At 67.6% G+C, this 55,016-nt stretch carries 57 protein-coding genes and 1 other RNA gene (2 of these 58 only partly in view); 35 read left to right on the top strand and 23 right to left on the bottom strand.

The annotated features are described in order from the left end of the window. From miaB to AC3WRI_RS07150, 13 genes are all read left to right on the top strand, one after another. Positions 1-128, top strand: partial view of a tRNA (N6-isopentenyl adenosine(37)-C2)-methylthiotransferase MiaB gene (gene miaB / locus AC3WRI_RS07210; protein ID WP_010813861.1) — the final stretch only. It extends 1,225 nt beyond the left edge of the window; only the last 128 of its 1,353 coding nucleotides appear in the window; the start codon falls outside the window, past its left edge; the stop codon is at positions 126-128. Positions 129-161: 33 nt separating this feature from the next. Further along, positions 162-1,160 (top strand): PhoH family protein, encoded by a 999-nt coding sequence (locus tag AC3WRI_RS07205; RefSeq protein WP_492292923.1) that lies wholly within the window; start codon positions 162-164, stop codon positions 1,158-1,160. After that, positions 1,161-1,907, top strand: coding sequence for an rRNA maturation RNase YbeY (gene ybeY, locus AC3WRI_RS07200; RefSeq protein ID WP_010813863.1), 747 nt, complete (start codon positions 1,161-1,163; stop codon positions 1,905-1,907). 144 nt (positions 1,908-2,051) lie between these two features. Continuing rightward, positions 2,052-2,939, top strand: a complete 888-nt coding sequence (locus AC3WRI_RS07195) for a CorC family transporter (protein WP_010813864.1) — start codon at positions 2,052-2,054, stop codon at positions 2,937-2,939. Continuing rightward, positions 2,936-4,546: an apolipoprotein N-acyltransferase gene (gene lnt / locus AC3WRI_RS07190; protein ID WP_010813865.1), complete on the top strand. Its 1,611-nt coding sequence runs from the start codon at positions 2,936-2,938 to the stop codon at positions 4,544-4,546. Before AC3WRI_RS07195 ends, lnt begins: the two co-directional genes overlap by 4 nt. Before the next feature lie 591 nt (positions 4,547-5,137). After that, positions 5,138-6,085 carry a glycine--tRNA ligase subunit alpha gene (glyQ, locus tag AC3WRI_RS07185; protein WP_010813866.1) on the top strand — a complete coding sequence of 316 codons (948 nt, stop codon included), beginning with the start codon at positions 5,138-5,140 and terminating at the stop codon, positions 6,083-6,085. Next, on the top strand, positions 6,082-6,711 hold the full coding sequence (locus AC3WRI_RS07180) for a hypothetical protein (protein WP_010813867.1): 630 nt from the start codon (positions 6,082-6,084) through the stop codon (positions 6,709-6,711). The genes glyQ and AC3WRI_RS07180 overlap by 4 nt, the downstream gene beginning before the upstream one ends. 36 nt (positions 6,712-6,747) lie before the next feature. Continuing rightward, the gene (gene glyS, locus AC3WRI_RS07175) at positions 6,748-8,871 is read left to right on the top strand and encodes a glycine--tRNA ligase subunit beta (protein ID WP_011614554.1); all 2,124 of its coding nucleotides are present in this window, start codon (positions 6,748-6,750) and stop codon (positions 8,869-8,871) included. Between the two features lie 21 nt (positions 8,872-8,892). Further along, positions 8,893-9,480, top strand: a complete 588-nt coding sequence (gene gmhB, locus AC3WRI_RS07170; protein ID WP_010813869.1) for a D-glycero-beta-D-manno-heptose 1,7-bisphosphate 7-phosphatase — start codon at positions 8,893-8,895, stop codon at positions 9,478-9,480. Between the two features lie 40 nt (positions 9,481-9,520). Then, positions 9,521-10,285: a lysophospholipid acyltransferase family protein gene (locus AC3WRI_RS07165; protein WP_011614553.1), complete on the top strand. Its 765-nt coding sequence runs from the start codon at positions 9,521-9,523 to the stop codon at positions 10,283-10,285. Then, a complete protein-coding gene (locus AC3WRI_RS07160; RefSeq protein WP_439668538.1) occupies positions 10,282-11,142 on the top strand; it encodes a M48 family metallopeptidase in 861 nt (286 codons plus the stop codon). The genes AC3WRI_RS07165 and AC3WRI_RS07160 overlap by 4 nt, the downstream gene beginning before the upstream one ends. A gap of 83 nt (positions 11,143-11,225) precedes the next feature. Then, complete coding sequence (gene gloA / locus AC3WRI_RS07155; RefSeq protein ID WP_010813872.1) at positions 11,226-11,633, top strand: lactoylglutathione lyase; 408 nt, start codon at positions 11,226-11,228, stop codon at positions 11,631-11,633. Positions 11,634-11,645: 12 nt separating this feature from the next. Further along, entirely contained in the window at positions 11,646-12,551 is a 906-nt protein-coding gene (locus AC3WRI_RS07150; RefSeq protein ID WP_010813873.1) for a DMT family transporter, read from the top strand. A gap of 52 nt (positions 12,552-12,603) precedes the next feature. On the opposite strand, the gene trpS is transcribed toward AC3WRI_RS07150, so the two are convergent. The 5 genes from trpS to AC3WRI_RS07125 are packed head-to-tail and all read right to left on the bottom strand — an operon-like array spanning position 12,604 to position 19,614. Further along, the gene (trpS, locus tag AC3WRI_RS07145; RefSeq protein WP_010813874.1) at positions 12,604-13,638 is read right to left on the bottom strand and encodes a tryptophan--tRNA ligase; all 1,035 of its coding nucleotides are present in this window, start codon (positions 13,636-13,638) and stop codon (positions 12,604-12,606) included. Positions 13,639-13,694: 56 nt separating this feature from the next. Next, positions 13,695-14,537 carry a 16S rRNA (adenine(1518)-N(6)/adenine(1519)-N(6))-dimethyltransferase RsmA gene (gene rsmA / locus AC3WRI_RS07140; RefSeq protein WP_010813875.1) on the bottom strand — a complete coding sequence of 281 codons (843 nt, stop codon included), beginning with the start codon at positions 14,535-14,537 and terminating at the stop codon, positions 13,695-13,697. Between the two features lie 17 nt (positions 14,538-14,554). Beyond that, positions 14,555-15,658, bottom strand: a complete 1,104-nt coding sequence (gene pdxA, locus AC3WRI_RS07135; protein ID WP_011614551.1) for a 4-hydroxythreonine-4-phosphate dehydrogenase PdxA — start codon at positions 15,656-15,658, stop codon at positions 14,555-14,557. A 29-nt stretch (positions 15,659-15,687) separates the two neighbouring features. Continuing rightward, positions 15,688-17,163, bottom strand: coding sequence for a peptidylprolyl isomerase (locus AC3WRI_RS07130; RefSeq protein WP_011614550.1), 1,476 nt, complete (start codon positions 17,161-17,163; stop codon positions 15,688-15,690). 9 nt (positions 17,164-17,172) lie between these two features. Continuing rightward, positions 17,173-19,614 carry an LPS-assembly protein LptD gene (locus AC3WRI_RS07125; protein ID WP_439668536.1) on the bottom strand — a complete coding sequence of 814 codons (2,442 nt, stop codon included), beginning with the start codon at positions 19,612-19,614 and terminating at the stop codon, positions 17,173-17,175. Positions 19,615-19,830: 216 nt separating this feature from the next. Between AC3WRI_RS07125 and AC3WRI_RS07120 the strand changes: the two genes are divergently transcribed. From AC3WRI_RS07120 to AC3WRI_RS07040, 17 genes are all read left to right on the top strand, one after another. Beyond that, positions 19,831-20,865, top strand: coding sequence for an aminoglycoside phosphotransferase family protein (locus AC3WRI_RS07120; RefSeq protein WP_492292922.1), 1,035 nt, complete (start codon positions 19,831-19,833; stop codon positions 20,863-20,865). A gap of 4 nt (positions 20,866-20,869) precedes the next feature. Further along, positions 20,870-21,673, top strand: coding sequence for an AzlC family ABC transporter permease (locus AC3WRI_RS07115; RefSeq protein ID WP_010813880.1), 804 nt, complete (start codon positions 20,870-20,872; stop codon positions 21,671-21,673). Further along, positions 21,670-21,993 carry an AzlD domain-containing protein gene (locus tag AC3WRI_RS07110; protein ID WP_010813881.1) on the top strand — a complete coding sequence of 108 codons (324 nt, stop codon included), beginning with the start codon at positions 21,670-21,672 and terminating at the stop codon, positions 21,991-21,993. Before AC3WRI_RS07115 ends, AC3WRI_RS07110 begins: the two co-directional genes overlap by 4 nt. Beyond that, positions 21,993-22,736, top strand: a complete 744-nt coding sequence (gene murU / locus AC3WRI_RS07105; protein WP_011614547.1) for an N-acetylmuramate alpha-1-phosphate uridylyltransferase MurU — start codon at positions 21,993-21,995, stop codon at positions 22,734-22,736. The genes AC3WRI_RS07110 and murU overlap by 1 nt, the downstream gene beginning before the upstream one ends. A 106-nt stretch (positions 22,737-22,842) precedes the next feature. After that, complete coding sequence (locus AC3WRI_RS07100; protein ID WP_011614546.1) at positions 22,843-24,246, top strand: aminopeptidase P N-terminal domain-containing protein; 1,404 nt, start codon at positions 22,843-22,845, stop codon at positions 24,244-24,246. Continuing rightward, complete coding sequence (locus tag AC3WRI_RS07095) at positions 24,243-24,722, top strand: hypothetical protein (protein ID WP_010813884.1); 480 nt, start codon at positions 24,243-24,245, stop codon at positions 24,720-24,722. The genes AC3WRI_RS07100 and AC3WRI_RS07095 overlap by 4 nt, the downstream gene beginning before the upstream one ends. After that, positions 24,703-25,941 (top strand): UbiH/UbiF/VisC/COQ6 family ubiquinone biosynthesis hydroxylase, encoded by a 1,239-nt coding sequence (locus AC3WRI_RS07090; RefSeq protein WP_010813885.1) that lies wholly within the window; start codon positions 24,703-24,705, stop codon positions 25,939-25,941. Before AC3WRI_RS07095 ends, AC3WRI_RS07090 begins: the two co-directional genes overlap by 20 nt. A 286-nt stretch (positions 25,942-26,227) precedes the next feature. Beyond that, positions 26,228-27,289, top strand: coding sequence for a tRNA dihydrouridine synthase DusB (gene dusB / locus AC3WRI_RS07085; protein WP_454749237.1), 1,062 nt, complete (start codon positions 26,228-26,230; stop codon positions 27,287-27,289). Continuing rightward, positions 27,286-27,519: a Fis family transcriptional regulator gene (locus AC3WRI_RS07080; RefSeq protein ID WP_010813887.1), complete on the top strand. Its 234-nt coding sequence runs from the start codon at positions 27,286-27,288 to the stop codon at positions 27,517-27,519. The genes dusB and AC3WRI_RS07080 overlap by 4 nt, the downstream gene beginning before the upstream one ends. A gap of 22 nt (positions 27,520-27,541) precedes the next feature. Then, positions 27,542-29,116, top strand: coding sequence for a bifunctional phosphoribosylaminoimidazolecarboxamide formyltransferase/IMP cyclohydrolase (purH, locus tag AC3WRI_RS07075; RefSeq protein ID WP_010813888.1), 1,575 nt, complete (start codon positions 27,542-27,544; stop codon positions 29,114-29,116). A gap of 147 nt (positions 29,117-29,263) precedes the next feature. Beyond that, positions 29,264-29,809 carry a crossover junction endodeoxyribonuclease RuvC gene (ruvC, locus tag AC3WRI_RS07070; RefSeq protein ID WP_010813889.1) on the top strand — a complete coding sequence of 182 codons (546 nt, stop codon included), beginning with the start codon at positions 29,264-29,266 and terminating at the stop codon, positions 29,807-29,809. 80 nt (positions 29,810-29,889) lie between these two features. Further along, positions 29,890-31,122 (top strand): glycerophosphodiester phosphodiesterase, encoded by a 1,233-nt coding sequence (locus AC3WRI_RS07065; protein WP_492292920.1) that lies wholly within the window; start codon positions 29,890-29,892, stop codon positions 31,120-31,122. Between the two features lie 78 nt (positions 31,123-31,200). Beyond that, the gene (gene ruvA, locus AC3WRI_RS07060) at positions 31,201-31,782 is read left to right on the top strand and encodes a Holliday junction branch migration protein RuvA (RefSeq protein WP_010813891.1); all 582 of its coding nucleotides are present in this window, start codon (positions 31,201-31,203) and stop codon (positions 31,780-31,782) included. A 58-nt stretch (positions 31,783-31,840) separates the two neighbouring features. Further along, entirely contained in the window at positions 31,841-32,899 is a 1,059-nt protein-coding gene (gene ruvB, locus AC3WRI_RS07055; RefSeq protein WP_492292918.1) for a Holliday junction branch migration DNA helicase RuvB, read from the top strand. Between the two features lie 202 nt (positions 32,900-33,101). After that, positions 33,102-33,695: a hypothetical protein gene (locus AC3WRI_RS07050; protein WP_010813893.1), complete on the top strand. Its 594-nt coding sequence runs from the start codon at positions 33,102-33,104 to the stop codon at positions 33,693-33,695. 44 nt (positions 33,696-33,739) lie between these two features. After that, complete coding sequence (locus AC3WRI_RS07045) at positions 33,740-34,324, top strand: BPSL1445 family SYLF domain-containing lipoprotein (protein ID WP_010813894.1); 585 nt, start codon at positions 33,740-33,742, stop codon at positions 34,322-34,324. Positions 34,325-34,491: 167 nt separating this feature from the next. After that, positions 34,492-35,217 carry a queuosine precursor transporter gene (locus AC3WRI_RS07040; protein ID WP_010813895.1) on the top strand — a complete coding sequence of 242 codons (726 nt, stop codon included), beginning with the start codon at positions 34,492-34,494 and terminating at the stop codon, positions 35,215-35,217. A gap of 2 nt (positions 35,218-35,219) precedes the next feature. On the opposite strand, the gene AC3WRI_RS07035 is transcribed toward AC3WRI_RS07040, so the two are convergent. The 4 genes from AC3WRI_RS07035 to tyrS all read right to left on the bottom strand — a co-directional run bounded on the left by AC3WRI_RS07035 (position 35,220) and on the right by tyrS (position 38,371). Further along, the gene (locus AC3WRI_RS07035) at positions 35,220-35,894 is read right to left on the bottom strand and encodes a histidine phosphatase family protein (RefSeq protein ID WP_011614543.1); all 675 of its coding nucleotides are present in this window, start codon (positions 35,892-35,894) and stop codon (positions 35,220-35,222) included. 64 nt (positions 35,895-35,958) lie between these two features. Beyond that, complete coding sequence (locus AC3WRI_RS07030) at positions 35,959-36,606, bottom strand: YbhB/YbcL family Raf kinase inhibitor-like protein (RefSeq protein WP_011614542.1); 648 nt, start codon at positions 36,604-36,606, stop codon at positions 35,959-35,961. 51 nt (positions 36,607-36,657) lie between these two features. After that, the gene (gene dtd / locus AC3WRI_RS07025; RefSeq protein WP_010813898.1) at positions 36,658-37,119 is read right to left on the bottom strand and encodes a D-aminoacyl-tRNA deacylase; all 462 of its coding nucleotides are present in this window, start codon (positions 37,117-37,119) and stop codon (positions 36,658-36,660) included. 10 nt (positions 37,120-37,129) lie between these two features. After that, positions 37,130-38,371 (bottom strand): tyrosine--tRNA ligase, encoded by a 1,242-nt coding sequence (tyrS, locus tag AC3WRI_RS07020; protein WP_010813899.1) that lies wholly within the window; start codon positions 38,369-38,371, stop codon positions 37,130-37,132. A gap of 245 nt (positions 38,372-38,616) precedes the next feature. Here tyrS and AC3WRI_RS07015 point away from each other — a divergent pair, with 245 nt between their 5' ends. Further along, positions 38,617-40,008, top strand: coding sequence for a M23 family metallopeptidase (locus AC3WRI_RS07015; RefSeq protein ID WP_011614541.1), 1,392 nt, complete (start codon positions 38,617-38,619; stop codon positions 40,006-40,008). Between the two features lie 11 nt (positions 40,009-40,019). Then, entirely contained in the window at positions 40,020-41,150 is a 1,131-nt protein-coding gene (locus AC3WRI_RS07010) for an anhydro-N-acetylmuramic acid kinase (RefSeq protein WP_010813901.1), read from the top strand. Here the strand turns inward: AC3WRI_RS07010 and AC3WRI_RS07005 are convergent. Then, a complete protein-coding gene (locus tag AC3WRI_RS07005) occupies positions 41,147-42,052 on the bottom strand; it encodes a LysR substrate-binding domain-containing protein (RefSeq protein WP_492292916.1) in 906 nt (301 codons plus the stop codon). The two genes, AC3WRI_RS07010 and AC3WRI_RS07005, sit on opposite strands and share 4 nt — an antisense overlap. A gap of 91 nt (positions 42,053-42,143) precedes the next feature. Here AC3WRI_RS07005 and AC3WRI_RS07000 point away from each other — a divergent pair, with 91 nt between their 5' ends. Further along, complete coding sequence (locus AC3WRI_RS07000) at positions 42,144-42,941, top strand: phytanoyl-CoA dioxygenase family protein (protein ID WP_492292914.1); 798 nt, start codon at positions 42,144-42,146, stop codon at positions 42,939-42,941. Positions 42,942-43,000: 59 nt separating this feature from the next. Here the strand turns inward: AC3WRI_RS07000 and erpA are convergent, their stop codons facing one another. The 4 genes from erpA to rplM all read right to left on the bottom strand — a co-directional run bounded on the left by erpA (position 43,001) and on the right by rplM (position 45,048). Then, positions 43,001-43,369 carry an iron-sulfur cluster insertion protein ErpA gene (erpA, locus tag AC3WRI_RS06995; RefSeq protein ID WP_010813904.1) on the bottom strand — a complete coding sequence of 123 codons (369 nt, stop codon included), beginning with the start codon at positions 43,367-43,369 and terminating at the stop codon, positions 43,001-43,003. Between the two features lie 101 nt (positions 43,370-43,470). Continuing rightward, complete coding sequence (locus tag AC3WRI_RS06990) at positions 43,471-43,959, bottom strand: bactofilin family protein (RefSeq protein WP_436220829.1); 489 nt, start codon at positions 43,957-43,959, stop codon at positions 43,471-43,473. Between the two features lie 255 nt (positions 43,960-44,214). Beyond that, on the bottom strand, positions 44,215-44,607 hold the full coding sequence (gene rpsI, locus AC3WRI_RS06985) for a 30S ribosomal protein S9 (protein WP_010813906.1): 393 nt from the start codon (positions 44,605-44,607) through the stop codon (positions 44,215-44,217). Positions 44,608-44,619: 12 nt separating this feature from the next. After that, positions 44,620-45,048, bottom strand: coding sequence for a 50S ribosomal protein L13 (rplM, locus tag AC3WRI_RS06980; protein ID WP_010813907.1), 429 nt, complete (start codon positions 45,046-45,048; stop codon positions 44,620-44,622). Between the two features lie 722 nt (positions 45,049-45,770). Between rplM and AC3WRI_RS06975 the strand changes: the two genes are divergently transcribed. Further along, the gene (locus AC3WRI_RS06975; protein WP_010813908.1) at positions 45,771-46,193 is read left to right on the top strand and encodes an OsmC family protein; all 423 of its coding nucleotides are present in this window, start codon (positions 45,771-45,773) and stop codon (positions 46,191-46,193) included. Positions 46,194-46,247: 54 nt separating this feature from the next. Here AC3WRI_RS06975 and rnpB read toward each other — a convergent pair. The 5 genes from rnpB to AC3WRI_RS06950 all read right to left on the bottom strand — a co-directional run bounded on the left by rnpB (position 46,248) and on the right by AC3WRI_RS06950 (position 50,927). Then, an RNA gene (gene rnpB, locus AC3WRI_RS06970) (RNase P RNA component class A) lies at positions 46,248-46,588 on the bottom strand. A 34-nt stretch (positions 46,589-46,622) separates the two neighbouring features. Next, entirely contained in the window at positions 46,623-47,450 is an 828-nt protein-coding gene (locus AC3WRI_RS06965) for a DUF3025 domain-containing protein (RefSeq protein ID WP_454749232.1), read from the bottom strand. Between the two features lie 20 nt (positions 47,451-47,470). Continuing rightward, positions 47,471-48,505, bottom strand: a complete 1,035-nt coding sequence (gene pyrC, locus AC3WRI_RS06960; RefSeq protein WP_011614536.1) for a dihydroorotase — start codon at positions 48,503-48,505, stop codon at positions 47,471-47,473. Between the two features lie 44 nt (positions 48,506-48,549). Continuing rightward, the gene (locus AC3WRI_RS06955) at positions 48,550-49,857 is read right to left on the bottom strand and encodes a glycerate kinase type-2 family protein (RefSeq protein WP_492292912.1); all 1,308 of its coding nucleotides are present in this window, start codon (positions 49,855-49,857) and stop codon (positions 48,550-48,552) included. Next, positions 49,854-50,927 (bottom strand): tartrate dehydrogenase, encoded by a 1,074-nt coding sequence (locus tag AC3WRI_RS06950; RefSeq protein WP_010813912.1) that lies wholly within the window; start codon positions 50,925-50,927, stop codon positions 49,854-49,856. The genes AC3WRI_RS06955 and AC3WRI_RS06950 overlap by 4 nt, the downstream gene beginning before the upstream one ends. A gap of 138 nt (positions 50,928-51,065) precedes the next feature. Between AC3WRI_RS06950 and AC3WRI_RS06945 the strand changes: the two genes are divergently transcribed. Next, the gene (locus AC3WRI_RS06945; RefSeq protein WP_010813913.1) at positions 51,066-51,896 is read left to right on the top strand and encodes a class II glutamine amidotransferase; all 831 of its coding nucleotides are present in this window, start codon (positions 51,066-51,068) and stop codon (positions 51,894-51,896) included. Positions 51,897-51,957: 61 nt separating this feature from the next. On the opposite strand, the gene AC3WRI_RS06940 is transcribed toward AC3WRI_RS06945, so the two are convergent. The 4 genes from AC3WRI_RS06940 to AC3WRI_RS06925 form a co-directional block, all read right to left on the bottom strand. Continuing rightward, positions 51,958-52,692, bottom strand: a complete 735-nt coding sequence (locus AC3WRI_RS06940; RefSeq protein WP_010813914.1) for an amino acid ABC transporter ATP-binding protein — start codon at positions 52,690-52,692, stop codon at positions 51,958-51,960. Then, positions 52,689-53,372, bottom strand: coding sequence for a glutamate/aspartate ABC transporter permease GltK (gltK, locus tag AC3WRI_RS06935; protein ID WP_010813915.1), 684 nt, complete (start codon positions 53,370-53,372; stop codon positions 52,689-52,691). Before gltK ends, AC3WRI_RS06940 begins: the two co-directional genes overlap by 4 nt. A 9-nt stretch (positions 53,373-53,381) precedes the next feature. Further along, entirely contained in the window at positions 53,382-54,110 is a 729-nt protein-coding gene (locus AC3WRI_RS06930) for an amino acid ABC transporter permease (RefSeq protein WP_010813916.1), read from the bottom strand. 63 nt (positions 54,111-54,173) lie between these two features. Beyond that, positions 54,174-55,016: the 3' portion of a glutamate/aspartate ABC transporter substrate-binding protein gene (locus AC3WRI_RS06925; protein ID WP_010813917.1), read on the bottom strand. The gene runs 57 nt beyond the window's last position; the window shows 843 of its 900 coding nt (coding positions 58-900); the start codon falls outside the window, past its right edge — the gene reads right to left on this strand; its stop codon occupies positions 54,174-54,176.

Genomic DNA, 55,016 nt, shown 5'->3' with positions numbered 1-55,016 from the left:
TGGTCAACTTTGCGCTGCCGGGCGTGCCGCAGGCAGGCCGCGACCGGCTGGTCGGCCAGCTGGTCGATGTCAGCATCACGCAGGCCTTCCCGCACTCGCTGCGCGGCGAGATCGTGGTTCGGCAGTAACCAGGCACCATCCAGCGAGGCCATCGCCTACCGATGAAAATCCCTTCCGCAGAATTCGTCGCCCCCAAGGACGACAACACCCGGCTGCAGAACCTGTGCGGGCCGCTCGACGAGAACCTGCGCCAGATCGAGCAGGCGCTGGACGTGAACATCCAGCGCCGTGGCCACCGCATGACGGTGCGCGGCGGCAACGCGCAGGATGCGGCAACGGCGCTGGAGCGCTTCTACAACCAGGCGCGCACGCCGCTGTCGATCGACGACGTGCAGCTGGGCCTGGTGGAAACGCGCCAGCTGTCCGCGCATGGCAGCTACCTGCCCGCTAACGGCGACAATGTCGAAGAGCGCGAGATCGGCGACGAATCGCCGGTGCTGCACACGCGCCGCACCGGCCTGCAGGGCCGCACCGTGGCGCAGCGCGACTACCTGCGCAATATCCTGTCGCACGACCTGACGCTGGGTGTCGGCCCGGCCGGCACCGGCAAGACCTACCTGGCAGTGGCGTGCGCGGTCGATGCGCTGGAGCGCGACGCGGTCAAGCGCATCGTGCTGACGCGCCCGGCGGTGGAAGCCGGCGAGCGCCTGGGCTTCCTGCCTGGCGACCTGGCGCAGAAGGTCGACCCCTACCTGCGCCCGCTGTATGACGCGCTGTACGACCTGCTTGGCTTCGACCGCACGCAGAAGATGTTCGAGCGCCAGATGATCGAGATCGCGCCGCTGGCCTATATGCGCGGGCGCACGCTGAACCATGCCTTCATCATCCTGGACGAGGCGCAGAACACCACGCCCGAGCAGATGAAGATGTTCCTCACGCGCATCGGCTTCGGCTCCAAGGCGGTGATCACCGGCGACACCACCCAGATCGACCTGCCCAGGGGGCAGAAAAGCGGCCTGGTGGAGGCGCTGCACGTGCTGCGCGACGTGCGCGGCATTGCCTGCACCCGCTTTACCAGCATCGACGTGGTGCGCCATCCGCTGGTGGCCCGCATCGTCGATGCCTATGACGAATACCACGCCCAGCACAAGGACGCTTAATTGAAATCCCAGAAATCCAAGTCTTCCGCCGTGAGCCTGACCCTGTTCGACGGCGACGGCCGCGCGCGCAAGAGCGCCGCGCACGCGCTGCGCGTGCAGTTGCCCGACGGCCGCAGCCTGACGCTGGACCTGTCGCAGGCCGCCGACGGCGTGGTCGCGCTGCTGGCCGAGCACACCGACACCAACCAGCAGGCTGGCCTGCTGGTGCGCCCGGACAACCATGACTCGCTGTCGGTGGCCGTGACCGCCACGCCGGTGGTCACCACCACCGGCACGCCGGCCACCCCGCCCGGACTCGAACTCGAGATCCAGAACGGCGACGGCGTCGGCAAGCGCGCCGGCCTGCCGCCGCGCCGCAAGATCGAGACCTGGGTCAAGTCGGCGCTGTATGCCGACGCCGCGCTGACCATCCGCTTCGTCGATGAGGAAGAGGGCCGCACGTTAAACCGCACCTATCGCGGCAAGGATTACGCCACCAATGTGCTGACCTTTGCCTATGCGGAGAACGAGGAAGACCCGGTCACGGGCGATATCGTGCTTTGCTGCCCGGTGGTGGAAACCGAGGCGCGCGAGCAGCGCAAGCCGCTGGAAGCGCACTATGCGCACCTGATCGTGCACGGCGTGCTGCATGCGCAAGGCTACGAGCACGAGGAAGACGCCGAGGCCGAGGAAATGGAGGCGATCGAGACCGAAACGCTGCAGGCGCTCGGTTACGCCGACCCTTACCAGGGCGATCGCACCGCGTGATCCCAGCGTAATTCCTTTCTCACGGGCGGCGCCGACCGGGCGCCGCCTGCTGCACATATTGTCGCAGGCCACCGCCCGCCGTCACGGGACGGCCAAGCTTTTAGTGTATCCTTCAGACGATCTCCACCACGCGCTCGCCGCGAAATGAACGACCCTTATCCCAGTTCGAAGCCCGCTTACCTGAAGCAGGCCGATCGGCCCAGATCGCTTCTCGAACGCCTGTCAGACCTGATTTCCCCCGAGCCGGACACCCGCGCGGAATTGCTCGAAGTGCTCCAGGAAGCGCATGAGCGCAACCTGATCGACGCCGACTCGCTGTCGATGATCGAGGGCGTGTTCCAGGTCTCCGAACTGACCGCGAGCGACATCATGGTGCCGCGCGCGCAGATGGATATGGTCAATATCGCGGATGCCCCGGAGGCGTTCATCCCCTTCATGCAGCAGACCGCGCACTCGCGCTTCCCGGTCTATGAAGGCAGCCGTGACAACATCATCGGCATCCTGCTGGCCAAGGACCTGCTGCGCTACTACACCGACCCCGCCTTCGACCTGCGCGAGACCCTGCGCCCGGCGGTGTTCATCCCCGAGTCCAAGCGCCTGAACATCCTGCTGCGCGACTTCCGCATCAACCGCAACCATATCGCCATGGTCGTCGACGAGTATGGCGGCGTGGCAGGCCTGGTGACGATCGAGGACGTGCTGGAGCAGATCGTCGGCGACATCGAGGATGAGTTCGACCTGGACGAAGACCAGGACAATATCCTGCCGATGCCCGACGGCAGCTGGCGCGTGCACGGCCTGACCGAGATCGCCCAGTTCAACGACGCCTTCGGCACCGCCTTCTCCGACCACGATGTCGATACCGTGGGCGGGCTGCTATCCAACCACGTGGGCCACGTGCCCCACCGCGGCGAGGTCATCACCCTGCCGCCGATCCGCTTCGAAGTGCTGCGCGCCGACGCGCGCCAGGTGCACCTGCTGCAGGTGCACCGGGAATCCAACGGCGACAACGCGGGCGCGGCCGGCGCATGAAGCGTTCCGCCCCGATCCTCAACGGCGCCGCCGCTGCCGACGCCGCCCCGGCGGGCGTGCCTGGCACGCGCGCGCATTCGCGCACGGCGACCATGGCGCGGCTGCTGCTGGCCGGCGTGCTCGGCATCGCCCATACGCAAGCCTTTGCCCCCCATGACTGGTGGTGGCTGCAGATCCTGTCGCTGGCCGGCCTGGCCGCGCTGATGGCCGACGCGCCGCGCGCGCGCCTGGCCGCCGCCACTGGCTATGCCTTCGGGCTGGGCTGGTTCCTGTCCGGCATCTGGTGGCTCTATATCAGCATGCACGTCTACGGCGAGATGCCGGCGTGGATGGCCGCGCTCGCGGTGGTGCTGTTCTCGGGCTTCCTGTCGCTCTACCCGGCACTGGCCGGCGCGCTGTGGCATCGGCTGACGGCGCGCCTGCCCCGGGCCACGCTGCTGGCGCCGCTGGCCTTCGGCGCTGCCTGGGGACTCACCGAATGGCTGCGCGGCGTGGTGTTTACCGGCTTCCCGTGGCTGTCGGGCGGATATGCCCATGCCGATGGCCCGCTGGCCGGCTTCGCGCCGCTGCTTGGCGTGTACGGCATCGGCGCGCTGGCAGCCGCGGTGGCGGCACTGCTGGCGGCTGCAGTACGCGGGCTGGGTCGCGGCGAGCGCGGCCGGGCGCTGGGCGCCCTGGCACTGGCACTGGCCCTGCCCGCCGCGGGCGCCGCGCTGGCGCCGCTGGCCTGGACCACGCCCGCCGGCAAGCCGCTGTCGGTGCGGCTGCTGCAAGGCAACGTGGCCCAGGACATCAAGTTCGAGCCCGCCGGCATCCAGCGCTCGATCGAGCTGTACCGCGACATGATCACCGCCGCGCCGGCCGACCTCGTGGTCACGCCGGAAACCGCGTTCCCGGTCATCCTGCAGGAGCTGCCGGTCGACGTGGCCGTGGCGGTGCGCGACTACGCGCTGGCCAGCGGCACCACGGTGCTGTTCGGCGCCGCCGGCGCCGACTCGCCGGTGGACTTCACCAACAGCGTCTTCGGCCTGGGCCCCGAGACCGAACGCCTGTACCGCTACAACAAGCACCACCTGGTGCCGTTCGGCGAATTCATCCCGCTGGGGTTCCGCTGGTTCGTCGACATGATGAAGATGCCGCTGGGCGACTTCCGCCGCGGCGGGCTCGACCAGGCCTCGCTGCCGGTGCGCGGCGTGCGCGTGGCGCCCAATATCTGCTACGAGGATCTGTTCGGCGAGGAGATCGCGCAGACGCTGCGCCAGCAGCCGGCGCCGGCCAATGTCCTGGCCAACCTGACCAACCTGGCATGGTTCGGCGACACCATCGCGCTGGACCAGCACCTGCAGATCTCGCGCATGCGCGCACTGGAAACGCGCCGGCCGATGCTGCGCTCGACCAATACCGGCATGACCGCGGTGGTGCGTCCGGACGGCTCGGTGCAGCAACGCCTGCCGACCTTCACGGTCGGCACGCTGGCGGCCGAGGTGCAGGGCATGCAGGGGCTGACGCCCTATATCCGCTGGGGGAACGCGCCGGTGCTGGCGCTGTTTGCACTGGTGCTGGGGCTTGCTGCCTGGCGTGTGCGCAAACTGCGCGGTGCAGGCTGAAGGCACAGGCTGGCGCAGGCACCGGACCCGGCGGGATCGCCGCCGCCGTCCGGCGCTGGATTGCGGTGCCGGTGGTGGCGCCTCAGGTGGGCGCCAGCCGGTTCAGTTCAGCAGCCCGGTCGCCACGGACACGGTGGCCGCGGCGATCATGACCGCGATTGCGACCAGGTAAGGTTTGCGAGAAAGAAGTGCCATGATGCCAAGTCCCCATCAATAATCAGTTACCGACAAACGGCTACTGCGGTGCCAGCCAGCAGCCGCCGTGCCCGCCATGCCGGCACGGACTGTCAATCGCAACGCTCTGAAACGGGTTGCTTACTCATACTGTATACAAAAACGTTATCGGCCAGCAGCGGCCAAACCTGAAATCCGCCTCGGTATTTTCCCGATGCGTTGCGTAGGACCGACATTGGCGGACATCCTCCACCATCGGTGCGTGACCTAGCCGGCCCCGCCAAACGGGGCGCCTCGCCAAAAAGCCGATAGAATTCAGGGTTTGGCAAAATCCGCATGCGCCGGCTCCGGCACGCGCCGCGCGGCCTGCATGCCGGGCGCCGCGACCGCGCCCGGGTGCCTCTACCTAGTCTTCATATGCTGACCTTCCAACAAATGATTCTGACCCTGCAGGCCTATTGGGACCGGCAGGGCTGCGCGCTGTTGCAACCCATCGATCTGGAGGTCGGCGCCGGCACATCCCACGTACACACCTTCCTGCGCGCGCTCGGCCCCGAGCCGTGGCGTGCCGCCTACGTGCAGCCGTCGCGCCGCCCCAAGGACGGCCGCTATGGCGAGAACCCCAACCGCCTGCAGCACTACTACCAGTACCAGGTGGTGCTCAAGCCCGCGCCGGAGAACATCCTGGAGCTGTACCTGGGCTCGCTCGAGGCGCTCGGCCTGGACCTGAAGCAGAACGACATCCGCTTCGTCGAGGACGACTGGGAGAACCCCACGCTGGGCGCCTGGGGCCTGGGCTGGGAAGTCTGGCTCAACGGCATGGAAGTGACGCAGTTCACCTACTTCCAGCAGGTGGGCGGGATCGACTGCAAGCCCATCACCGGCGAGATCACCTACGGCATCGAACGCCTGGCGATGTACCTGCAGAAGGTCGAGAACGTCTATGACCTGATCTGGACCGAGTGGGTCGAGAACGGCGAGACGCGCCGCCTGACCTATGGCGACGTGTACCACCAGAACGAAGTCGAGCAGTCGACCTACAACTTCGAGCACAGCAACACCGAGATCCTGTTCCGCCATTTCGCCGAGCACGAAGGCGAAGCCAAGCGGCTGATGGGCAACGGCGATGGCGCCGAGGAAGGCCAGGCCGCCGGCACGCGCCTGGCGCTGCCCGCCTACGAGCAGGTGCTCAAGGCCGCCCACACCTTCAACCTGCTGGACGCGCGCGGCGCGATCTCGGTGACCGAGCGCGCGGCGTATATCGGCCGCATCCGCAACCTGTCGCGCCAGGTGGCGCAGGCCTACTACGACTCGCGCGAGGCCCTCGGCTTCCCGATGTGCGGCAACGGCGGAGCCCGGGCATGACGCAACTGGCGCGCAGCGCGCTGTGCTGCGCCATGGCGATCGCCGCGCTCGCCGCCGCCGGCAATGCCATCGGCGCGCGCGCGCAGGCGGCACCCAGCGCGCAGGTGCTGATGCTGCCGGCCGAACTGAGCAATGTGTGCGAGGCCGATCCGCAGGCGCTGCAGCTGGCCATGGCGCGCCAATGGCGCCCGTCGCTGAACGCGCTCGACCAGTGGGCGCAGCTGGTGCGCTCGTTCTCGTGCGACCTGTCCGGCCAGCGCGACCTGGGGTGGCACCGCGTGCCGCTGCGCGCCTATGAAAGCGCGATCCGCTACCCGCTGACGTGGGTGGAGATGGAGACCCGCAACGGCCGCACCCGCCGCACGGTCAAGACTTACTATTCGGCGGCGCAGCTGCCGCCGAAGATCGATTTCTGGGTGGGCGGGCGCATCGACGAGATCCGCTACGACAAGCGCCTGCGCCGCATCGACGCACGCTTCCCGGCTGCAGGCAGCCGCGGCGGCAGCAACGGCGCGGCCAGCGCCGCGGCGGCCGCGCAATGCGCCTACACCACGCTGCAATTCCGGCAACAGAACGGCCTGTGGCTGCTGTCCGGAGTGGAACCTAATCTTTCGCCGCGCTGCTGACAAGCGGCGCGCGCTACAACCTGTTGGATACGATTCATGTCGCAACCCATGACCGACTCGCTGCTGATCGAACTGTTCACCGAAGAGCTGCCACCCAAGGCGCTGGCGCGCCTGGGCGACGCCTTCGCGCAGGGCCTGTTCGCCGGCCTGGGCGAGCGCGACCTGCTTGAGCCGGGCGCCACCGTGACGCCGTTCGCCACCCCGCGCCGCCTGGCCGCGCTGGTGTCGGGCGTGCGCCGCAGCGCGCCGGACCGCGAGCAGCGCGAGAAGGTCCTGCCGCTGTCGGTGGCGCTGGACGCCAACGGCGAGCCCACCGCGCCGCTGGCCAAGAAGCTGGCTGCGCTGGCCAAGTCGGTCGGCGTTGCCGAGATCGACTGGCAGTCGCTGGAGCGCGCCTCCGACGGCAAGGCCGAGGCCTTCTTCTACCGCTATACCGCGCGCGGCGCCGAACTGGCTGCCGCGGTGCAGGCAGCGCTGGAAGACACCATTGCGAAGCTGCCGATCCCCAAGGTCATGAGCTACCAGCGCCCGGACGGCAGCACCGTGCATTTCGTGCGCCCGGCGCACAGCCTGATCGCACTGTTCGGCGCCGAGATCCTGCCGGTGACGCTGCTGGGGCTGCAGGCCAGCAACCTGACCCAGGGCCACCGCTTCCTGTCGCATGGCGTGATCGAGATCGCGCATGCCAATGATTATGCGCAGCGGCTGGAATCCGCCGGCCACGTGGTCGCCAGCTACGCCGAGCGCCGCGAGCGCATGCGCGCCGCGCTGCTCAAGGAAGCCGGCGCCGACCAGGTGATCATGCCCGAGTCGCTGCTCGATGAAGTCAATTCGCTGGTGGAATGGCCGGTGGTCTATGCCTGCCATTTCGAGGAAGCCTTCCTGGCGGTGCCGCAGGAATGCCTGATCCTGACCATGCAGACCAACCAGAAGTACTTTGCGCTGACCGATGCCGACGGCCACCTGCGCAACCGCTTCCTGATCGTGTCGAACCTGGCCACCGAGACGCCGCAGTCGATCATCACCGGCAACGAGCGCGTGGTGCGCCCGCGCCTGGCCGATGCCAAGTTCTTCTTCGACCAGGACCGCAAGAAGACGCTGGCGTCGCGCGTGCCGCAGCTGGCCAGCGTGGTCTACCACAACAAGATCGGCACCCAGCTGGACCGCGTGCAGCGCCTGCAGCAGATCGCCGGCCATATCGCTGACGCCCTCAACGGCAGCGGCGTGCCGACCGACAAGGCCGCCGCGATGCGCGGCGCCGAACTGGCCAAGGCCGACCTGCTGACCGACATGGTCGGCGAGTTCCCCGAGCTGCAGGGCACCATGGGCACGTACTATGCCCGCCACGACGACGAAGCCGAAGACGTGGCACTGGCCTGCTCCGAACACTACCGTCCGCGCTTTGCCGGCGATGCGCTGCCCGCAGGCGCGGTCAGCACCGCCGTGGCGCTGGCCGACAAGCTCGAGACCCTGGTCGGGATCTGGGGCATCGGCCTGCAGCCCACCGGCGAGAAGGATCCGTTCGCACTGCGCCGCCATGCGCTGGGCATCCTGCGCATGCTGATCGAAAAGCCGCTGGCGTTGTCGCTGTCGTCGCTGCTGGCGCTGACGCAGCAGGCCTTTGCCGGCATCGCTGCAGTCAAGCCGGCACCCGACGCAATCGCCGACTTCCTGTACGACCGCGTGCGCGGCTACCTGAAGGACAAGGGCTACACCACCAACGAAGTCGAGGCCGTGGTCAGCCTGCGCCCGGACCAGCTGCACGACATCCTGGGCCGCATGGAAGCCGTGCGCACCTTTGCCGCGCTGCCCGAGGCCGAGGCCCTGGCCGCCGCCAACAAGCGCATCACCAACATCCTGCGCAAGAACACCGAGCCAGTCGGCGCGGTCGATCCGGCGCTGTTCCGGGAAGAGGCCGAAGGCGCGCTGCACGCCGCCATCGAGCGCGTGCGCCCGGCCGTGGAAGCCGCCTTCGCCAGCGGCGATTTCACCGCCGCGCTGCGCGACCTGGCCCAGCTGCGCGATGCCGTCGACCGCTTCTTCAATGATGTGATGGTGATGGCCGAGGATGCGCAGCTGCGCGCCAACCGCCTGGCGCTGCTGGCTTCGCTGCACGCGATGGCCAACCGCGTGGCCGACATCTCCAAGCTGGCCGCCTGATCTCAGCCACCGGAGCCGCACATGCCGCAGACGCCGCCCAAGTTTGTCATCCTGGACCGCGACGGGGTGGTCAACCTCGACAGCGACCAGTTCATCAAGACGCCCGATGAATGGGTGCCGATCGACGGCAGCCTGGAGGCCATCGCCGCGCTGAACCAGGCCGGCTACCGCGTGGTCCTCGCCAGCAACCAGTCCGGCATCGGCCGCGGGCTGTTCGAGATGAGCGCGCTCAACGCCATGCACGAGAAGATGCACACGTTGCTCGCGCGCCTGGGCGGGCGCGTCGACGCGGTGTTCTTCTGCCCCCATACCGCCGCGGACGGCTGCGACTGCCGCAAGCCCAAGCCCGGCATGCTGGAGCAGATCAGCGAGCGCTTCGGCATCGAGCTCCGCGGCGTGCCCATCGTTGGCGATTCGCTGCGCGACCTGGAAGCCGGCGTGGCGGTCGGTTGCGCGCCGCACCTGGTACGCAGCGGCAAGGGCCAGAAGACCCTCGACCAGGGCGCCCTGCCGCCGGGCACGCAAGTGCACGACGACCTGCTCGCGTTTGCGCGCTGGCTGACCGGCAACGGCGGCGCACAGCGCCCACCCACTCATAGCGCCGGCTGACCGCCCGCATCCATTCCCTATTCGCACCCCCGCCCCCCGCATGACGTTTCTCCGTTCCCTGTTGTTTGCGCTGTACCTGCTGGTGCTGACGCCGCCGTACGCTTGCGCCTGCTTCCTGGTGTTCCCGTTCATGAATGCCGACCAGCGCTTCCGCTTCGTGCGCGGCTGGCCCCTGCTGGTGATCTGGGCCGCGCGCGGCATCTGCGGCATCCAGTACCGCATTGAAGGCCATGAGCATATGGACGTGATGCTCGACAAGCCGGTGGTGCTGCTGTCCAAGCACCAGTCAGCCTGGGAAACCGTGGCCTACGTGGCGCTGATGCCCAAGCCGCTGTGCTTCGTGTTCAAGCGCGAGCTGCTGCTGGTGCCGTTCTTCGGCTGGGCGCTGGGCATGCTGAAGATGGTCCATATCAACCGCAAGGAAGGCACCCGCGCCTTCGCCTCGGCCGCGCGTCAGGGCCGCGAGCGGCTGGCCGAAGGCGCCTGGATCATCATGTTCCCGGAAGGCACGCGCACGCCTTCGGGCCTGGAGAAGGCGCGCTACAAGAGCGGCGGTGCGCGCCTGGCGGTGGAAACCGGCGCCTGGGTGCTGCCGATGGCGGTCAACTCGGGCCGGGTGTGGCCGCGCAATTCGTTCCTGAAGCACCCGGGCATGGTGACGATCTCGGTTGGCCCGGCGATCGCCTCGGCCAACAAGACCGCGGACCAGCTCAACCAGGAGGTGGCGGAATGGATCGAGCGCGATATGCGCCGCATCGATCCGCAGAGCTACCGGAGCGCGGCCCCGGGCGGGCCCGCCGCATGAAGCTGCTGCGACCCGCCACCGACGCCGACGGCGCGCAGCTGGAGCTGCCGCTGGCGGAGTCCGCCCAGGCGCCGCAGCCTGCGGCCCCGCCTGCGCCGGAGCCGCCGCAGCAGCCCGCCTGGCCGGTGCCGCAACCCAATGCACGCCTGCTGCGTATCGGCGAACGGCCGCTGCACTACACGCTCAAGCGCTCGGCGCGCCGCACCATCGGCTTCACCATCGACGACCGCGGCCTGTCGATCACGGCGCCGCGCTGGGTCACGCTGGCGGACATCGAGTCGGCCATCCTGGAAAAACAGCGCTGGATCTTCAACAAGCTGGGCGAGTGGCGCCACCGCGAGTCGCGCCGCGTCCTGCCCACGGTGCAATGGCGCGACGGCGCCAGCCTGCCCTTCCTGGGGCAGCCGCTGACGCTGTCGCTGGAGTCGCCGCTCGGCGCGCTGCTGTTCGATGCCGACCGCCGCGTGCTGCACCTGGCGCTGCCGGGCCATGCCGACGAGCAGCAGATCAAGGACCGCGTGCAGGGCTGGCTGCAGCAGCAGGCACGCCGGCTGCTGGCCGAGCGCCTCGATATCTACGCCGACAAGCTGGGCGTGCGCCACACCGGCTTTGCGCTGACCTCGGCTGCCACGCGCTGGGGCAGCTGCACCGCCGACGGCAAGATCCGGCTGAACTGGCGCCTGATGCATTTCCCGCTGTCGATGATCGACTATGTCGCCGCGCACGAGCTGGCGCACCTGAAGGAAATGAACCACGGCCCGCGCTTCTGGCAGACCGTGGAATCGATCTTCCCCGAGTTCCGCGATGCGCGCGCGCAACTGCGGGCACACCCGCCCGAGCTGTTGCCGACTTTCTGAGCGGGCGGGAGCGGGCCGGTACGTTTCGGCCAAACGCACTAAAATGGCGCCTTCCTATACCTAAAACAGTTGAAGGCCCTCAAATGCGACTCCTCCACACCATGCTGCGCGTCGGCGACATGCAGCGCTCCATCGATTTCTATACCCGCGTGCTCGGCATGCAGCTGCTGCGCCAGAGCGACAACCCTGAGTACAAGTACCGCCTCGCCTTCGTCGGCTACGGCCCCGAGAGCGAGACCGCGGTGCTGGAGCTGACCTACAACTACGGCGTCGACCAGTATGACCTGGGCACGGCCTACGGCCATATCGCGCTGGAGACCGACGATGCCGCGGCCGCCTGCGAGCGCATCCGCGCCGCCGGCGGCAAGGTCACGCGCGAAGCCGGCCCGGTCAAGGGCGGCACCACCGTGATCGCCTTTGTCGAAGACCCGGACGGCTACAAGATCGAACTGATCGAGCGCCATTCGACCCGCGACGCCAGGCGTCCCTGACGGACGCTGGCGATGAGCACGCAAGCCCTGACCCGGCAGCCGCTCGACGGCATCGCCGTGGGCCTGATGGTGGTGCTGTGCGCCGCCTGGGGCCTGCAGCAGGTGGTGATCAAGGTCACCGCGCCGGTGATGGGCGCGGTGCTGCAGGCCGGCGTGCGCTCGGCGGTGGCGGCGTTGCTGGTGTTCGGCTTTGCCGCCTGGCGCGGCACGCCGCTGTGGCGGCGCGACGGCACGCTGAACGCCGGCTTGCTGGCCGGGCTGCTGTTCGGCGCGGAGTTCTTCTGCATCTTCGTCGGGCTGGGACACACCACGGCCTCGCGCATGGCGGTGTTCCTGTACACCGCACCGATCTTCACCGCGCTGGGCCTGCATTTCGTGGTGCCGGGTGAGCGGCTCCACACCTGGCAATGGCTGGGCGTGGCGCTCGCGTTCGCGGGCATGGCACTGGCCTTTGCCGATGGCATTGCCGCGCCGTCGGCGCAGGGCAGCACGCTGCCGGGCGATGCGCTTGGCATCCTCGCCGGCGCACTGTGGGCCGCCACCACCTTGGTGGTGCGCGCCAGCCCGCTGGCCAGCGCCCCGGCCAGCAAGACCCTGCTGTACCAGTTGGCGGTGTCCGCGGTGATGCTGCTGGCGATGGCGGTGGCCGCCGGCCAGACCGCAACCGTGCAGATCGACGGGGTGGTGCTGGCGAGCCTGTTCTACCAGTCAGTGCTGATCGCGTTTGCCAGCTACCTGACCTGGTTCTGGCTGCTGCGGCGCTACCTGGCGTCGCGGCTGTCGGTATTTTCCTTCCTGACGCCGCTGTTCGGGGTCGCCTTCGGCGTGGTGCTGATGCACGACGCGGTGGGCCCGCGCTTTGCCGTGGCGGCACTCCTGGTGCTGGCCGGCATCGTGCTGGTCAATCGCCGCGCCTGAGCGGCGCGGCAAGCGCAATACTGCGGCGGCCGGAGCCGCCGCTGCCTGACGCTCAGCGGCGTGCCTCGAACGAGAACATGCCGAGCGCGTCGCGCACTTCGTCCAGCGTCTGCTGGGTCAGTGCGCGTGCCTTCGCGGTGCCCTGGCGCAGGATGTCGAACACATAGTCCGGATCCTTGGCCAGTTCTTCGCGGCGCGCGCGGATCGGGGCCAGCATGTCCTGCAGGATGCCCTCGACGCGGCGCTTGAGCACCATGTCGCCCAGGCCGCCCTTCCGGTAGTGCTCCTTCAGCGCCTTGACTTCCTCGGTGTTGGGGTCGAACGCATCCAGGTAGGTGAACACCACGTTGCCCTCGACCTGGCCCGGGTCCGACACGCGCAGGTGGTTGGGGTCGGTGTACATGCTGTGCACCGCAGCCTTGATCTGCTCGGGCGAAGCCCCCAGCGCGATCGCGTTGCCCAGCGACTTGCTCATCTTGGCCTTGCCGTCGACGCCAGGCAGGCGGCCGAACTCGGGGATCAGGGCCTTGCATTCGGGCAGCACTTCGCGGCCGACCTGGTGGTTGATGCGGCGCACGATCTCGTTGGTCTGCTCGATCAGCGGCGCCTGGTCTTCGCCCACCGGCACCACGTGGGCCTTGAAGGCAGTGATGTCCGCGGCCTGCGATGCCGGGTAGCACAGGAAGCCGGCCGGGATGTCGCGGCCAAAGCCACGCGCCTGGATCTCTTCCTTGATGGTCGGGTTGCGCTCGAGCCGCGCCACCGTGACGAAGTTCAGGTACATCAGCGTCAGCTCGGCCAGCGCCGGCAGGTGCGACTGCACGGTGATGGTGGTCTTGGCCGGGTCGATGCCCACGGCCAGGTAGTCCAGCGCCACTTCCAGCACGTTGCGGCGCACCTTGTCGGGATCGTGCGCGTTGTCGGTCATGGCCTGGGTGTCGGCCAGCAGCACGTATTGCTCATGCGTGTCCTGCAGCGTCACGCGGCTCTTCAGCGAGCCGACATAGTGGCCAAGGTGCAGCGGGCCGGTGGGACGGTCGCCGGTCAGGATCACGGGACGCCGGTTGGTTTGGGTCTGGGCTGTCATGGGACGGTCTTGCACGAAATAGTCGCGGGAAATTCGGGAATCGGGATGCGCGGGCCTCAGGCGGCCTGTCCGGCCCGGCCGGATGGCGTACCACCGAGGCGCCGGGCCAGTTCGACATATTCGCCGACGGGCACTTCCTCGGCGCGGCGGCCGAGGTCGAAGCCCATCGCATCGAAGTCGACCTGGTCGCGCAGGAACGAGAGCGTGTTGCGCAGCACCTTGCGCCGCTGCGAGAACGCTGCAGTGACCACGTCGCCCAGCACGGTGATGTCGCAATCGGCATGCGGCGAACGCAGCCGGCCGTCGCTGTGGCGCGGCCACGGGATCATGCGGACCACGGCGGAATCGACCTTGGGCGGCGGATTGAAGGCGCCCGGCGGTACGTCCAGCACGTGTTCCATGTAGTAGCGCACCTGCAGCATGATCGAGAGCCGGCCGAAGGCCTTGCTGCCGGGTTCGGCCACCATGCGCTCCACCACCTCTTTCTGCAGCATGAAGTGCTGGTCGCGCACGTGGTCGGCGAAATCCATCAGGTGGAACAGCAGCGGGCTGGAGATGTTGTACGGCAGGTTGCCGACGATGCGCAGCGGGCGGCCGGGCACGGCGAGCTTGTCGAAATCGAACGCCAGCGCATCGCCGGCGTGGACCTGCAGGCGCTCGCCATAGCGGCGGCGCAGGCGCTCGACCAGATCGCGATCCAGCTCAACCACCTGCATCTGCGGGATCCGTTCGAGCAGCGGGTCGGTCAGCGCGCCCAGGCCGGGGCCGATCTCGACCAGCACGTCGTCGGCCTGCGGGCTGATGGCATTGACGATGCCGTGGATGATGGTGTCGTCGACCAGGAAGTTCTGCCCGAATCGTTTGCGGGCCACATGGCCCTGGTGCACGTTTGAACGCATGGGTTATTCGTCCGGCTTCAGCATGGCGGCTGCAGGCCGGAATGGGTGTGGCCAGGATGGCTGCCCGTGGCACCGTTGCTGCCAGGGCGCCGGCCATTGGCGTGGCCGGCCATGGTGACCGCACTGCGGATGGCCTCGATCATGCTGCCGTGTTCGGCCTGGCCGGTGCCGGCAAGGTCGAGCGCGGTGCCATGGTCCACCGAGGTGCGGATAAAGGGCAGCCCCAGCGTGATATTCACGCCGTGGCCGAAGGTGCCGTATTTCAGTGGCGCCAGCCCCTGGTCATGGTACATCGCCAGCACGCAGTCGGCATCGCGCAGGTGGCGCGGCTGGAACAGCGTGTCGGCCGGAAAGGGCCCGCGCGCGTCGATGCCGGCATCTTTGGCCTGCGCCAGCGCGGGCGTGATGATGTCGATCTCTTCGCGGCCCATATGGCCGCTTTCGCCGGCGTGCGGGTTCAGGCCCGTGACCAGGATGCGCGGCCGCGAGATGCCGAAGTAGCGGCGCAGGTCGGCATCGATGATCGACAGTGTCTGCACCAGCAGCGGCACCGACAGCGCATCGGGCACCGCGCGCAGCGGCAGGTGGGTGGTGGCCAGCGCCACGCGCAGCATGGCGCCGTCGTGCGCGGGCTGCGGACCGGCCAGCATCATCACCACGCGCGGCACGCGGGCGCTCTCGGCCAGGTATTCGGTATGGCCGGTGAAGGGGACGCCGGCGTCGTTGATGGTGCTCTTCTGCACCGGCGCCGTGATCATTGCGGCATACCGGGGCGCGGCCTTGCCGCGCGCGCGGCAGCCGCGGATGGCGGCATCGAGCAGCTTCAGCACATAGGGGCCGTTGCGCGCGTCGAGCCGCCCGGCCTCGCACGCGACCGCCAGCGGGATGTCCTCGACCACCACGTCGCCGTCGGCAATGCGCCGCTCCCAGGCGTGCGTGGCGCCCAGCGCCGCGGCGCGATCGGCCAGCAGGCGGGCATCGCCCAGCACATGGAAGCGGTATTGCCCGCCGCCGACGCCATTGTTGGCGCCCGCCAGCTGCAGCAACGCCCCGATGGTGATATCGGGACCGATGCCGGCGGGTTCTCCGGTCGAGATGGCAAGGGCTAGCGGGTCGGGCATGTCAGGTCAGCGGATCGGGGACCGGCGCTTCAGCGCTGCCGGTTGACCCGGTACTCCACGTACGCCTGCGAGCGCAGCTGGCGCACCCAGTCATCATAGGCTGCGCGCAGCTTCTGTTCGCGGACTTCGGCACGGGCGAAGTCGCGCTGCTTCTCGGGCGACATCTCGGTCTCGCGCCGGTTGAGCACCTGGATCAGGTGCACGCCGAACTGCGTGACCACCGGCTCCGAGATCTCGTTCGGGCGCAGGCGGCTCATCGCCTGCTCGAACTCGGGCACCAGCTCGCCCGGCGAGACCCAGCCGAGGTCGCCGCCGTTCTGCGCCGAGCCGTCCTGCGAGAAACGCTTGGCCGCGTCGGCAAAATCGCCGCCGTGGGTGATGCGGTCGCGCAGCGTGCTGAGCTGGCGGCGCGCCTCGGCTTCGGGCATGTTGGGGCCGGTGCGGATCAGGATGTGGCGCACCTGGGTCTGGGTGATCTTCGAGGCCGCGGCCGGGCTGGATGCCGGCGCCGCGCGCTTGGCCACCAGCTTGACCACATGGAAGCCCGCCGCGCTTTCCACCACCTGCGGCGCCACCCCGCCAGCCTGCAGGTCGACCACGGCGTTGGCGAACAGTGCCGGCAGGCGGCCGATCTCGCGGAAGCCCATCGCGCCGCCCTGGGCCGCCTCGGGGCCCTCGGAATTGGCCTGCGCCAGCTGCGCGAAGTCGGCACCGCCCTGGGCCTGCTTGAGCAGCCCTTCGGCCTTGGCGCGCTGCGCCTGCTTCTGTGCGTCCGAGGCATTCTCGGGCACGCGCACGAGGATCTGCGCCACGTTGTATTCGGTCGGGCCGCTGGCGGCGCCCTGGCCGCCGCGCGCCGCCAGGTAGTTGTCGATCTCGCCGTCGTAGACCTGCACCTTGGAATCGACCTCGCGCTCGCGCAGGCGGATCACCTGTACCTGCTTGCGCAGTTCCTCGCGGTACTTGGTCCAGGTCATGCCACTGGCCTCGACGCGGCGGCGCAGCTCGGTCGCGTTCAGCCGGTTCTGCTGTGCCACCGATTCGATGGCGCGGTCGATTTCCTGGTCGGTCACGCGGATGCCGGCCTCCTGTGCGGCCTGGGTCTGCACGCGCTCCATTACGAGGCGCTCGAGCACCTCGCCCAGCAGGTCGGCGCGCGCGGGCACCGGGCGGCCGGCGGCACGCAGCTGGCCTTCGATCTCGTCGGCACGGTCGAGCAGCTCGCGCCGCGTGATCACGCTGTTGTTGACGACTGCCACCACTTCGTCGACCAGTTGCGAACGCTTCTGGCCGCCGGCCTGGGGCACGCCCAGCTTGGGCTGGCTCGACGGCGTCGCGACGTCAGACGCCTGCGGCACGAAGATGCCACTGGAGCGCGGCGCCGTCCCGGGCGCCTTGAGCTGCGCGGCAGCCGGCACCGTCATGGCGGCCAGCACGGCCGGCAGCAGCAAGCGATGCCAGGACGTCAGGAGAAAGGAAAACACGGCGAATTCTTGACGTTTCATCGTAATCCGTCATTCATAGTGATCGAACTGGGTCGTCGGCACCGGCTTGGCCGACACGGGCTCATAGCCGGGCACGTTCAGGCGCAGGATGTTCAACGGGTTGGAACCGATCTTGGAAAGGCCACGGAACTCCACCTGCAGGAAGACCCGCCCGGTGTAGCCTTGCGTGGTGTTGCGGAAGCGCTGGTAGACCACGCGGCCGACCCAGCAGTCGGCGGCGTACTCGACGCCGGCCAGCGCATCGACCATCTGGCTTGCGGCCAGGTCGAAGGCAAAGCGTGCGATGCCGTAGGCACGGCGCGTGATCGGCCACTGGCTTGACACCTCGAACTGGTCGATCGCGGTGTTGTCGGTCACCGAGGTCGGGCGGCGGTAGCGGTAGCCTGCGTTAATCACCTTGCGCGACTCGGGCCGGTAAGAGACCGCCACGTTGCCGTAGTTGATCCGGTCGCTGTCCGGGTTGTACTGCACCCCCGCGTCCAGGTAATAGCCGCGGAACATCTGGATGGTGGTGGCCGCCAGCAGATCCGAGAAACCCGCCTTGGGATCCGCCAGCGTGCCGTTGATCTGCACGCGCTGGCCGGTGAAGTCGTAGCGCTGCGCGATGGTGCCGCGGAAGCGCTCGATTCCGGTGTCGGCTTCGATCAGGCGCGTGGTCAGGCCGCCGGTCAGCTTGTTGTTGTCGGCAATGCGGTCGTAGCCAGAGAACGGATTTTCGGTAAAGATGGTTCCGTATCCGAAATCCGCTTGCACCGTGTCGAACAGCGGGAACTGGCTCTGGTCGTGGAACGGCGTGTACACGTAGAACAGGCGCGGCTCCAGCGTCTGCACATAGTTCACGCCAAACAGGCGGCTGATGGTTGGCGCGTCGCGCTCAAAAGTCATGCCAGAATCCAGGCTGACAGTCGGCAGCGCGCGCGAGAAATTATTCTGCGCGGTCGGCGTGTTGGTGGCCGCCTCCATCTGGTACTGCGCCGCATTGAAGCTAACCTTCGGCGTCACGTACCAGCCCGCCCGCACGATCGGGTAGCTGATGCTCGGCTGGATAAACATGCGCTCGCCCTGCGGCTGCTGGAAGCCGGTGGACGTCAGCGGAATGCGGAAGCGCGTGTAGTCCGCTTCCACCTGCACGTCGAAGCCGCCCAGGTCATAGCGGATGTACTTGCCGTTGAGCTGCGGCACGCGCTCGTATGACGGTTCGCTTGGACGCAGGGTCTGGAACTTCTGCACCCGCGCGAGTACCGTGAAATCCTGCCAGTTGTAGGTAACGCCGCCTTCCTGCGCGTACTGGCGCAGCGTCGATTGCGCCACGCTGCGGTTGAAGTCGTCCGGATACTGATCGTCGGACACCCGGTTCAGGTTCAGGTAGGCATTGAGACCCTTGGCCAGGTTCTGGTTGTGCTGGAACGAGTAGGCCCAGCGATTCGAGTTGGTCTTCTTGTCGTCGGGCAGGAACTCAGCGCGCAAGCGTCCGGAGTAGCCCTGGCCAAGGTAGCGATACTCGCCGCCAAGCTGCAAGCCGCGCTCCGTCATCAGCCGCGGATAGATGGTCAGGTCGCGGTTTGGCGCAATATTGACGTAGTACGGCGTGGTCAGGTCGAAGCCCGCACGCGAACTGTAGCCCATCAGCGGCGGCAGGAAACCGCTGCGGCGGTCGTCGTTCAGCGGAAAGCTGAACGCCGGCGCCGCAGCGATCGGCACGCCGAAGAAATTCAGCACGCCGCCGTAGGCCACGCCCACCTGGCGGTCGTTGTCCAGGTCGATCCGGTTCGCGCTGAAATACCAGTCGGCGTTGTCCGGCGAACAGGTGGTGTATGACGCGTGCCTGGCGGTGCTGCGGTCCTTGTCCAGGAAGTCGATGCGCTCGGCCTTGCCCGAGCCGCCGGTCTGCTGGAAATAATAGTCCGGCGACAGCATATAGCCTTCGTTGGCCTCGACCTTCATCCGCGCCTCGGGACCGACCGCCAGCGTGCCGCTGCGCGACATGCGCACATTGCCCTGAGCAAAGGCTTCGTCGGTGTCCTGGTCGTAGGTCAGCTTGTCGCCCTTGATCGCACCGCCGTCACGGCGCAGCTCGGCATGGCCTTCCAGCTCGACGCCGCGCTCGCTGTAGCCGGTCATGCGGTCGGCCTCGATAAAGGTCGGGGCGTCGGAGCCGGCGTCAGACTGTTTGCCGGGTTCGGCAAGCCGCGGCACCAGTTCGCCGGATTCCACCGGAAGCGGCGGCGCTTTCGGCGCGGCTTCGAACACCGGCTCGACCTGGTCGAGATCGGGGATCGCCGAACCGGACATCTGCGCGTGTGCGCCGGCCGACAGGCTGGCCATGGCCAGCACCAGCGGCCGCAGTGCGCCCGCGTGCAGGCCGCCGGCGCGCCTGGCTCGGGCAGGAACGCTGGTTGGGGCAGGCGAAGGCAAGGCCCTGTTGTTCGGTGATCGTCGTTGTTCGGTCATTCGCACGGGTTGTCAGTCTCGGCGTCGGCTGCGGCCCGCCTGCAAGCCGCCAGCCCCCGCCGGAGCAGGCTGCGGGGCACCGAATGGCCCCACCCGGGGGCCGCCCGGCGCCCGGGTCTGGTCGGGTATTATACGGGGCAACCTAGGGTCGCCTTCCCGCTTACTTTCGGTTTCATTTACGTTTCCACTCTGCGCCCGTTCCCCACACGTATCTGTATGGCAGCTCTCCCCCACGACCCGCGCCTGGACCAGCTCAAGGCCTGGGTATCCGGACTTGGCCCGACTTGGTCCGCCGATCCCGATTCCTGCGCCCCCGCCTCGGCCGACGCCAGCTTCCGGCGCTATTTCCGCGTCAGCACCGGCCATCCGGCGCATCCCACCGCCATCGTGATGGACGCCCCGCCGGCGCACGAGGACTGCCGCCCGTTCATCCACGTATGCGGGCTGTTCGGCGCGGCCGGCGTGACCGTGCCGACCGTGCTGGCGCAGGACCTGGAGCAGGGTTTCCTGCTGCTGGCCGACCTTGGCAACCAGACCTACCTGTCGCGGCTCGATGACTCCACCGCCCACGCCATGTACGCCGACGCGGCCGCCGCGCTGGTCCGCATCCAGGCCGCCACCCACCCCGGCGAACTGCCGGCCTACGACCGCGCGCTGCTGCAGCGCGAGCTCGACCTGTTCCCGCAGTGGTATGTGGCCAGGCACCTGGGCGCCACTCTGACCGAGGCCCAGCAGGCGGACCTGCGCGAAGTGACTGAAGCGCTACTCACCAATATCCTTGCGCAGCCGCAGGTCTACGTGCACCGCGATTTCCACTCGCGCAACCTGATGGTGCTCGATGGCGGCGCCAACCCGGGCGTGCTCGACTTCCAGGACGCGGTGATCGGCCCGATCACCTACGACGCGGTCTCGCTATGGCGCGACGCCTATATCGAATGGGACGAGGAGCAGCAGCTGGACTGGCTGATCCGCTACTGGGAGCGCGCGCGCAAGGCCGGCCTGCCGGTCAGCGCCGACTTTGGCGAGTTCTATCGCGATTTTGAGTGGATGGGCCTGCAGCGCCACCTCAAGGTGCTGGGCATCTTTGCCCGCCTGTACCACCGCGACGGCAAGGACGGCTACCTCGCCAACCTGCCGCTGGTGATGAAGTACACCCGCCAGGAGGCCGGCCGCTACACCGAACTGCGCAAGCTGATCCGGCTACTGGACGCGCTCGAAGGCGTGGCCAGCCCGGCCGGCTACACGTTCTGACGCCGTGCCCGACAACCAGCCCGTTCTGCGCGACCACCGCGCGCCCGCCATCACCGCCGCCGGCGAATGGCTGGCCGGCGCGCGCGCGCTCGCGCCGATGCTGCTGGGCGTGGTGCCGTTCGGCCTGATCTACGGCGTGCTGGCCGTCGGCGCCGGCATGCCGGCGTGGCTGGCCTGCGCGATGAGCGTGGTCGTGTTCGGCGGCGCCTCGCAGATGATCCTGACCCAGTTGTGGACCGCCGGCACCCCGGCAGTGGTGATCACGCTGACGGTGGCCATGGTCAACCTGCGCCATGCGCTGTATTCCGCCACCATCGCGCCCACGCTCGCGCACCTGCCGCGGCGCTGGAAGGCGCTGATCGCCTACCTGCTGACCGACGAAGCCTTTGCCGCGATGACGCACCGGCTTGGCGACAGCGGCCCGCGCGCCCGCTACCGCCACTGGTACTACTTCGGCGGCGGCTTCGCGCTGTGGGCCAGCTGGCAGCTGTCGACGCTGGCCGGCGTGCTGGTCGGCGCCCAGGTGCCGCGCGACTGGCCGCTCGACTTCTTCCTGCCGCTGACCTTCATCGGCATCATCGTGCCGGGCCTGAAGCACCGCTCGCACGTGGCCGCGGCGCTGGCCGCCAGCGTGCTGGCGGTGGCCTGCTACAGCCTGCCGCACAAGCTCGGGCTGATGGTGGCGGCGCTCGGCGGCATTGCCGTGGGCATGCTGCTGCTGGGCCGCGGCAACCGCCCCGGGCAACGCCCGGCCAGCCGTGGCGCCGATGCCACGCCAGGCGGAACAGCCGGCAAGGAGGCCGCATGAGTGCGATGACCCTGCTGTGGGTCTTCCTTGCCGCGGGCCTGGCAACCTTCCTGATCCGCCTGTCGTTCATCGCCGTGGAAGGCCGCGTGCGGCTGCCGTCGTGGTTCCGCACCGCGCTGCAGTTCGTGCCGGCAGCGATGCTGTCGGCGCTGATCGCCCCTGACCTGCTGATGCAGCATGGCGAGCTTGCCCTCACCCCCGCCAACGCGCGGCTGGTGGCCGGCGTGGTGGCCATCCTGATCGCCGCTCGAACCCGCAGCGTGGGCTGGACCATCGCCGGTGGCATGGCCGCGCTGCTTGCCCTGGAGGCTCTGTTCTGATGAAGGCCATGATCTTCGCCGCCGGCCGCGGCGACCGCATGCGTCCGTTGACCGATACCTGCCCCAAGCCGCTGCTGGCGGTGGGCGGCAAGCCACTGATCGTCTGGAAGATCGAGGCGCTGGCGCGTGCCGGCCTGCGCGACATCGTCATCAACCATGCCTGGCTGGGCGGACAGATCGAAGCCGCGCTGGGAGACGGCAGCCGTTTTGGCGTACGGCTGGCCTATTCTGCCGAGGGCACTGCGCTGGAAACCGCCGGTGGTATCGCACAGGCCCTGCCGCTGCTGTCCGCGCACCCGGAGCGCGGCGAGATCTTCCTGGCCGTGTCGGGCGACATTTTCTGCGACTACGACTTCCGCAGGCTGTTGCCTCGCGCGCACGACATGGCCGGCGCGCCCGCCCCGCGCATGCACCTGGTGATGGTGCCCAACCCGGACTTTCACCCGAACGGCGACTTCACCTTGCAACCGAACGGGCTGCTGACGCTCGACGGGACACTGGCCAACGGTGGCGAACGGCTGACATTCGGCAATATCGGCCTGTACGACACGCGCCTCTTCACCGCCATCGAACCTGGCACCAAAATGCCGATGACACCCTACTACTGGGAGGCCATCGAGGCCGGCGCCGCTACCGGCGAACGCTTCGACGGGCGCTGGGAGAACGTGGGCACGCCGGCGCAGCTGGCCGAGCTGGATGCGGCGCTTGCGACAGCAGCGCCTGTGGCGGCGCACGGGCGCTAGGTCGACTGACTGGGCGGGGGCTGGCAAGGCGCCCGGACGATCCCGCGGCCAGCGAGGCGCCAGCGGCGGTAGAATCGCCCTGATCCTCCTCATCCCAGGCCCTACCATGTCCTCACCCGACAACGCCCTCCTCGCCGCCTGCCGCGACCGCCGCGCCCGTGTGCTGCAGCACCTGCGCGCCGGCGGCGGCGGTGTGGCGATCCTGCCCACGGCGCCGGAAGCCATGCGCAACCGCGACAGCGACTACCCGTACCGGCACGACAGCTATTTCTATTACCTGAGCGGCTTTACCGAGCCCGAGGCCGTGCTGGTGCTGGTGGCCGGCGCGCCGGGCGACCCCGCCGATGCCGACCGCAGCATCCTGTTCTGCCGCCCCAAGCATGAAGAGCGCGAGATCTGGGACGGTTTCCGTTTCGGCCCGGATGGCGCGCGCGCCGTGTTCGGCTTCGATGAAGCGCATTCGGTCGAAGAGATCGACGCCGCGCTGCCGCCGCTGCTGGCCAACCGCGCGCAGATTGCCTACCCGCTGGCCGACTCGACCCGCACCGACGTGCAGATGCGGCGCTGGATGGACGCCGTGCGCATGCAGGGCCGCGCCGGGGTCGCCGCGCCGTCGGTTGCGCTCGACATCCGCACCGTGCTCGACGAAATGCGCCTGTTCAAGGATGCCGGCGAGCTGGCCACCATGCGCCGCGCGGCGCAGATCTCCGCCGGCGCCCATGTACGGGCCATGCAGGCCACCCGCGCCGGACTGCGTGAATACCACCTGGAGGCGGAACTGCTCTATGAGTTCCGCCGCCATGGCGCGCAGAGCGTGGCCTATAACTCGATCGTCGCGGCCGGCCCCAACGCCTGCGTGCTGCACTACCGCGCCGGCCCCGCCGAACTGAGGGACGGCGACCTCTGCCTGATCGATGCCGGCTGCGAGTTCGACGGCTACGCCTCGGACATCACCCGCACCTTCCCGGTCTCGGGCCGCTTCTCGCCGGCGCAGCGAGAGCTGTACGACCTGGTGGTGGCCGCGCAGGACGCCGCCATCGCCGAGACCCGCGCCGGCGTGCCCTACAACGTGCCGCATGACGCCGCCGTGCGCGTGCTGGCGCAGGGCATGCTCGATACCGGCCTGCTCGACCGCAACAAGGAAGGCACGCTCGACGACGTGCTCGCCAGCGGCAGCTACCGCCGCTTCTACATGCACCGCACCGGCCACTGGCTTGGCATGGATGTCCATGACGTGGGCGAATACCGCGTGGCCAGCCACGGCGGCGAAGGCGAGCGCCCGTGGCGGCCGCTGCAGCCGGGCATGGTGCTGACCATCGAGCCCGGCATCTATGTGCGCCCGGCCGAGGACGTGCCCGAGCGCTACTGGCATATCGGCATCCGCATCGAGGACGACGCCGTGGTCACCGACGGCGACTGCGAGCTGATCACGCGCGGCGTGCCGGTGCTGGCCGACGAGATCGAGGCGCTGATGCGCGATAACGCCAATGCTGCCGGAGGTCTGCGATGATCGGCTGGCTGCGCAGGATCTTTCCGGGCCAGGCCCGCAGCGGCAGCAATGCTGGCAGCGACCGCCGGCCCGATCCGTCCGAACCCTTCATCATCAACCTGTACGACGACCGCGTGGTGGTGCACCGCCCCGACGGCCAGCGCGAGGAAGTCGCCTGGGACACGCTCGAGCGCGTGGTGGTCCGGGTGTCCGACCGCGCGCCCTGGGCCGGCACGGCCTGGCTGATCCTGATCGGCACGCCCGATTCGGGCCAGGGCTGCGTGGCGCCGCTGAATGCCGCCAACCATGGTGCACTGCTTGAGCAGCTGCGCGCACTGCCGGGTTTCAACCACCAGAAGCTCGAGAACGCGCTGCGCGACGCCGCGGCCGGCAAATCGCGCTCGGATGCGATCTGCTGGAAGCGCGATGCGGCAGCACCAACGGAGGCGGATGCGGGTCATGCAGGAGGCAGCGACGATGCCGGCCGCGCAGCCTGATTTCCAAAGCCTGCGCGATATCGCCATCGTCGGCGGCGGCCCGGTCGGGCTGGCGCTGGCCTGCCAGTTGCTCCGCACTACCAGCTGGCGCCTGACACTGGTCGATGCCGCCACGCCGGCGCGCGCCGCGCGCGATCCGCGCGCGATCGCGCTGTCGCATGGCAGCCGCCAGCTGCTGGAGCAGATCGGCGCCTGGCCGGTGCCCGGCAGCCCGATCGAGCATATCCATGTCTCGCAGCGCGGCCGCTTCGGCCATGTGCGGCTGCACCATGACGACTACGGCGTGCCGGCGCTCGGTTACGTGGTCCGCTACGGCGACTTGTGCGAGGCACTGGAGCGCGCGCTCGCCCATGCCGCGCAGGCGGCGGGCGAAGGCCGGCTGCAGCGTGTGTTCGAGACCCGCATCGACCAGATCGCACAGGATCCTGCGCCGAGCGCCGCGGACGATCCCGATGCCGGCGCCGTGCAACTGGCCGGCACCGGCCACGACGGCCAGGTGGCACACCTGGCCGCGCGCCTGGTGGTGCAGGCCGAGGGCGGGCTGTTCCACCAGCAGGCCGCCCACCAGGGCCGCGGCGCGCGCACGCGCGACTACCGCCAGACCGCGGTGATCGCCCATGTGACCTGCTCGCGCCCGCAGCCGGGCTGGGCCTGGGAGCGCTTTACCGACGAAGGCCCGCTGGCGCTGCTGCCGCACGAGGAGCATGGCGTGCCGGGCTATGCGCTGGTGTGGTGCTGCCCGCCGGACCAGGCCGCGCGGCGCATCGCGCTGCCGGAAGCGGAGTTCGCGGCGGAACTGGGCCGGGCCTTTGGCGACCGCATGGGCCATTTCACGCTGGCCGGCAAGCGCCATGCCTTCCCGCTCGGCCTGAATGCGGCCCCGGTGACCGTCAACGGCCGCGTGGCGGCGGTCGGCAATGCCGCGCAAACGCTGCACCCGGTGGCCGGACAGGGACTCAACCTGGGCTTGCGCGACGCCTTCGCGCTGGCCGATTCGCTGCGCAGCGCCTGCACGCCGCAGGCGCTGCAAGCCTTCGCCAGCCGCCACCGGCTCGACCGCGCCGTCACCATCGGCGTGACCGACCTGCTGCCACGTGTGTTCGGCATCGCCTACCCGCTGGCCGCGCACGCGCGGGGCGCGTCGCTGGCCGTGCTGGCCTGCCTGCCGCCGCTGCGGCATGCGCTGGCGCGCCACATGATGTTCGGGATGCGTCGCTGACCCCGCCAGTGGCGCAAGCGCCACGCGCATGGCGGCGTTTGCGCCACGGCCCCTGCCCGGTTGCGCTCCGGATGCTCAAATCTTGGGCAATGGCGATGGTTTGGCGGTAGAATCCTGCCCTCGCACATGTCCCAATCCAAGGCCGGCTGCAGTTTCGGCAGGGGCATGTTTTTCCGTTTCGTCTTCCGTCTCAGAGCAGGCTGTCCCGACCCCTTCCCTGGCGCCATCCACGCCGCGAGGGCGCGCTACGGTCACCGGGACGGCCTCTCAGAACCGCCGCCCAACCGTGCAGATCGGACCTCACCAACTCCGCAACAACCTGTTTGTCGCCCCGATGGCGGGCGTGACGGACCGGCCCTTCCGCCAGCTGTGCAAGCAGCTCGGCGCGGGCTATGCGGTGTCGGAAATGGTGGCGTCCAACGCACAGCTGTGGAAGAGCGAGAAAACCATGCGCCGCGCCAACCACGCCGGCGAGGTCGAACCCATCGCCGTGCAGATCGCCGGCGCCGAGCCGTCGATGATGGCCGAGGCCGCGCGCTACAACGTGGACCGCGGCGCGCAGATCATCGACATCAACATGGGCTGCCCGGCCAAGAAGGTGTGCAACGTCGCCGCCGGCTCGGCCCTGCTGCAGAACGAGCCGCTGGTGGTGCGCATCGTTCAGGCCGTGGTCGGCGCCGTGGGCGACCGGGTGCCGGTCACGCTGAAGATCCGCACCGGCTGGAACCGCGAGAACCGCAATGCGCTGCGCATCGCGCACATGGTCGAGGACGCGGGCATCAGCATGCTGACCATCCACGGCCGCACCCGCGCCGACCTGTACCACGGTGACGCCGAGTACGAGACCATTGCCGCGGTCAAGGCAGCGGTCTCGATCCCGGTGGTCGCCAACGGCGACATCACCACGCCGCAGAAGGCAAAGCAAGTACTGGCGCTGACCGGCGCGGACGCGATCATGATCGGCCGCGCGGCGCAGGGCCGGCCCTGGCTGTTCCGTGAGATCGAGCACTTCCTGAAGACCGGCGAGATGCTGCCGTCGCCGGAAGTGGCCGAGATCCGTGCCATCATGAATGCGCACCTGGAAGACCACTACGCCTTCTATGGCGAATTCACCGGCGTGCGCACCGCGCGCAAGCATATTGCCTGGTACACGCGCGGGCTGCGCGGCGCCAACCTGTTCCGCCACCGCATGAACACACTGGAGAGCACCGCCGAACAACTGGCGGCGGTCAATGCGTTCTTCGACGAGCAGGCGCAGATCTCTGACCGGCTGGTGTACGTGGACGACGCAGCACAAGACCAAGACGAAGCGAACAACAACAAAAACGGGGAGTTGCTTGCCGCATGAGCCGCAACGCTATCGACCAGTGTATCCGGGAAAGCCTGGACACTTATTTTCGCGACCTGGACGGCGAAGAGCCGTCGAATATGTACAACATGGTGCTCGAGGCGGTCGAACGGCCGCTGCTGGAAGCCGTGATGGTGCGCGCCGAGCGCAACCAGTCGCTGGCCGCCGCCTATCTGGGCATCAATCGCAATACGCTGCGCAAGAAGCTGCAGCAGCACGGTTTACTTTGAATTTGAAGCGTCTCCCACAGCCATGATCAAGCAAGCCCTACTCTCCGTTTCCGACAAGACCGGCATCGTCGATTTCGCGCGCGAACTGAACGCGCTCGGCGTCACGCTGCTTTCCACCGGCGGCACCGCCAAGCTGCTGGCCGACAGCGGCCTGCCCGTGACGGAGGTGGCCGACTACACCGGCTTCCCGGAAATGCTCGACGGCCGCGTCAAGACACTGCATCCCAAGGTCCACGGCGGCATCCTGGCGCGCCGCGACCTGCCCGAGCACATGGCCGCGCTGGCCGAGCACGACATCCCGACCATCGACCTGCTGGTGGTGAACCTGTACCCGTTCCAGCAGACCGTGGCCAAGGATGACTGCACCCTGCCCGACGCGATCGAGAACATCGACATCGGCGGCCCGACCATGCTGCGTTCGGCGGCCAAGAACCATCGCGACGTGACCGTGATCGTCGACCCGGCCGACTACGCCGTGGTGCTCGACGAAATGCGCGCCAACGCCAACAGCGTCGGCTACGACACCAATTTCCGCCTGGCCACCAAGGTGTTCGCGCACACCGCCCAGTACGACGGCGCCATCACCAACTACCTGACCAGCCTGGGTGCCGACAAGTCGCACCAGGGCCGCAGCGCCTACCCGCAGACGCTGAACCTCGCCTTCGACAAGGTGCAGGAAATGCGCTACGGCGAGAACCCGCACCAGTCCGCCGCGTTCTACCGCGACCTGAGGGCCGTGGACGGCGCGCTGGCCAACTACGTGCAGCTGCAGGGCAAGGAACTGTCGTACAACAACATCGCCGACGCCGACGCGGCCTGGGAATGCGTCAAGTCGTTCGACGCCGCCAGCGGCGCCGCCTGCGTCATCATCAAGCACGCCAACCCGTGCGGCGTGGCGCTGGGCGCGAATGCGCTGGAAGCGTATGACAAGGCCTTCAAGACCGATTCGACCTCGGCCTTCGGCGGCATCATCGCCTTCAACGTCGAGCTGGACGAAACCGCCGCGCAGGCCGTGGCCAGGCAGTTCGTCGAAGTGCTGATCGCCCCGTCGTTCAGCGCCGGCGCGCGTGCCGTGTTCGCGGCCAAGCAGAATGTGCGCCTGCTGGAGATCCCGTTGGGCCAGGGCATCAACCAGTATGACTTCAAGCGTGTCGGCGGCGGCCTGCTGGTGCAGAGCCCGGACGCCAGGAACGTGCAGCCGTCCGAGCTGCGCGTGGTGACGCGCCGCCACCCGAACCCGAAGGAAATGGACGACCTGATGTTCGCCTGGCGCGTGGCCAAGTTCGTCAAGTCCAATGCCATCGTGTTCTGCGGCGGCGGCATGACGCTGGGCGTGGGCGCGGGCCAGATGAGCCGCGTGGATTCGGCCCGCATCGCCAGCATCAAGGCGCAGAATGCCGGCCTGACGCTGGCCGGCTCGGCAGTGGCCTCGGACGCGTTCTTCCCGTTCCGTGACGGCCTGGACGTGGTGGTCGACGCGGGCGCGACCTGCGTGATCCAGCCGGGCGGCTCGATGCGCGACGACGAAGTGATCGCCGCCGCCGACGAACGCGGCATCGCCATGGTGGTGACCGGCACGCGCCACTTCCGCCACTAAGCACTGGCAGGCTTGCGGCCTTGCCTGGCAAGGCCGCCGGCTCCGAAGCGGTTTCGTTCTCCTGCAAGGGAAAGCGAAACCGCTTTTTGCCTTAGGTGCCGGTGCAAAAAGCAATACACTAGCGACGGCATCCATCCTACCCACCCAATGCGAATCCTAGGCATCGACCCCGGCCTGCGCACCACCGGCTTCGGCGTGATCGAGAAGCACGGCAACAAGCTTGCCTACGTGGCCTCGGGCACGATCAAGAGCGACGGCAATTCAACGTTGCCGGAACGGCTGAAGACGCTCTACGACGGCATCAGCGAAGTGTCGCGCACCTATGCACCCGACTGCGCGGCGATCGAGAAGGTCTTCGTCAACGTCAACCCGCAGTCCACGCTGCTGCTCGGCCAGGCCCGCGGCGCGGCGATCTGCGGGCTGGTGGGCTACGGCTTGCCGGTGTTCGAGTACACCGCGCTGCAGCTCAAGGTGGCGGTGGTCGGCTACGGCCGCGCCAACAAGGCGCAGGTGCAGGAAATGGTGACGCGGCTGCTGATGCTGCCCGGCCAGCCCGGCAGCGATGCGGCCGATGCGCTCGGCGTGGCGATCTGCCATGCCAACGGCAGCGATACCCTGGGCACGCTGTCGGGCCTGGCGCCCGACCTGGTGCGCAAAGGCATGCGCGTGCGGCGCGGGCGGCTGGTCGGCTGAACACGCCAGCGGCTGGCGCTTGCTGTGCCCGCTTCCCCATCTCTTACAATCGGGCCTTGGTCTCACCACAGGAACGCTGCATGCCTAGTCAGTCCCGGTTGAGCGCGCCGCGCCGGCGCCCCAGCCTCTTCCCTGTTCTTGCCTTCCGGCGTTGGCTGTTTCCGGCCGCCGCGGCCTGCGCCGCGCTGGTCGCGGGCTGCGCCACCGCGCCGCGCCCTAAGCCCGTGTCCGCGGCTCCGGTGCCGGCACCCGCCGCGAGCGCTGCGCCTGCGGCCGCCGCCACCCAGCCTCCCAAACCGCTGGTGATCGCCCATCGCGGCGCCAGCGCGCTGCGCCCCGAACATACACTTGCCGCCTACGCCAAAGCCATCGAGGACGGCGCCGACGCCATCGAGCCCGACCTGGTCATGACACGCGACGGCGTGCTGGTAGCGCGCCACGAGAACGACATCACCGGCACCACCAACGTGGCCGAACTGCCGCAGTTCGCCGAGCGCAAGCGCACCAAGGTGATCGACGGCGAGCGCCTGAGCGGCTGGTTCACCGAAGACTTCACGCTGGCGGAGCTCAAGACGCTGCGCGCGCGTGAGCGCATCCCGCGCCTGCGCCCGGACAATGCGCGCCTGAACGACCAGTTCGAGGTGCCGACCTTCGACGAGATCGTGCGCCTGGCCGAGCAGGCCGCGCTGCGCACCGGCAAACCCATCGGCATCTACGCAGAGCTGAAGCACCCGAGCTACTTCCGCGGCATCGGGCTGCCGCTCGAGGACAAGCTGGTGGCCGCGCTGCGGGCACAACCCTACCTGCGCAACGCACCCGTGTTTATCCAATGCTTCGAGACCGGCAGCCTGCGCGCGCTGCGGCGCACGCTTGGCAGCGGGCAGCACAACGTGAAGCTGGTGCAGCTCATCGGCAACCCGCGCAAGGGCCCGGCCGACTGGAAGCTGGCGGGCGACGGCCGCACCTTCGGCGACATGCTGGGCGCGACCGGCCTGCGCGAGGTGGCAGCCTATGCCGACGGCATCGGCCCCGAGAAGAGCAGCGTGGTGCCGCGCGATGCGCAGGGCGCGCTGGCTGCGCCGACGCCGGTGGTGCGCCAGGCGCATGCTGCCGGGCTGTTCGTCCATCCCTACACCTTCCGTCCGGAAAACAGCTTCCTGCCCAAGGCGCTGCAGGCCGGCGGCGACGACGCCACGCGCAGCCCGTCCGGCATGGAGCGGGAGGTGCAGGCCTTTATCGCGGCCGGCATCGATGGCTTCTTCACCGACGACCCGGCGCTGGGCCGGCGCGCGGTGGATACGCCGGCGCGCTGACCCCGGCAGGGCGGCCGCTGGGCTACACTTGCGGCCGCCTGGTCCCTGACCCCCACCTTCCATTCCCTCCTCCGCACCATGATCGGACGCATCGCCGGCACCCTTATCGAGAAGAATCCCCCGCACCTGCTAGTCGATTGCCACGGCGTCGGCTACGAGGTGGACGTGCCGATGAGCACCTTCTACAACCTGCCCGCGGTGGGCCAGCCGGTGACACTGCTGACGCAGCTGATCGTGCGCGAGGACGCGCACCTGCTGTACGGCTTCGGCACCGCATCGGAGCGCAACACCTTCCGCGAGTTGATCAAGATCACCGGCATCGGCGCGCGCATGGCGCTGGCGGTGCTGTCGGGCATGTCGGTGCCCGAGCTGGCGCAGGCCATCACGCTGCAGGAAGCCGGCCGCCTCACGCGCATTCCCGGCATCGGCAAGAAGACCGCGGAGCGGCTGCTGCTGGAGCTCAAGGGCAAGCTGGGCGCGGAGCTGGGCCACGTGCCGGGCACGCCGGCGGTGCCGGACAGCGCCGTCGACGTGCTCAATGCGCTGCTGGCGCTGGGCTACTCGGAAAAGGAAGCCGCCGCCGCGATCAAGCAGGTGCCGGCGGGGACCGGCGTGTCGGACGGCATCAAGCTGGCGCTCAAGGCATTGTCCAAGGCTTGAGACCTGCATAGGCGCGTAGAATGGCGGATTGTTGCCGCTGTCCGGGCCCCTGACCGCCATGATCGAAACTGACAAGCTTGCCGCCCCCGCCCGCGTAATTGCCGCCACCCCCGCCTCGTCGCAGGAGGAGGCGTTCGAGCGCGCGCTGCGGCCCAAGCTGCTGGACGAGTATGTCGGCCAGGAAAAGGTGCGCGGGCAGCTCGATATCTTCATGCACGCCGCGCGCAACCGGCGCGAGGCGCTGGACCACGTGCTGCTGTTCGGCCCGCCGGGCCTGGGCAAGACCACGCTGGCCCACATCATCGCGCGCGAGATGGGCGTCAACCTGCGCCAGACCTCGGGCCCCGTGCTGGAGCGCCCGGGCGACCTGGCCGCGCTGCTGACCAACCTGGAAGCCAACGACGTGCTGTTCATCGACGAGATCCACCGGCTCTCGCCGGTCGTCGAGGAGATCCTGTACCCGGCGCTCGAGGACTACCAGATCGACATCATGATCGGCGAGGGCCCGGCGGCGCGCTCGGTCAAGCTCGACCTGCAGCCGTTCACGCTGGTGGGCGCCACCACGCGTGCCGGCATGCTGACCAACCCCCTGCGCGACCGCTTCGGCATCGTGGCGCGACTGGAGTTCTATACCGCCGATGAGCTGGCCCGCATCGTCACGCGCTCGGCGCAGCTGCTGCATGCCCGTATCGACCCGCAGGGCGCGCTGGAGATCGCCCGGCGCGCGCGCGGCACGCCCCGTATCGCCAACCGGCTGCTGCGCCGGGTGCGCGACTACGCCGAGGTCAAAGGTGACGGGAACATCACCCGCGCCATGGCAGACGCGGCGCTGGCCATGCTGGACGTGGACAGCGTCGGCTTCGACCTGATGGACCGCAAGCTGCTGGAAGCAGTGCTGCACAAGTTCGGCGGCGGCCCCGTGGGCGTGGACAACCTCGCCGCGGCCATCGGCGAGGAGCGCGACACCATCGAGGACGTGCTCGAGCCCTACCTGATCCAGCAAGGCTACCTGCAGCGCACGCCGCGCGGGCGCGTGGCCACGACTGCCGCCTACCGGCATTTCGGCCTGGCCAACCCGCAAGGCAGCGGCGCCAGCGAACTGTTCGGCGACGCCTGACAGCACGAAGCAGCAACAGCGCCTTGGCAGGGCCCCGGCGCAGCACCAATTAAACGTTTTAATTTCGCGCTCCAAATTTTTTCGAAGTGGATTGCTGGCCCGTGGCCGATTGTCCACAATGGCTTTATCGGCACCGGCCCGGTGCTGCGATGGCCGCGCCCCGCCAGGCACGGCACCTTCACAAATACGTCAAGGAAAGCCAATGATTCGCCATTCGTCCAGCCTGCTCGCCGCAGCCCTCGCCGCCACCGCGTTCGCCGCCGGCAGTGCCAACGCCCAGCGCCCGCCGGCGCCGGTCGGCGTGGCCGAAGAGGCGGTCATCAGCGGCAAGATCGTCGATATCGATCCCGAATCCAAGGCCGTGCTGGTCCAGGGCCCGCGCGGCAACGTGGTCGAACTGGTGGCTGGCGACGAGGCCCGCAACTTTGGCCAGATCCGCAAGGGCGACATCCTCACCGTGGCGCGTGGCGCCGCGCTGGTCGCCGCGCTTGAGCCGGTCGACAGCAAGGCCACCGCACTGGCCGAATCGGTCGACCGCACCACGCGCGCCGCCGAGGGCGGCAAGCCCGGCATCATGCGCGAGATCACCACCACAGTGACCGCACAGATCACCAAGGTCGACCCGGCCAAGCGCCTGATCACCTTCCGCGGTCCGCGCGAGACGCTGCGCACCGTGAAAGTGCAGGATCCGGCCATCGACCTGAACGGCATCAAGCAGGGCCAGATGGCCAAGATCGTCTACCGTGAAGTCGTGGCCATTACGGTCAAGGCACCCGCGGCAGCCGCAGCCAACTGAGCCACTGAGCCAGACGCGGTACTTTTCCCATCAGGAGGTTACCTATGAATCGTCGCCACTTTGTTACCCGGGTTGCCGGATCGGGCCTGCTCGTTGCCACCGCAATGGCGGCAGGCTGCACCACCACCGGCACCAGCGCCTCGAAGGACCCGGTCGCCAAGAAGCAGGAAATCGATGCAGGGGTGGACGGAGCGCTGAACCGGCTGTTCTCCGCCAACCCCGGCGCACGCGACCTGGCGCAGCGTGCGCAAGGAGTCCTGGTGTTCCCGCGTGTCATCTCGGCCGGCCTGGTGGTAGGCGGCGAGTACGGCGAGGGTGCGCTGCGATCGAAGGGCGCGACGGTCGGCTACTACAGCACGACGCAGGCCTCGGTCGGGCTGACCGCCGGCGGGCAGTCCAAGGCCGTCATCATCATGTTCATGACCCCGGAGGCCTACAACAAGTTTGTTGCCAGCAAGGGCTGGACCGCCGGCGCCGATGCCAACGTGGCGGTGGCCAAGGTCGGCGCGGACGGCAGGCTCGACACCCTGACCAGCCAGCAGCCGGTGATTGCCTTCGTGCAGACCAATGCCGGCCTGATGTTCGACGTCTCGGTAAACGGCTCCAAGATCAGCAAGCTGGATATCTGACCCGGCCACCCGGCTGCGCCGCTCCACCTGAAATTCCCGGCTTCGGCCGGGAATTTTCATTTCAGGCGGCCGCAGCAACGCTTGCGCATGCCGCGGCAGAATCCGGGGTCCGCTGGCATAATCGCGCCCAAAACACCGCGCGCCAGCGCGTCCGACCGGGAGCCCCCATGTCCGCCATCCCCGCCAGCGCAGGCCCCGCTGGCCGCGTCTACCGTTACTATGACTTCGTCATGGTGGCCTTTGTTACCGTGCTGCTGTGCTCGAACCTGATCGGCGCGGCCAAGGCGGCACAGGTGACGCTGCCCGTGATCGGCACGGTGACCTTCGGCGCCGGCGTGCTGTTCTTCCCGATCTCCTACATCTTCGGCGACGTGTTGACCGAGGTCTACGGCTACGGCCGCGACCGGCGCGTGGTCTGGGCCGGCTTTGCCGCGCTGGCTTTCGCCACCTTCATGAGCCTGGTGGTGCTGAACATGCCGGTGGCGCCCTTCATGGCGGACTACCAGAAAAGCCTGCAGGACGTGTTCGGCAACACCTGGCGGATTGCGCTCGGCTCGCTGATCGCCTTCTGCTGCGGCAGCTTCACCAACAGCTACGTGCTGGCCAAGATGAAGCTGTGGACCTCGGGGCGGTGGCTGTGGACGCGCACGATCGGCTCTACGCTGGCCGGTGAGCTGGTCGACTCGTCGCTGTTCTACGTGATCGCGTTCTACGGCATCTGGCCGCTGGAAAAGGTGATCCAGGTGGCAGTGGCGCAGTACGTGCTGAAGACCGGCTGGGAAGTGGTGATGACACCGGTGACGTACAAGGTGGTCGGGTTCCTGAAGCGGGCCGAGAACGAGGATTATTTCGACCGCAATACCGACTTCACCCCGTTCCGCGTCCGCGTGTAGCGCTAAGGCACGCGCCGGTCCACCTCGTCCAGCGACAGGTTTTCAAGGTGGCTGACATCGCCCCACTGCGCCAGCGTCAGGTGGCTGCTGTCGCTGCGTAGCCGGTTGACGCTGGCATTGAGCAGTTCATGCTGGCGCGGTGCTTCCAGCGTCATGCCGGTGGCCTCGCGGTACAGGCAGTCAAGCACGCCACCGTGCGCCACCAGCGCGATGCGCTCGCCGGGATGCCGGCGCGACAGCGCCAGCACCACCTCGACCGCGCGCTCATGGAAGCCCAGCAGCGACTCGCCTTCAGGCGGCGCGTAGTCCGGCACGCGCGCCTGCCAGCGGGCGAAATCCTCGGGCAGGTGCTCGGCTACTTCGGCGTAGGTCTTACCCTGCAGCGTGCCGTAGCTGCGCTCGCGCAGGCGCGCATCGGGGCGCACCTGCAGCCCGAGCACCTCGGCCAGCGGCGCAGCGGTTTCCATCGCACGCGACAGGTCGCTGGCATAGACCGCATCGATCGGCTCGCCCGCCAGCGCCGTGGCCAGCGCGCGCGCCTGGGCGCGGCCGGTCTCGTTCAGGGGAATGTCGAGCTGGCCCTGCAGCCGGCGCTCCCGGTTCCAGGCCGTTTCGCCGTGGCGGATCACGATCAGGTGGGTATAGGCCAGCGAATGCGGCCCGGGGCTTTGCGACATGCCGTTTCCTTCGGGATTTCCTTTGAGGCCGGCGCCGCGCGGCTGGCGCGGCCCCGGCCAGACGTTATTTCGCCAGATTGGGGTTCAGCGTATAAGTGCCGGTGAGGCTGGCCTGCGCCAGCACATGGCCCTGGATCGCCTCGCGCACCTGCGCGCCGGTGAAGGTGCCATCGAGCGGCAGCCGGTCGATGTCCAGCGCATACAGCGTGAACACGTAGTGGTGCAGCAGCGTGTCGTTCCACGGGGGGCACGGGCCGTCATAGCCGTAGTAGTCGCCCTTCATGTCGGCATCGCCGGCGAACCAGCCGGTGTAGTCGTTGATGCCGTGGCGCAGGCCGCCCGCGGTGGCGGTGCCGCCGGTGGCTTCGGGGCCCGGCTTGCCGCGCGCGATCACGCCGTCGCTGTGCGAGCCCGCCGCGATCGAGGTCAGGCCCGGCGGGATGTCGACCAGCACCCAGTGGAAGAAGTCAACGCGCGGCAGCGCGGCCGGCACTTCGCGGCCTTCCTGGTTGACGTCGTCGCCCTTGCTTGGCACGTCGCGGTCGTGGCAGATCAGCACGAACGAGCGCGTCTCGGCCGGGGCGTCTTCCCAGCGCAGGTCGGGATTGCGGTTATTCGACAGGGCCACGTGGGCGGCGGCGTCGGGCACGCAGAAGGCGAACTCGCCGGGAATCGGCGCGTTGTCGTTGAAGGACTTGCTCCAGACTTTCATTTGTCTCTCCTGTCTTGGTGCCGCGCCGGGGCGCGGCAGCTTGGAATCTGTTCAGGCCGGCGGCACCCGCAGCCAGAAGGTGACCGGGCCGTCGTTGACCAGGCTGACCTGCATCATCGCGCCGAACTCGCCTGTCTGCACCTGCGGATGGGCGGCGCGCGCCTGCGCCACGAAATGCTCGTACAGGCGCCGGCCGTCCTCGGGCGAGGCAGCGGGCGTGAAACTCGGCCGCGTGCCGCTGTTGGTATCGGCCGCCAGCGTGAACTGCGAAACCACCAGCAGCCCGCCGGCGTTGCCGTTGCCGTCCATGTTCTGAACCGGCAGGTTCATCTTGCCGGCAGCATCGGAAAACACCCGGTACGACAGCATCTTGGCCAGCAGCCGCTCGGCCTGCGCCTCGGTGTCGCCGCGCTCGGCGCAGACCAGCGCCAGCAGGCCGGCGCCGATTTCACCGGTGGTGCGGCCTTCGACCGTGACGCGGGCCTGGGCCACCCGCTGGATCAGCGCGATCATCCCGGCCGCCTCAGGCCAGCGTCACGCGCGCGAAACGGCGCTTGCCCACCTGCACGACATAGGTGCCCGCTGCCACCCTGGTGGCCTTGTCGCTGACCGTGGCGCCATCGATCTTGACGCCGCCCTGCTCGATATTGCGGTTGGCTTCCGAGGTGGACGGCACCAGGTTGGCCTGCTTGAGCAGCTGCGCGATGCCCAGCGGCGCGCCAGTCAGGCTCACTGCCGGGATATCGTCCGGCACGCCGCCGCGGGCGCGGTGGTTGAAGTCTTCCAGCGCCTTCTCGGCATCGGCCTGGCTGTGGAAGCGCGCCACGATTTCCTGCGCCAGCAGCACCTTGCAGTCGCGCGGATTGCGGCCCAGCGCGATTTCCTGCTTCATCAGCTCGATCTCGGCCAGCGGGCGGAACGACAGCAGCGTGTAGTACTGCCACATCAGGTCGTCCGAGATGCTCATCAGCTTGCCGAACATCTCGTTAGGCGCCTCGGTCACGCCGACGTAGTTGCCCTTGGACTTGGACATCTTCTCGACGCCGTCCAGGCCCACCAGCAGCGGCATGGTCAGGATGCACTGCGGCTCCTGGCCGTATTCCTTCTGCAGCTCGCGCCCGACCAGCAGGTTGAACTTCTGGTCGGTGCCGCCGAGCTCCAGGTCTGACTTGAGCGCGACCGAGTCATAGCCCTGCATCAGCGGGTACAGGAACTCATGCACGGAGATCGGAATCCCGGAGCGGAAGCGCTTGGTGAAGTCGTCGCGCTCCATCATGCGCGCCACGGTGTACTTGGCCGCCAGCTGGATCATGCCGCGCGCGCCCAGCGGATCGCACCACTCGCTGTTGTAGCGGATCTCGGTGCGGGCCGGGTCCAGCACCAGGCTGGCCTGGCGGTAGTAGGTCTGGGCGTTGGCCTCGATCTGCTCGCGCGTGAGCGGCGGGCGCGTGCTGTTGCGGCCCGACGGATCGCCGATGGTCGAGGTGAAGTCGCCGATCAGGAAGATCACCTGGTGGCCGAGGTCCTGCAGCTGGCGCAGCTTGTTCAGCACCACGGTATGGCCGATATGGATGTCGGGCGCGGTCGGATCCAGGCCCAGCTTGATGCGCAGCGGCACGCCGGTGGCCTCGCTGCGCGCCAGCTTCTGCGCCCATTCGGATTCGATCAGCAGTTCGTCGCAGCCTCGCTTGGAGACTTCCAGGGCCTGCATCACCGACGGCGTCAGGGGGTATTTGGCCGTGGGGCCCGTGGCAACTTCAGTCATGACGTAAGTCTTTGAAATACTTGAAATTTTAGGAAATTTCCTGACAGCCGCCAGGGCCGGATTTTGGTATAATCCGCGATTCCCGGCGCCTACGGAAGCCTTTCCAGTGCGCCACCCGCCACTTTATGCAGCAGTGCAGGCGGCCAAATAACAGTGAAGAGCCCGCGCCGCACCTCGGGGGAGGAAGGCAGACGAGACACATCGTCCCCGGCAGCGGTGCTCAGACCAAGGTTGAATTTTACGTGATGTGGTCCAGACTCCGCGAAGTTTTCGCGCGTGAGCTGGTGGTTCTTGTCGATCCGACCAACCCCCAGCACGCGCGGCGGCGCAAACAACTGACGGCCTCGGTGGGCGCAATCTTCACGCTCGGCATGGCCGCGGCGATGGGCGTTGCGCCGCGCAGCGCCTTTGACGATCCGCTCGCACCGCGCACGCAGCAGGCGCTGCGCATGCCCGACGTGCGCGAGCAACTTGAACAGCTTACCGACAGCCAGGCCGTCTACGTGCGCGAAGAACGCATGCAGCGCGGCGACACCATCGCCAGCCTGCTCAAGCGGCTGGGCGTGGACGATGCCGACGCGCAGGCGTTCATCGTCAAGAACCCGACCGCGCGCGGCCTGTTCAACCTGAACCCCGGCCAGGCGGTGCAGGCGGAGATCGACGAAAGCAACACGCTGGTGTCGCTGCAGGCCAACCTGGGCGGCGACGCAGCCGCCTCGCGCGAGCTGGTGATCGAACGCGTGCGCGCGGCCAGCGACAACACCGCCGCCACCTACAAGGCCAAGGTGCAGCGCGTCGACAATGACGTGCACTATGAGATGGCCTCGGGCGCGATTTCCGCGGGCGGTTTCTTCAAGGCCATGGACGCGGCCAACGTGCCCGACGAAGTCGTGCAGCAGATGCTGTCGATCTTCTCCGGCGTGATCGACTTCCACCACGACATCGCCAGCGGCGACCGCTTCCGCATCATCTACGAAGCGGGCTTCCGCGACGGCACCTTCGTGCGCAACGGCCGCGTGGTCGCACTGGAGCTGATCAACCGCAACCAGCTGCACCAGGCGCTGTGGTTCGCGCCCGAAGACAGCAAGGACGGCGGCGCCTACTACACCTTCGACGGGCGCAGCATGAAGCGGCCGTTCCTGCGTTCGCCGGTGGAATTCTCGCGCGTGTCGTCGGGCTTCGGCGGGCGCGAGCATCCGCTGCATCATGACTGGGCGCAGCACAAGGGCGTGGACTTCGCCGCCCCGACCGGCACCAAGGTGCTGGCCACCGGCGACGGCGTGGTCGAGTTCGTGGGCCAGCAGAACGGCTACGGCAATATCGTCATCCTGAACCACGCCAACGGCTACTCGACCTACTACGCGCACCTGTCCGGCTTTGCCGGCATGCGCCAGGGCCAGCCGGTGCGCCAGGGCCAGCTGATCGGCTATGTCGGCTCGACCGGCTGGGCCACCGGCCCGCACCTGCACTATGAGTTCCGCTTCAACGACGTGCCGCAGAACCCGCTGACCATCACGCTGATGGAATCGCCAACGCTGACCGGCAAGTCGCGCCAGGAATTCCTGACCTACACCAGCGGGCTGCTCAGCCGCATCAATGCGCTGCGCACCTACAACGTGCTGACCGCCTCCAACTGACCGCGCCCATCGTGACCCAGCCCGCGCCTGGCAGCGAACGCTATATCGGCATCATGTCCGGCACCAGCATGGACGGTGCCGACGCAGTGCTGGTGGATTTCAGCGGCGCGCGGCCCGCCGTGCTGGCGGCCGCCAGCCAGCCTTTCCCCGACACGCTGCGCGCGGCATTCTCTGCCCTGCAGCAGCCGGGCGAGGACGAGATCCATCGCGAGGCGCTGGCAGCCAATGCACTGGCGCAGGTCTACGCCGACTGCGTGGCGGCACTGCTGAGCGAGGCCCAGGTCGACGCGGCCGCGGTGGCCGCCATCGGCGCCCACGGCCAGACTATCCGCCACCGGCCGGGCCTGTACGACGGCATCGGCTACACCCGCCAAAGCCAGCATCCGGCGCATCTGGCCGAGCTCGCCGGCATCGACGTGGTGGCGGACTTCCGCAGCCGCGACCTCGCCGCCGGTGGCCAGGGCGCGCCGCTGGTGCCGGCGCTGCACCATGCGCTGTTCGGCAGCGACGCCGAAACCCGCGTTGCCTGCAATATCGGCGGCATCTCCAATATCAGCATCCTGCCCGCGGCGGGCGGCGCCGTCAGCGGCTTTGACTGCGGCCCGGGCAATGCGCTGCTCGACTACTGGGTCGGCCGCCACCGCGGGCTTCCCTTCGACAGCAACGGCGACTGGGCCGCCAGCGGGCGGGTCGACGCCGCGCTGCTGGCGCAGTGCCTGGCCGAGCCCTACTTCAGCGCAGCACCGCCCAAGAGCACCGGGCGCGACCTGTTCCATCCGGGCTGGCTCGAAGCCCGTCTCGCCTCGTTCCAACACCTCGCGCCTGCCGATGTGCAGGCGACACTGGCCGCGCTGACTGCCGAGGCCATCGCGCGCGACATGCGCACCCATGCGCCTGATGCGCGCCGCCTGATCGTCTGCGGCGGCGGCGCCCGCAATGCGTTCGTGATGGCACGACTGACGCAGGCATTGCCCGGCGTGGCCATCGAGACCTCGGATGACTACGGCGTGCCGGTGTCGCAGGTCGAAGCCATCGCCTTTGCCTGGCTGGCACGCCAGTGCCTGCTGCGCCTGCCCGGCAACGTGCCCACCGTGACCGGCGCCGCCGGGCCGCGCGTGCTGGGCGCGATCTATCCGCGCTAACGCAGGCGCATCGCGCCGCCCGCCTCCACCCAATCCATGAACGCTTGTGCCAGCGGCGAGGCCCGCATGGCCGGCGAGCGCGCCAGCACCACGCGCTGCGGCGTCACCGGCTCGCGCAGCGGCAGGCAGGCGATCGGCACGCCGTCGTAGCTGTGGTCGCCGGCCGGGCGCGTGCACGACAGCGCCACGCCATAGCCGTGCGCCACCAGTCCGCGTTGCATCTCGAAGGTCTGCGTGTACTGGTGCAGCACCGGGTGCAGGCCATGCGCCCAGAACAGCGACAGGAAGTACTCGCGCGTCTGCGGGATGTCCTCGAGGATCAGCCGTTCGCCGGCCAGGTCGGCCAGGCTCACATCGGTGCCGCTTGCCAGCGGATGGCCGGCGGGCAGCAGCGCATAGGGTGCCAGTTCCGCCAGCGTGCGGCGCTCGGTGCGGGAATCGAGCCCCAGTTCATAGGTCAGCGCCAGTTCGGCCTTGCCCGCCTGCAGCGTGCGGTGGACGGTCGCCAGGTCGGCCTCGAACAAGGTCACCGAGATGCCCGGATGGTGCCGGCGCAGCCCCGCCAGCAGACGTGGCACAAAGTACGGCCCGAGGTCCTGGAAGCAGGTCAGCGAGAGCTGGCCGGTCAACCCCCGGCCGGTGGCGTCGTCCACGGTGAGGCCGGCCGCCAGCGCAAGGATGTCTCGTGCCCGCCCCAGCAGGCGCTGACCGGCGGGCGTCAGCGACAACCCACGGCTGACCTGGCGCCTGAAGAGAGGCTCGCCCAGAGTGTCTTCCAGCTGCGCGATCGCGGTGGAGACAGACGGCTGCGACACATGGCGCGCGCGAGCCGCCGCGCTGATGCTGCCGTGCTCGGCTGCGGCGACAAAGTATTCGAGCTGGCGGAAAGAGAAGGGGATCATGATTTCCTATATCGCAACATAGGAAATATATGCTTTTCCTATCCCCAATGCATGGCGATACTGGGCACATCGCCCCCCACACAATATCGCCATGAACATCACCCAGGAACACATCGACACCTACCAGCGCGACGGCGTGCTGGTGCTGCGCGGCGCTTTCACCGACTGGGTCGAACGGCTACGCGACGGCTTTGCGCAGAACCTGGCCGAGCCGGGCCCCTTCGCCATCGAGAACGTACGGCCCGGCGAAAGCGGGCGCTTCTTCGAGGACTACTGCAACTGGCAGCGCATTACGCCGTTCGATGACTTTATCCGCCAGTCGCCGGCGGCTGCCATTGCCGGGCGCATCATGCAGTCGCAGGCGGTGCAGGTGTTCCACGAACACATCCTGGTCAAGGAGCCCGGCACGGCCAAGCCCACGCCGTGGCACCAGGACCTGCCCTACTACTGTGTCGACGGCACCCAGACCGCGAGCTACTGGATCCCGCTGGACCCGGTGACGCAGGCCAATACCCTGAGCGTGGTGGCCGGCTCGCACCGCTGGGCGCGGCTGGTGCGGCCCAAGCGCTGGGCCAGCAACGAGAACTTCTATGGAGGTAACGACGCCTTCATGGAGATGCCGGACGTGGAAGACGGCAGCTACACCCTGCTCGCACCGGAACTGGAGCCAGGCGATGCCGTGGTGTTCGACTTCCGTACCGTGCATGGCGCTGCCGGCAATAGCGGCAGCGGGCGCCGGCGAGCGTTCTCGGCGCGCTTCCTGGGCGACGACGTGCGCTTCATGCAGCGGCCCGGGCGCACCTCACCACCCTTTCCCGGCATCGATCAGCAGACCGGCGAGCGCATGCGCGAAGACTGGTTTCCCGTGGTCTGGCGCGCCGCGCGGTAAGCCATCGTGGAAAAGAAAAAACGCACCCGAAGGTGCGTTTTTTTCTGGGCCGGTGCCGGTCAGACCGAGAACGACGAGCCGCAACCGCAGGTGGTCGAGGCATTCGGGTTCTTGATCACGAACTGCGCGCCGTTGATGTCTTCCTTGTAGTCGATCTCGGCGCCGACCAGGTACTGGTAGCTCATCGAGTCGATCAGCAGGGTGACGCCGTTCTTGACCATGGTGGTGTCGTCTTCGTTGACTTCCTCATCGAAGGTGAAGCCATACTGGAAGCCGGAGCAGCCGCCGCCCTGCACGAACACGCGCAGTTTCAGTTCGGCATTGCCCTCTTCCTCGATCAACTGCTTGACCTTGTCGGCGGCGCTGTCGGTAAAGACGAACGGTGCCGGCACGTCCTCGGTAACGGGTGCCTCTGCGACTGCGTTCATGGGGGGTTCTCCTGTTTAGATACGCCTGTATTCTAAGCGCTACTGAAAGATCGTGCCGAAACCCTGTGTTTTCAAGGGGTTCCCGGCATGGCGGGTGCCGCTCAGGCGGCCTTTTCAGTGGGTTGGGTGTCGGCAGCGGGCGTTGCGCGGTCCGTGACAGCAGCCTCGTCCGCCGCTTCCGTCACTTCGACCGCCGGCGCCGCCTCGACCAGGTTCGGCAGCGCCTTGATCTCGCCTTGCACCAGCGGCATCAGGCGGCCTTCGACCAGCGCGCCCTGGTGCATTTCCAGCGCCGCATAGCGCACGTCGCCCAGCACGCGGGCATGCGGCTGCAGTTCGAGCAGGTCGGTGGCCTGCACCGGGCCCTTGACGGTGCCGTTGAGCACCAGGTGGCCGACGCTGATCTCGCCCTCGACCATGCCTTTTTCGCTGACCACCAGCATGCTCGGCTTGCCCGGCGCCGCAGTGACGTTGCCGCGCACGCGGCCGTCCAGGCGCAGGCCGCCCGCAAATACCAGGTCGCCGTCGACGGCGGTGTCTTCGCCGATCAGAGTATCGATCGAAAGGCCCTTCTTTTTCGAAAACAGCATCACTCTCACTCCTCTCTCGTTCGTGCCGAACCCTCCGGCCGTGGCGCATTCGCGCCGGCAAGCAGCACTTGCCGATGGCGACAGGGCGTGATTGTAGCCGCGCGCAGCCCATACCCCACAAAAGTATGGCTGCCCAATCGCTTTTTCGGCAGGCCAGAGTATTTCCGTACCCTGCAGGCGAAAAAAAACCGCACGGCCAGCGTGCGGTTTCTTTGGTCTCGCAAGATCCGGCAGTACCGGACCTGCGAAAACGCATCAGCGCTTCGAGAACTGCTTGCGACGACGCGCCTTGTGGAAGCCGACCTTCTTACGCTCGACTTCACGTGCATCGCGCGTGACGTAGCCAGCCTTCGACAGGGCCGACTTCAGGGTCGCATCGTAGTCGATCAGGGCGCGGGTGATGCCGTGGCGCACTGCGCCGGCCTGGCCGGTTTCGCCACCGCCGGTCACGTTGACCTTGATGTCGAACGTTTCAGCGTGAGCGGTCAGTTCCAGGGGCTGGCGCACGATCATCAGCGAGGTTTCGCGAGCGAAATACTCTTTGATGGGCTTGCCGTTGACGATGATATCGCCCTTGCCCGACTTGATGAAGACACGAGCCACAGCGCTCTTGCGGCGGCCAGTACCGTAATTCCAGTTACCGATCATGGATTGGCCTCCTTAGATTTCCAGCGCCTTGGGCTGCTGCGCTTCATGCGGATGCTCGGCTTCGGCGTAAACCTTCAGCTTCTTGATCATCGCGTAGCCCAGCGGACCCTTCGGCAGCATGCCCTTGACAGCCTTTTCCAGGGCACGGCCCGGGAAACGCTGCTGCATCTTGCCGAACGTCGTTTCGTAGATACCGCCCGGGTAGCCCGAATGGCGATAGTACTTCTTGTCCGTTTCCTTGGTACCCGTGACACGCAGCTTGGCTGCATTGACGATGATGATGTAATCACCCGTGTCGACGTGCGGAGTGAATTCCGGCTTGTGCTTGCCGCGCAGACGGCGTGCCACTTCGCTGGCGACACGGCCGAGGACTTTGTCCGTCGCGTCAATCACGTACCAGTCGCGCTTTACCTCATGAGGCTTGGCGGAAAAGGTCTTCATGATTTTTCCTGACTATTAGTTCGTACCCGAAATCCGACTCGCGAAGGCTTGTACTCGCCCCTGCAAGTCTTGTGGCTGGCCCGTGAAGGCTGGCCTGATCCTGCTCTTTCTTCCGCGGGTATGACGGAAAGCCTTCCATTATACTGGCGGCTACCGGAACCGCACAAGCAAAGACTGACCTTTTCGTCAAGGTCGCCGCCATCGCGGGCCCAAACCAGGGCAGCGTCGCGCGCTTTTCAGTGCTTAGCGCGCCAGAACGCAGGGGCGAAAAAAAACCCAAGCGGTTGAGCTTGGGTTTGAATCCACCAAAGGAGGAGGGTGGAGGAGACACTGGGAGATCGACGGAGGGACTGGCGGGCGGTGCGGCTTGCCCTGGGGCTTCGCTTTCGCACTCTGGCGCGCTGTCAGTGCCGTCGTTCAATGATTCAAATTATACATGGGGTTTTCCCCAGTGCAAGGAAAATTTGTACTGCGAAATTCAATTTCGTATTGCGGAAAGAAAAACGTGACGCACCAGACAGGGCATTTCGATTAGAAATCAATGACTTACGAAAAATCAAGGTATGTCATTGAGCTGTCATACTAGAGGAAACCCTCAGATTTCATAGGGATTTGGGCGTCAGCAACCCAAGCCGGGCGATGCCATATACTGAGAATTGCAAGATTCGAGATCATGCGCCTGTGATCGGAAGCACACAATATAAACGACAGGAACGAACAAAATGGAATGCAAAGTGACATGGATGGGTGCCGACGGCATGAGCTTCGTGGCCCAGACCGGCAGCGGCCATATCGTGGCGATGGACGGTGCGCCCGACGGCGGCGGCCATAACCTGGCACCGCGGCCGATGGAGATGGTGCTGCTCGGCACCGGCGGCTGCACCGCCTATGACGTGGTGCTGATCCTCAAGCGCGGCCGCCAGGACGTTTCCGGCTGCAGCGTGCAGCTGCAGGCCGAGCGCGCCGGCGAGGACCCCAAAGTCTTCACCCGCATCAACTTCCATTTTGTGGTGACCGGCAAGAATCTCAACCCCGCCACGGTCGAGCGTGCCATCAAGCTGTCGCACGAAAAGTACTGCTCGGCGTCGATCATGCTGGCCAAGACGGCCGAGATCACGCACACGATGGAAATCGTCGAAGCCTGAAAGGAAGATGCAGACCCGGTACGCCGTGGTGGCGCCGGGTCATGCCGGCAGAAGAAGCAAAGCAGGCCGATAAGCCGGATTCTGTGCGCCCCGCCCGCCTTGCGGCAAACGGTGCGTGACAACCATTCCTCTAGGCCGGCTGTTACCAGCCGGCTCCAGCTCCCTACCCGCAGACTCAGCGGGCCGCTTCATCGCCTGCCTATTTGGGATTGCTCCAGGTGGAGGTTACCGCGTTTCACCCTTCCCGCCGGGCGAACCCGGCGGCAAGACTCGTCTCTGTGGCCCTATTCCGCACGTTGCCGTGGATGGCTGTTAGCCAACACCCTGCCCTGTGGAGTCCGGACTTTCCTCCCCCTGCACCTTGCGGTGCAGGCAGCGGTTGCCTGGCCTGCTTTGCGGCCCGCAGTCTAACACCGATTGGCGGCGCCTTCAGCCGGCGCGCCGTCCTGGGCGGAACACAGAGGTATCGGCGTAGAAGCCAGGTTCGGCATTATCGTCGCACCAGCCCGGAATGCCCATCACCGGCAGCGGCGCAAAACTGCGCCCGCCGCGCAGCGCGCCAGCCTGGGCCGCAGCGGCAAGGGATTGCGCCAGCATGACGTCCAGCCACGGGCCTGCCGCCTGCTGCGGCGCCAGCGGCAGCACCCATGCATGGGCAGTGACCGACTTGTACGGCTGCACCAGTTTTTCGAGTAGCGCATGGCCGAACGGCACCACCGTGCAGGCCCTGCCCCACGCCGGCCTGGATTCGACCAGCAGCCGCTGCCACGCAAACCCCTTGAGCGCATCCGCCAGGTCCTGGTCGGTGCTGACAAACAGCACCGCATTTTCGTCGAACAGGGTCGCCGCATCGCGCACGCTGCCGCGCGTGGTCTGCACGCCTTCGCGCGCAATGACCTCGGCCTGGATCTGGTTGAGCACGCGCTTGGCTTGCGGGAAATGCAGCCAGGTCAGCGCGTTGAAGAAATCGTGGAGATTGTCGCGGGTCGGGATCTCGCCGGTGGCATGGATATGCGCCTCATAGGCGCTGCCTTCCGGCAAGGCATGCTGGGCAATGAAACGCAGCGGCAGGCCGCGGGCATTGCACAGGCGGAGTTGGGCTGCATGCGCACTTAGCAGCGCGCGCAGATCGGCGCCGCCCTGCACCGCCGCAGCGAGCGCGGCACCCTGCGCAGCAAACAGCTGGAACCACGGCCGGGACCAGTCGATCCCGGCCAGCGCGGCGACGAAGGGCTCGTCGCCCGCTTGCGCCTGCATGGGCAAGGCCGCAGCAGGGTTTAGCGGGCCTTCCAGCGCAGCGTCTCGCCGCCGCGCAGCGGCACCAGCGTGGTGTCGCCATAGGGCAGCTCGGCCGGCAGTTCCCAGTCCTCGCGCTCCAGCGTCAGCGTGCCGGTGTTGCGCGGCAGGCCGTAGAAGGCCGGGCCGTTGAAGCTGGCAAAGGCTTCCAGCTTGTCCAGCGCGCCAGCGGCGTCGAAGGCCTCGGCATACAGCTCCATCGCGTGCAGCGCGGTATAGCAGCCGGCGCAGCCGCAGGCGTGCTCCTTCAGCCCGCGCGCGTGCGGCGCGCTGTCGGTGCCCAGGAAAAAGCGCGGGCTGCCCGAGACCGCGGCCGCCACCAGGGCCTCGCGATGGGTCTCGCGCTTGAGCACCGGCAGGCAGTAGTAGTGCGGGCGGATGCCGCCGGTGAAGATGGCGTTGCGGTTGTAGAGCAGGTGGTGCGCGGTGATGGTGGCGCCGACCGGGCCGCTGGCGTCGCGCACGTATTCGGCCGCATCCTTGGTGGTGATGTGCTCGAACACCACCTTCAGCTCGGGCATGTCGCGGCGCAGCGGCGTCATCACGCGGTCGATAAAGACGGCTTCGCGATCGAAGATGTCGATGCTGGGGTCGGTCACCTCGCCATGCACCAGCAGCGGCAGGCCCGCGCGCTGCATCGCTTCCAGCGCCGGGTAGCAGCGGCGGATATCGGTCACGCCGGCGTCGCTGTTGGTGGTGGCGCCGGCCGGGTACAGCTTGACGCCGTGCACAAAGCCGCTGGCCTTGGCCGCGGCGATCTCTTCGGCCGTGGTGTTGTCTGTCAGGTACAGCGTCATCAGCGGCTCGAACTGCAGGCCGGCCGGCAGCGCCGCCAGGATGCGGGCACGGTAGGCCTGCGCCTGCGCCACCGTGGTCACGGGCGGCTTCAGGTTGGGCATGATGATGGCGCGTGCGAACTGGCGCGCGGTGTCGGGCAGCACGGCGGCCAGGGCCGCGCCGTCGCGCAGGTGCAGGTGCCAGTCGTCCGGGCGGGTGATGGTGAGCTTCTGGGTCATGGCTAGCTTGGGCCTGCCGCGGCGGCGGCTGGCGTTCGTCGAAATCAGAGAATCAGGATGGCGCGGTAGTCGTTCACATTGGTGCGCGTCGGGCCGGTGACTACCAGGTCGCCGATGGCATCGAACAGGCCCCAGGCGTCGTGCGCGTCCAGCTGGCGCAGTCCCGGCAGGCCGGCGGCCGCGGCGCGCGCCAGCGTGGTCGGATCGGCCAGCGCACCGGCATTGTCTTCCGAACCGTCGATGCCGTCGGTGTCGGCCGCGATCGCATGCACGCCGGGCATGCCGTCAAGCTCGACCGCCAGCGACAGCAGGAATTCGGAGCAACGCCCGCCCCGTGCCTTCGTGGCGCCACCGCCGGCAGGCAAAGTGACCGTGCACTCACCTCCGGAAATCAGCGCCACGGGCGCGGCAAACGGCGCATTGTACGCGCGAATCTCGCGCACCAGCGCGGCGTAGACGCGGGCCACTTCGCGCGCTTCGCCGGTCACGGTATCGCCCAGCACCACCGGGGTGATGCCGCGTTCGCGGAACAGCGCCGCGGCCGCCTGCAGGCTGCCATGGGCAGTGGCGATCATGCGGTGGTCGACCCGGGCGAACAGCGCATCGCCCGGCTTGGGCGTCTCCGGCACGTCGCCGCAGGCGCCGCGCTCCAGGTGTGCCTGCACGCTGGCCGGCACCTGCGCGCCCCAGCGGCGCAGGATCTCCAGCGCATCGGCAAAGGTGCTCGGGTCGGCCACGGTCGGGCCCGAGGCGATCGCGCTGGGATCGTCGCCGGCCACGTCCGAGACGATCAGCGTGGTCACCGGCGCACGGCTTGCCTGCGCCAGCCGCCCGCCCTGGATGCGCGAGACATGCTTGCGCACGATATTCATCTCGGTGATCGGCGCGCCACAGCGCAGCAGTTCCCGAGTGGCGGCCTTCAGGTCAGCCATCGGGATGCCTTCGGCCGGCAGCGACAGCAGGCTGGAGCCGCCGCCTGACACCAGCACCAGCAGCCGGTCCTGCGGCGTCAGCGACTGCACGCTGGCCAGGATATCGGCGGCGGCCTGCTCGCCGGCCTCGTCGGGCACCGGATGGCCGGCCTCGATCACGCGGATATGGTCGGTCGGCAGCCCGTGGGCGTAGCGCGTGACCACCAGCCCCTCCAGCGTGGCCTTGCCAGCGTAGGCACGCTCGACCGCCGCGGCCATCGACGCCGCGGCCTTGCCCGCGCCCACCACCAGCGTGCGGCCGCCCGCGTGCGGGGGTGGCAGGTGCTGCGCCACGATCTGCAGCGGATCGGCCGCCGCCACCGCCGCGTGGAAGCTGTCCAGCAGCAAGGCGCGGGGATCGCCCGCGACCGCCGCGCTCACAGCGCCTCCGCGATAGCCAGGCCCAGGTCGGCAGTGCCGGCCTTGCCGCCGATGTCGCGCGTCAGCGGCGCGTGTTCGGGGCCCGCGGCCAGCACCTTTTCGATCGCGCCCAGTACGGCGGCGCCGGCTGCTTCATGGCCCAGGTGCTCCAGCATCATGGCGCCGCACCAGATCTGGCCGATCGGGTTGGCCACGCCGCGCCCGGCAATATCCGGGGCCGAGCCGTGCACCGGCTCGAACAGGCTGGGAAAGGTGCGGTCGGGGTTGATATTGCCCGACGGCGCGATGCCGATGGTGCCGGTGCAAGCCGGGCCCAGGTCGGACAGGATGTCGCCGAACAGGTTGCTGGCCACCACAACGTCGAACCAGTCCGGATGCTGGACGAAATGCGCGGTCAGGATGTCGATGTGGTACTTGTCGACCTTGATGCCGGGGTAGCTGGCCGCCATCGCCTCGACGCGCTCGTCCCAGTACGGCATGGTGATCGAGATGCCATTGGACTTGGTCGCCGACGTCAGGTGCTTCTTCGGCCGCTTCTGTGCCAACTCGAAGGCAAACTTCAGGATGCGGTCGACGCCGGTGCGGCTCATCACGGTTTCCTGCACCACGATCTCGCGCTCGGTGCCCGGGAACATGCGCCCGCCGATGCTGGAGTATTCACCCTCGGTGTTCTCGCGCACCACATAAAAGTCGATATCGCCAGGCTGGCGGCCGGCCAGCGGGCTCCTGATGCCGGGCATCAGCCGCACCGGGCGCAGGTTCACGTACTGGTCGAACGAGCGCCGGAACTGCAGCAGCGAACCCCACAGCGAGACGTGGTCAGGCACGGCATCAGGCCAGCCCACCGCGCCGAAGTAGATGGCGTCGTACTTGACCAGCGTGTCGAACCAGTCGTCCGGCAGCATCTTGCCGTGGCGGGCGTAGTAGTCGCAGCTGGAAAAGTCGAAGTGGTCCCACTGGAAGTCGATGCCGAAGCGCCGCGCCGCGGCGTCCATCACGCGGATGCCCTCGGGCATGACTTCCGTGCCGATTCCGTCTCCGGGAATCACGGCGATCTTGTATTGGCGCATGGTTATTGGGGAGATACGTGCAGGATGGCCGGTCGCCGCGCGCGGCCGGCCGACGCTGCTTGGCAGCGGCCCGGGTGCGCGGGATAATGTCTGCATTCTATTGCAAAGCGGCAGCCCGCTGCCGACCGGTGCCCCGATATGTGCCAGCTGCTAGGCATGAACTGCGCCACGCCGACCGACGTGACGTTCTCCTTCACCGGCTTTGCCGCGCGTGGTGGCCTGACCGACCATCACGCCGACGGCTTCGGTGTGGCCTTCTTCGAGGACAAGGCCTGCCGCCTGTTTATCGACAACCAGTCCGCCGGCACCTCGCCGGTGGCAGACCTGATCAAGCGCTACCCGATCAAGTCCAAGAACGTCATCTCGCATATCCGCAAGGCCACGCAGGGCACCGTGCTGCTGGAGAACTGCCACCCCTTCATGCGCGAGCTGTGGGGCCGCCACTGGATCTTTGCCCATAACGGCGACCTGAAGGGCTTCACCCCGTTCCTGTCCGGCGTCTACCAGCCAGTGGGCGATACCGACAGCGAACTGGCCTTCTGCACGCTGATGCAGGGCCTGCGCAAGCGCTTCCCGGGTTCGCAGCCGCCGCTGAACGAGCTGTGCCATGCGCTGGCCGACATCACCCGCGAGATCACGCTGCATGGCGTGTTCAACTACCTGCTGTGCAACGGCCAGGCCCAGTTCGCGCACTGCTCCACGCACCTGTACTACATCGTGCGGCAGTGGCCGTTCTCGACCGCGCACCTGATCGACGCCGACCTGTCGATCGACTTCGCCCAGGTCACCACACCGGACGACCGCGTGGCGGTGATCGCCACCCAGCCGCTGACCGACAACGAGACCTGGACCCGCTTCGCCCCGGGCGAGCTGATCATGTTCGAGGACGGGCACCCGACCATGACGCTGACGGTGCCGATCCCGCCTGAAGTGCAGGCGAAGAACGCGGCCAACACGGCCTGCACCTGAGCCATCGGGAACGAAAAAAGGGACGCCGAGGCGTCCCTTTTTGCTTGCCCTGCCAGGCCGGTCAATGATGCAGGATCTTCGACAGGAACTGCCTGGCGCGCTCGGAGCGGTGTTCGATATTGCCGAAGAACTCCTCCTTCTCGCAGTCCTCGACGATCTTGCCCTGGTCCATGAAGATCACGCGGTTGGCCACCTTGCGCGCGAAGCCCATTTCGTGGGTCACGCACATCATGGTCATGCCTTCCTGCGCCAGCTGCACCATCACGTCCAGCACTTCGTTGACCATCTCCGGGTCCAGCGCCGAAGTCGGCTCGTCGAACAGCATGCAGATCGGGTCCATCGACAGCGCACGGGCGATCGCCACGCGCTGCTGCTGGCCGCCCGACAGCTGGCCGGGGTACTTCTCCGCCTGGCTCTTCAGGCCCACGCGGTCCAGGTACTTCAGGCCCTTGGCCATCGCCTCGTCCTTGGAGCGGCCGAGCACCTTCATCTGCGCGATGGTCAGGTTCTCGGTGATCGACAGGTGCGGGAACAGCTCGAAGTTCTGGAACACCATGCCCACGCGCGAGCGCAGCTTGGGCAGGTTGGTCTTGGGATTGCCCACCGAGGTGCCGTCGACCAGGATATCGCCCTTCTGGAACGGCTCAAGCGCGTTGACGGTCTTGATCAGCGTGGACTTGCCCGACCCGGACGGGCCGCACACCACCACCACTTCACCCTTGGCGACCTTGGTGGTGCAGTCGGTCAGCACCTGGAAGGCGCCGTACCACTTGGAGACATTGTTGATTTCGATCATACAGCCACCTTTTTCTGGTAACGCTTGACCAGCAGCGAAGCGGAGAAGCAGATAACGAAGTACACCACGCCGGCGAACAGCAGCATCTCGACGATGCGGCCGTCACGTTCGCCGATGCCGTAGGCCTGGCCGAAGAAGTCGGCCAGCGCGCTGACGTAGACCAGCGACGTATCCTGGAACAGGATGATGCCCTGGGTCAGCAGCAGCGGCACCATGTTGCGGAACGCCTGCGGCAGGATCACCAGCCGCATCGACTGGCCATAGGTCATGCCCAGCGCCTGCGCCGCGAACATCTGCCCGCGCGACACGCTCTGGATGCCCGCGCGGATGATTTCCGAGTAGTACGCGGCCTCGAACAGCGCAAAGGCCACCAGCGCGGACGTCATGCGCAGGTCGGTCGCCGGCGACAGGTTGAACAGGTTCTGCAGCACCTGCGGAATGATCAGGAAGAACCACAACAGCACCATCACCAGCGGGATGGAGCGGAAGATGGTCACGTACCCCTGCGCAAACCAGTTCAGCAGCCTGAACGACGACAGCCGCATCATCGCCAGGATGGTGCCCCAGACGATGCCCACCACCACCGCGGTGACGGTGATCTTGAGCGAGACCATCATGCCCTCGCCCAGGACCTCGAGCGTGGCAGGGGTGATGGAAGTGAAATCGAAGGAATAAGCCATGGCGCCCCCTTACTTGCCGCCGATAAAGCCGGGCACGCGCGTGCGGGCTTCCACCCAGCGCATGATCAGCATCACCGTCACGTTGATCAGCGCGTACATCAGCGTGACCGCGATGAACGATTCATACGGGCGCGCGGTGTAGTCCACCAGTTGCCGGCCCTGCGCCGCCAGTTCCAGCAGGCCGATGGTCGAAGCCACCGCCGAATTCTTGAAGATGTTCAGGAATTCGGAAGTCAGCGGCGGCACGATCACGCGGAACGCCATCGGCAGCAGCACGTGGCGGTACGTCTGCGGCAGCGTGAAGCCCATCGCCAGGCCGGCATTCTTCTGCCCGCGCGCCAGCGAGTTGATGCCCGAGCGCACCTGCTCGCAGACCCGCGCGGCGGTGAAGGTGCCCAGGCACAGCATGGCGGCCAGGAACTGCTGCGCGAACGGGTTCATCTGCTTGATCGCCTCGCCACCGGGCAGCAGCTCGGGCGCGACGAAATACCAGATGAACAGCTGCACCAGCAGCGGGATGTTGCGGAAGATTTCCACATAGGTGGCGGCGATGCCCGCCAGCCACTTGTTGGGCACGGTGCGCAGCACGCCGAGCACCGAACCGATGACCAGGGCGATGACCCAGGACGAGAGTCCCAGGGCGAGCGTTACCTTCAGGCCCGAGATCATCCAGTCCAGGTAGGTCTCGTTCTGGGCGGCCTGTTCGAGGAAAACTGCCCAATGCCAGTTGTAGTTCATGTTGCGTCCTCAAAAAGAAACGGAAGGACATGCCTTCCGTTTCACACTGCTGTCAACGGCAGGTCAGTCCAGCGCCTTGTCGTTCGGCGTCTTGAACAACGCCTTCATGTCTTCGGACAGCGGGAAGTCCAGGTTGAGGCCCTTCGGCGGCACCGGCGTCATGAACCACTTGGTGTACAGGGTGTTGATCGAACCGTCCTTCATCATGCCGGAGATCACGGTATCGGACAGCTTCTTGAACTGCGGATCGTCCTTGCGGATCATACAGCCATAGGACTCGCGCGATTGCGGCTTGCCCACCACGATCCAGTCGGCCGGGTTCTTGGCCTTGGCGCGCTCGCCGTACAGCAGCGCGTCGTCCATCATGAACGCGACCGCGCGGCCCGATTCCAGCGTCAGGAACGACTGGCCATGGTCCTTGGTGCTGATGATGTTCACGCCCAGCTTCTGGTCGTCGTTCATCTTGCGCAGCAGGCGCTCCGACGTGGTGCCGGCGGTGGTGACGACGTTCTTGCCCTTCAGGTCGGCCCAGTCCTTGATGCCGGCGTCCTTCTTCACCATGATGCGCGTGCCGATGATGAAGATGGAGTTGGTGAACCCAACCTGCTTCTGGCGCTCCAGGTTGTTGGTGGTGGAGCCGCACTCGATGTCGATGGTGCCGTTCTGCAGCAGCGTGATGCGGTTCTGCGAGGTGATCGGGATTTCCTTGACCTGCAGGTTCGGCAGCTTGAGCTGGTCCTTGATGGCTTCCACGATCTTCATGTTGATATCGTAGGAATAGCCAACCTGACGCACGCCGCCCAGGTTGTAATTGAACGGAATCGACGACTCGCGCACGCCCAGCGTGATGACGCCGGTGTCCTTGATCTTCTTCAGCGTGCCCGTCAGTTGTTCAGCTGCCTGTGC

This window comes from Cupriavidus sp. FW305-27 (genome assembly GCF_058787995.1).
This window is presented reverse-complemented; position numbering and strand designations above follow the sequence as displayed.

Bases quoted from the DNA above. Each gene is read 5' to 3' on its own strand.
- glyS (WP_011614554.1), top strand. From the start codon at position 6,748: ATGTCGCAACCCATGACCGACTCGCTGCTGATCGAACTGTTCACCGAA.
- AC3WRI_RS07205 (WP_492292923.1), top strand. From the start codon at position 162: ATGAAAATCCCTTCCGCAGAATTCGTCGCCCCCAAGGACGACAACACC.
- AC3WRI_RS07000 (WP_492292914.1), top strand. From the start codon at position 42,144: ATGAACATCACCCAGGAACACATCGACACCTACCAGCGCGACGGCGTG.
- rsmA (WP_010813875.1), bottom strand. From the start codon at position 14,537: ATGCGTTCAAACGTGCACCAGGGCCATGTGGCCCGCAAACGATTCGGG.
- purH (WP_010813888.1), top strand. From the start codon at position 27,542: ATGATCAAGCAAGCCCTACTCTCCGTTTCCGACAAGACCGGCATCGTC.
- lnt (WP_010813865.1), top strand. From the start codon at position 2,936: ATGAAGCGTTCCGCCCCGATCCTCAACGGCGCCGCCGCTGCCGACGCC.
- AC3WRI_RS07125 (WP_439668536.1), bottom strand. From the start codon at position 19,614: ATGACCGAACAACGACGATCACCGAACAACAGGGCCTTGCCTTCGCCT.
- AC3WRI_RS07045 (WP_010813894.1), top strand. From the start codon at position 33,740: ATGAATCGTCGCCACTTTGTTACCCGGGTTGCCGGATCGGGCCTGCTC.
- AC3WRI_RS07195 (WP_010813864.1), top strand. From the start codon at position 2,052: ATGAACGACCCTTATCCCAGTTCGAAGCCCGCTTACCTGAAGCAGGCC.
- AC3WRI_RS06940 (WP_010813914.1), bottom strand. From the start codon at position 52,692: ATGATCGAAATCAACAATGTCTCCAAGTGGTACGGCGCCTTCCAGGTG.
- ruvB (WP_492292918.1), top strand. From the start codon at position 31,841: ATGATCGAAACTGACAAGCTTGCCGCCCCCGCCCGCGTAATTGCCGCC.
- murU (WP_011614547.1), top strand. From the start codon at position 21,993: ATGAAGGCCATGATCTTCGCCGCCGGCCGCGGCGACCGCATGCGTCCG.
- AC3WRI_RS06965 (WP_454749232.1), bottom strand. From the start codon at position 47,450: ATGCAGGCGCAAGCGGGCGACGAGCCCTTCGTCGCCGCGCTGGCCGGG.
- AC3WRI_RS07050 (WP_010813893.1), top strand. From the start codon at position 33,102: ATGATTCGCCATTCGTCCAGCCTGCTCGCCGCAGCCCTCGCCGCCACC.
- AC3WRI_RS06950 (WP_010813912.1), bottom strand. From the start codon at position 50,927: ATGCGCCAATACAAGATCGCCGTGATTCCCGGAGACGGAATCGGCACG.
- AC3WRI_RS07080 (WP_010813887.1), top strand. From the start codon at position 27,286: ATGAGCCGCAACGCTATCGACCAGTGTATCCGGGAAAGCCTGGACACT.
- AC3WRI_RS07015 (WP_011614541.1), top strand. From the start codon at position 38,617: ATGTGGTCCAGACTCCGCGAAGTTTTCGCGCGTGAGCTGGTGGTTCTT.
- AC3WRI_RS07095 (WP_010813884.1), top strand. From the start codon at position 24,243: ATGATCGGCTGGCTGCGCAGGATCTTTCCGGGCCAGGCCCGCAGCGGC.
- AC3WRI_RS07160 (WP_439668538.1), top strand. From the start codon at position 10,282: ATGAAGCTGCTGCGACCCGCCACCGACGCCGACGGCGCGCAGCTGGAG.
- AC3WRI_RS06990 (WP_436220829.1), bottom strand. From the start codon at position 43,959: ATGCTGTTTTCGAAAAAGAAGGGCCTTTCGATCGATACTCTGATCGGC.
- AC3WRI_RS07040 (WP_010813895.1), top strand. From the start codon at position 34,492: ATGTCCGCCATCCCCGCCAGCGCAGGCCCCGCTGGCCGCGTCTACCGT.
- gloA (WP_010813872.1), top strand. From the start codon at position 11,226: ATGCGACTCCTCCACACCATGCTGCGCGTCGGCGACATGCAGCGCTCC.
- ruvA (WP_010813891.1), top strand. From the start codon at position 31,201: ATGATCGGACGCATCGCCGGCACCCTTATCGAGAAGAATCCCCCGCAC.
- AC3WRI_RS07005 (WP_492292916.1), bottom strand. From the start codon at position 42,052: ATGATCCCCTTCTCTTTCCGCCAGCTCGAATACTTTGTCGCCGCAGCC.
- AC3WRI_RS06930 (WP_010813916.1), bottom strand. From the start codon at position 54,110: ATGAACTACAACTGGCATTGGGCAGTTTTCCTCGAACAGGCCGCCCAG.
- pyrC (WP_011614536.1), bottom strand. From the start codon at position 48,505: ATGACCCAGAAGCTCACCATCACCCGCCCGGACGACTGGCACCTGCAC.
- pdxA (WP_011614551.1), bottom strand. From the start codon at position 15,658: ATGCCCGACCCGCTAGCCCTTGCCATCTCGACCGGAGAACCCGCCGGC.
- AC3WRI_RS07065 (WP_492292920.1), top strand. From the start codon at position 29,890: ATGCCTAGTCAGTCCCGGTTGAGCGCGCCGCGCCGGCGCCCCAGCCTC.
- AC3WRI_RS07090 (WP_010813885.1), top strand. From the start codon at position 24,703: ATGCCGGCCGCGCAGCCTGATTTCCAAAGCCTGCGCGATATCGCCATC.
- gltK (WP_010813915.1), bottom strand. From the start codon at position 53,372: ATGGCTTATTCCTTCGATTTCACTTCCATCACCCCTGCCACGCTCGAG.
- AC3WRI_RS07100 (WP_011614546.1), top strand. From the start codon at position 22,843: ATGTCCTCACCCGACAACGCCCTCCTCGCCGCCTGCCGCGACCGCCGC.
- AC3WRI_RS06945 (WP_010813913.1), top strand. From the start codon at position 51,066: ATGTGCCAGCTGCTAGGCATGAACTGCGCCACGCCGACCGACGTGACG.
- dtd (WP_010813898.1), bottom strand. From the start codon at position 37,119: ATGATCGCGCTGATCCAGCGGGTGGCCCAGGCCCGCGTCACGGTCGAA.
- AC3WRI_RS07035 (WP_011614543.1), bottom strand. From the start codon at position 35,894: ATGTCGCAAAGCCCCGGGCCGCATTCGCTGGCCTATACCCACCTGATC.
- erpA (WP_010813904.1), bottom strand. From the start codon at position 43,369: ATGAACGCAGTCGCAGAGGCACCCGTTACCGAGGACGTGCCGGCACCG.
- AC3WRI_RS07120 (WP_492292922.1), top strand. From the start codon at position 19,831: ATGGCAGCTCTCCCCCACGACCCGCGCCTGGACCAGCTCAAGGCCTGG.
- tyrS (WP_010813899.1), bottom strand. From the start codon at position 38,371: ATGACTGAAGTTGCCACGGGCCCCACGGCCAAATACCCCCTGACGCCG.
- glyQ (WP_010813866.1), top strand. From the start codon at position 5,138: ATGCTGACCTTCCAACAAATGATTCTGACCCTGCAGGCCTATTGGGAC.
- ruvC (WP_010813889.1), top strand. From the start codon at position 29,264: ATGCGAATCCTAGGCATCGACCCCGGCCTGCGCACCACCGGCTTCGGC.
- rplM (WP_010813907.1), bottom strand. From the start codon at position 45,048: ATGAAGACCTTTTCCGCCAAGCCTCATGAGGTAAAGCGCGACTGGTAC.
- AC3WRI_RS07180 (WP_010813867.1), top strand. From the start codon at position 6,082: ATGACGCAACTGGCGCGCAGCGCGCTGTGCTGCGCCATGGCGATCGCC.
- gmhB (WP_010813869.1), top strand. From the start codon at position 8,893: ATGCCGCAGACGCCGCCCAAGTTTGTCATCCTGGACCGCGACGGGGTG.
- AC3WRI_RS07165 (WP_011614553.1), top strand. From the start codon at position 9,521: ATGACGTTTCTCCGTTCCCTGTTGTTTGCGCTGTACCTGCTGGTGCTG.
- AC3WRI_RS06975 (WP_010813908.1), top strand. From the start codon at position 45,771: ATGGAATGCAAAGTGACATGGATGGGTGCCGACGGCATGAGCTTCGTG.
- trpS (WP_010813874.1), bottom strand. From the start codon at position 13,638: ATGACAGCCCAGACCCAAACCAACCGGCGTCCCGTGATCCTGACCGGC.
- AC3WRI_RS07130 (WP_011614550.1), bottom strand. From the start codon at position 17,163: ATGAAACGTCAAGAATTCGCCGTGTTTTCCTTTCTCCTGACGTCCTGG.
- rpsI (WP_010813906.1), bottom strand. From the start codon at position 44,607: ATGATCGGTAACTGGAATTACGGTACTGGCCGCCGCAAGAGCGCTGTG.
- AC3WRI_RS07030 (WP_011614542.1), bottom strand. From the start codon at position 36,606: ATGAAAGTCTGGAGCAAGTCCTTCAACGACAACGCGCCGATTCCCGGC.
- AC3WRI_RS07110 (WP_010813881.1), top strand. From the start codon at position 21,670: ATGAGTGCGATGACCCTGCTGTGGGTCTTCCTTGCCGCGGGCCTGGCA.
- AC3WRI_RS07150 (WP_010813873.1), top strand. From the start codon at position 11,646: ATGAGCACGCAAGCCCTGACCCGGCAGCCGCTCGACGGCATCGCCGTG.